Origin of the sequence: Flavobacterium muglaense, from assembly GCF_014305155.1 — a bacterium.
GTDB classification, from domain to species: Bacteria; Bacteroidota; Bacteroidia; order Flavobacteriales; family Flavobacteriaceae; genus Flavobacterium; species Flavobacterium muglaense.
The window spans coordinates 1-57,671 of the sequence record NZ_JACRUK010000021.1 but is presented as its reverse complement, the minus strand read 5'-3'; the positions used below and the strand labels follow the sequence as shown (position 1 = coordinate 57,671).

Here is a 57,671-nt window from a genome sequence, read left to right as displayed (position 1 = left end):
AAACCGGTACCGCCAAATTTTCTTGTAGTTTCATCAGAGGCTTGTGTAAAACTTTCGAATATCGAATCTACTTTATCTGCAGGAATACCAATTCCGCTATCGATAACATTAAAATTGATCAATGAAACCAGGTCAGATCCGCTTACTTTAGTCACCACAAGTTCTACCTGTCCTTCCTCCGTAAATTTCACGGCGTTCCCAATCAAATTAATTAAAATTTGAGACAAACGCGTAGGATCACCTATTATAGCGTCATTGACTTGTGGGTCTATGGTCTCTTTTAAAACAATATTCTTCTTAAGAGCACTAGGCAATAAAAGCTCTACGACTGATTTTACAGTTTTGGACAATGAAAATTGAATGGATTCAAATGTCATCATATCAGCCTCAATTTTAGAAAAATCCAAAATATCGTTGATAATAACCATTAAATTATCCCCAGCCGTTTTGATGGCTTCGATACTTTGCATTTGATTTTCATCTAAATTGGTGTCCTCTAGAATTCTTGCAAATCCCATTACACCATTCATAGGCGTACGAATCTCATGACTCATATTAGTCAAGAAACGTTCTTTCACTTTTACCGAATTTTCGGCTATGTTCTTGGCTTGTATTAGCTCTTTCTCTGTTTGTTTCTGTTCGCTAATATCTTGAATGGTTCCTAAAATGGTAATAGGAATATTAGTATCGTCATTGATACAAGTAATGTACTGATTGATGTGTTTTACAGCTCCGTTTTTAGCCATAATGCGATGACTGAAATGTATTTCGTCTTCACGACCCACAATTTCCTTCAAGTTATTTTCAAACAGTTGTAAATCGGTTAGAGAAGTGATGCACGATTTTATAAGGCTTAATGATGGTTTTTGTTTTGAATCTAATTCTAATATGCTAAACATTCCTTCAGAAAAGTATACATCGTCATCATTCAAGTTGATCTCCCAACTTCCTATTTTGGCTAATTTTTGTGCCTTCGAAAGCCTTTTGGCGTTAATCTTTAAGGCTAATTCGGTTTTTTTTCGAAGATTCTGACTTTCATACAATTTGATTGCTTTTCTAACGCTATGCGAAATACCATCAGCCGTTAATAACGATTTGGGCATATAATCCGATGCTCCAGCCAAAATAGCTTGACTAGCAATTTGCGCATCACCTTGGGATGTGATAAAAATAACGGGAACCTCGATGCCTAAACATCTAATTTTTTGGAGAATACTGATTCCATCTGAATCGGGTAACATATAATCCAGAAAAATCAAGTCGTACTGCTCTTTTTCTAGTTTTTCAAAACCTTCTTTTGCAGAGTAAGCGCTATCAATTTCGGCATTTATATCTGATTTTGAAATCGATCGTACAATAGACAAAGCGTCTATCTTATCATCATCAATTGTCAGTATTTTTAAGGCTTTTGTCATATTTGATTGTCTCTTGGAAACTCTATAATCGATAGGTATTCATTTAATTTCGAATAAACCTCTACACTACTTTCGGTATCAAGGGGTTTATTAATATAACCTGCAATATTGAATTTTAAGGCTTCCTCTTTATTGGTGTCTGAATCAGATAATACAAAAACCAATAATGATTTTAGTAGGGGATGATTTCTTATTTTATCTAATAACACCATTCCATTCACCTCTTTCTTATTAACATCAACAATAATAATTTTAGGTAATGGATTTAACTTGGTATCGCCATCTAATAATGACCACGCCTCAACATCATTATCCGCCAGATAAACAGTAGAATGACTATTTATTTCTAAAAAAACATCTTTCGCTTTTTGCCCATCGGTTTTGTGATCTATAATAATGATATTTAAATCTTTCATAAACGTTTTTTTTACATATTACATCTCACATAGCTTCCAGTAATCTTTTAAAGTAGAAACCGACGATAAAAATTTCTCAAATGATAAGGGCTTTAAAATATAACCGGCCACATTGAGATCGTATGCGTTTATTTTGTCACTGTCCTCATTTGATGTGGTCATCACAAAAACAGATATGTTTTTAAATTTATCATTTTGCCTTACCAATCTTAGAAACTCAATACCATTCATTTTAGGCATATTAATGTCCAAAATAATAATCTTAGGCATAGGAACATCGGGGTCGTTTAACAATGCCAAAGCTTCAACACCATTTCCAGCAACGTACAATGGGTTTTCAATTTTGTTTTTCGAAAAAGCTCTTTTTACATTCATTACATCTACCTCGTCGTCTTCGACTAATAGAATATTTACTAATTTGCTGATCATCATGTTTGTTTTTTTTGAGTTGTTTATAAAACTATTTCTTTGGGCCAACTGAATTTAAAAGTAGTCCCTGATCCTTCACCGGACACCAATTCTATTGTACCACCTACTAATTTCACTATCTTCTTGCAAATAGTCAAACCAGCACCTGTGGTTTCAACGAGATCCTTAGCACTTACCGTATAAAAAATATTAAAAATCTTCTCTCTTACGGCTTCTGGAATCCCTGGTCCATCATCTCTAATAGCAAATTCATAGGCAAGATTGGTCTCGATTATTTCAATAAAGATATTGATTTTATCTTTATCATGAAATTGAATTGCATTTTCAATGAGATTAAAAAGTACTTTTTCTAGTTTTTTTGCTAAAGTCGTTACCTTTTCATGTTCTATTTCAATCCGATAATGAAAACTCACATTGGGCGTTGTTGTAGCCATTGCAGCACATTCTTTTACCAGTTCTGGAATACTAACTTCATATTGATCCAGTTCTAATCTATTGACTCTTGACAATTCTATCAAAGCATTCATCATGCTTTCTAGACGTGCTACCCTACCTTTCATCAAGCTGAAATTCGCTATTATTTCGGCATTGTCATTTCCTTCTAAATCATCTTCGATCCAACTACTAATATTAGCAATGGCGCGCAACGGACTTTTTAAATCATGTGAAACTATATAAACAAACTCTTCATATTCTTTTTTCAGAGCCATTAACTCTTGGTAATGTTTACTTTCTAAGTCCTCCATTCTATTTTATTTAGGTAATGTAAAAATAAAGCTTGTTCCTTGTTCGTCTTTTGAATCAATGTAGATTATTCCTTCCTGCTCGTCAATGATTTTTTTAACAATTGACAATCCGATACCAGTACTCTCTTTTTTATCTCGAGCTTCAATGGTTTGAAAAACTCCAAAAACTCTTTCTTGGTACTCTAATGGAATTCCTGGTCCATTATCCTTGATTGTAAATTGATGAAAATCTTGTAAATCTTCGTAATAACATTCAATTTTACCATGATCCTTGTCGTTGTATTTTACAGCATTACTTATAATATTACTAAAAATTTGATACAACAGGATTTTAGCATTATAAACTTCCGGGAAATGTTTGTCTACTATAACTTCAAAATTTGCTGTAGGCACGATGGTTTCAACTACTTGGTCCATCATTAACTTACTATCAAATTTCTCTTTTTCAATATGTGTTCTGCCTATTCGAGAATAATCTAAAATTCCGTTAATTAGATTTTCCATACGTAAAATACGTCCTTTTAACAGTTCTAAATTTGCTTTTACATCATCTGGCATTTCTGGCATATCTTCAATAATCCATTCGGCTAAATTATTGATGGCTCGCAATGGCGCTTTTAAATCATGTGAAACTACATAAGCAAATTGATCGAGTTCCTTAATATTTTTCTCTAAATCAATTAAAGCAAAATTCAAGTTTTCTTGGGCTAATTTTTGCTCTGAGATATCAGCACTAATGGCAATATATTGATAAATTTTTCCTTTTAGATCCTTAAAAGGTACAATTGTCGTTTTTTCCCAATATACTGATCCGTCTTTGGCTCTATTCTCGATTTCCCCTTTCCAAATATCCCCTTTTATAATGGTTCTCAAAATGTTTTTGGCAAATTCAGGATCAAGATGATCTGATAGAATTCGTTGACTAACCCCTAGTAGCTCTTCTTTGGTATACTTAGAAGCACTACAAAAATTATCATTAACATAACTAAAAACACCATTCAAATCGGTTACAGACACAATAGCAGCTTCATCTAAAGCGGCTCTAATATCGTTGACTTCTTTGGATTTTTCTAGTACTTTTTGCTCCACAATTGTGCGCTCTGTAACATCTTGAATCGTCCCTTGAAGGCTCACAACTTCATCATTACTGTTTTTAAAAGGATGTCCTATTTCACTAATGTGTTTCAATCTGCCATCAGGAAAAACAATTCGATAACTAATATTGAAGTCAGCACCGGTTTTAATGGTCAGTTCTCCTTGCTCATCGAGTCTTTCTATATCATCCGGATGAATGCGACTTCTAAAAGCTTCATTTAAACCTTCAACAACCGTTTCTTCGATTTCAAAAATGGCATAATGCTCTTTGGACCAAATTAAATCATTCGAAACTAAATCAAATTTCCAACTTCCTATTTTGGCAATGCGCTGTGAATTATCTAATAATTCGTTACTCACTTTCAAACTTAACTCGGCTTCTCTTTTCTCTGTAATATCTTGAATAGAGCCTTGTACGCCTACTCTTTCTCCATTTTCATCTTTAAAAGGTCTTCCTTTTTCAGAGATGTATTTCAATCGATTATCGGGAAATACAATACGGTATTTTACAACATAATCTTCACCCGATTTTAAAGTGTTTATATCTAATTTATCTAAAATATCTAAATCATCTGGATGAATTCTTGCTCGGTAAGCAGTGTACAATTGATCATCTGGCACTCCATCTAACTCAAAAATAGCATAATGCCCTTTGGATAATAATAACTGCTTTGTAATCGAATTGAATTTCCAGCTACCTCTTTTATTGATAACTTGTGCTTCATCTAATAATTCATAACTGTTCAAAAGCTTTAATTCGGCTTCTTTTTCTTTAGTAATATCTTTTCCAATACCTAAGAACCCTATGTTCTCACCAGCATTATTTTTTACAGCTGTGATTGATAGCAACATCGGGAATGAGCTTCCATCCTTTCTATTGTAGGTCCATTCTTTGGCGGTACTTAAACCTGCAGCGCAGGACTTAACAACATAATCTGCAAATGTAGGAGCAACTACTACCCCTAATTCAAGACTCAATTCTTTAGTGTATTTTATAACTTCAGCTTCAACATGGAACGAAGCAGGTGATTTATTCCCTATGATTTCGGTTGCGGTATATCCTAATAATTTTTCGGCCCCTTTATTAAAATTGGTTACGATACCATCTACACCTGTAGCTATAATAGAAAACTGCGCTGCATCAAGAAGAGCCGACAAATTAGCAGTAGTGGCTATTAGTTGCGCTTGTTTTTCTTTCTCTAAAGTAATATCTCTTGCAATGCAATACAAATTACCTGTTTCTGGATCTGGAGATGAATTCCAACTTAGCGATACATAATCCCCGTTTTTACAACGGTAACGATTTTCAAAACTGATGGTTTTTTCACCTTGGCTCAGTTTTTCTACTTCTACATATGTTTTATCTAAATCCTCTGGATGTACAAAGTTTATAAAAGGAACGCCCTCTAACTCCTCTTTAGGATACCCCAAAACAGTGGTGAAAGCAGGATTAACTTTATGAAAACAACCATCAACATTAGCAATGCACACTAAATCTTTGGATAGTTCAATAAAATTTTGAAATTCTTTTTGTGTGTTTTTGAGCTCTATATTTTTGCGACGCAATTCCATCAAATTGATCACCTGATTGGCTAATAATTTAAGTGCGTTTTTTTGCAAATCAGTCAGCATTCTAGGGATTGTATCAATTACACAAAGTGTCCCCAAATTATAGCCTTCTTTATTCGTAAGGGGAGCTCCTGCATAAAAACGAATATCTGGACTTCCAGTAACAAGTGGATTATCTACAAAAATCTTGTCTAATTGGGCGTTTTGCACTTCATAAACTTCCTCTCCTTGAATGGCATACTGACAAAAAGAGATTTCTTTAGGAGTTTCGGTCGCGTCTATACCAACACTGGACTTGAACCATTGTCTGTCATCATCTAATAAACTAACTAATGAAATGGGGGTATTACAGATATAAGCCGCTAGTTTAGTAATTGAATCATATTCATTTTCAGACAAGGTATCCATGATTGCATAGCTTTCTAAGGCTTTCAATCGATCTTTCTCATTTGCAACAGTAGGGTTTTTCATGTAAAATGATTTAGTGGTAGCACAATTAGAGAACGAATCTTGTATACTAATTGTTATTAAAAACATTGCTCTCTACAAAAATAAAATTATTTTCCAATTATAGCTCTTTTTATTAGCTTAATTTCAACTTATATATAGACGAATGACACTTTTTACCCCTTGAACGACACAAAAATATGATTTTTATATTTATTTTATAGGTTTTTTCTTTATTTATAAAAAATACAAAAACACCAATTTATTCTCGAAATAAAGTACCATTAACAAACGCTATCTGATTATAAATCGTTAAATTTGATAGGACCTTATACTAGTCCTAATTTGACAATTGTACTGGTAAAAAATATTAAAAAAAGCTGACTATGGCATTTATAGATTATTACAAAGTATTAGAAATTGATAAAAAAGCTACGGAACAGGAAATCAAGAAAGCCTACCGAAAAATGGCCCGAAAATACCATCCCGACTTAAATCCTAATGACAAACAAGCTGAATTAAAGTTTAAAGAACTCAATGAAGCCAATGAAGTATTGAGCAATCCTGAAAACAGGAAAAAATACGATCAATACGGTGAAAACTGGCAAAATGGTGCAGAATTTGAGAAAGCAAGACAACAGCAACAACGATCGCATCAAGGAAATGGTCAACAATCAGGCTTTAATGGCTTTGAAGGAGGTGATTATTCGGATTTTTTTGAATCCATGTTTAATCAATCGGCTGGTAACGGTGGTCAGCGTCAAAGCAGATCCTATAAAGGACAAGACTTTAATGCCGAACTGCACCTTAGCCTCAAGGATGTGTACACTACTCACAAACGCACATTAACGGTAAACGGTAAAAACATTAGGTTAACCATAGCTGCGGGTGTAGAAAACGGCCAAATCATAAAAATTTCAGGACATGGAGCCGAAGGCGTTTCTGGAGGACCAAAAGGAGATTTATACATTACTTTTTCGATTGATAATGACTCCAACTTTAAAAGAGACAAAGAAAACCTCTACAGCACAGTGAACCTTAATTTATACACGGCTATTCTAGGCGGCGAAATCACGGTAGACACATTTGACGGAAAAGTAAAATTAAATGTAAATCCTGGAACACAAAACGGTACCAAAGTAAAACTAAAAGGCAAAGGTTTCCCCGTTTATAAAAAAGACAATCAATTTGGAGACCTGTACATTAGCTATCAAATTCAGGTTCCAACAGATTTAACTGAAAAAGAAAAAGAATTATTTACAGAACTTGCTAAGTTAGAGAAATTATGATCCAAGAAAATTTTATACCTATAACATCACTCTGCATTCATTATAAAATAGAACATCATTTCTTTGTCGATTTATGCGATATTGGTAGTGTTGAACTACATGTCTTTGAGAAAGAAACATACATTGACAAAGAATCTATTTATGAAATCGAAAAAATAATTCGCATCCACCAAGAGCTAGATGTTAATATTGAAGGTGTAGCGATTGCCTTAAATTTATTAAAAAAAATAGAGTCTTTACAAACGGAGGTAAACAGATTGAAAAACAGACTTCTATTATATGAAAACTAAAAAAAATCTAGTTTCATGAAGTTAGGCGGTGAAAAAAACTTGATTTTAACAGTTGTTTAGCCTACTTTTTTTTGATTTTTAACTAACTTTGAGTTAGTGCATCTGTCTTTTATACTAACCTGAAACGATGCTGCTTTAAATACGTACGTAAATGATGCATGCTCAAGAACAGTTCTATGAAATAATTAAGAAAGATATTCGTTTTATTGATTTCATACAAGAGCATGCACTAGACGGACTCATAGTAGTAAATAAAAATTCGTTTTGGATCAATCCTAAACTGTATCAAACTTTAGGCTATAAAAACAATGATACCTGCCTAAAACCAGCTGATTTACTGATCATAAAAGACAATCAGCTATCATTCGATTTTACTGATTTAAAAAATCAAAACATTGCCGATTGCAACTACAGCTTCAAACATAAAAATGGGAACACCATTACTTTGTTTACTAAAATAAAAACCGTTACAAACGAAACGGGTGACCTAGTAGCTTTTTTTATTGGACTGAATCAGGAAAACAACATTCAATCCTATAGTAGTGAAGCGCTCATAAAAGAACAACAACTACAACTCAAGAAACAGAAGCTTTTTCTAGAAAAATGCAATCTAGCGGCTAAAATAGGATATTGGGAAGTCGATTTAGCTTCTCAAAGCTTGTATTGGAGCGACATGACTAAGGTTATTCATGAGGCCGCCATAGATTACGAACCTAAGATTGCAGCAGCGCTTAATTTATACAAAGAAGGCGAAAGTAGAGATTTAATAACTCTATCGTTTCATTCAATCACTACAAAAGGAACCCCTTTTGATCACGAATTACAAATCACCACCCTTCAAGGGAATGACAGATGGGTACAATCTATAGGTCAAGCCGAATTTAAAGATGGAGCTTGCGTACGAATCTATGGTACATTTCAGGACATTACTGCCAAAAAAGAATCTAGATTGGCTTTGATACAAGAAAAAGAAAAACTACAAAGCATCATACAAGCCACAAATGCAGGGACTTGGGAATGGAATATACAAACAGGAGAAACACAGCATAGCGAATTGTGGGCCAACATAATTGGTTACACTTTAGATGAAATTGCACCAATAGACACTGAAAAATGGATCAGTTTAATTCATCCAGACGATATTGAAAGGTCTAATAAAAACATGAAGGCTTGTTTTGAAAAACAAACAGAATTCTACAGATCAGAGTACCGCATCAAACATAAAGACGGTAGTTGGATTTGGGTTTTAGACAAAGGAAAAATAATCAGTTGGACCGATGATGACGAACCCTTGATGATGTTTGGAACGCACGTAGATATTTCAGACAATAAAAAAGCGGCACTTCAACTAACCGAAACCTTAAACAAAATACAAGGAATACTGGATGCCAGCACAAAAGTTTCCATCATAGAAACGGATCTTAATGGTACGATTACTACTTTTAATAAAGGAGCACAAAATTTATTGGGCTACAGCAAAAAGGAAGTTTTAAACAAACAAACTCCCTTCCTTTTTCATCAAAAAGACGAATTATTAGCCAGAAGACAAGCTATCTTTGATGAATTTGGAGAAAACGTTGATACTTTTAAGATTTTGACATACGAATCAAACAGAGGGAATTATGATACACGGGAATGGACTTACGTTAAAAAAAACGGACTTCAATTTCCTGTTCAATTAACAATAACCCCTGTAAAAACAAATAAAATTACTACTGGCTACCTTGGAATAGCAGTCGATATTAGTAATTTAAAAAATGCCGAAAAAGAAATCAAATCCCTATTAGACGTCACTAAAGATCAAAATAGCCGTCTAAAAAACTTTGCACACATAGTCTCCCATAATTTAAGATCACATTCGGGCAATATTGCCATGATGCTTGACTTATTAGAATATGAAAATCCTGATTTAAAAGAAAACGAATTTATAAAATACTTAGACCAAGCATCGGCAAATTTAAAAGAAACAATTGAGCATTTAAATCAGGTGGTATTGATGAACAACTCCATAAATGAAAATTTACAAGATTTAAACTTGTATGATTATTGGAAAAAAGCATTGAAAAACCTTACAGTCGTTACCGCTCAATCCAATGTTGCTATTAGCTGCGAGATCGATCCCTACATCACAATAAAAGGAATCCCTGCCTATCTAGAAAGCATACTCCTGAATTTTATAACTAACGGTATCAAATACCGATCAGAAGAAAGACAAAGCTATATAAAGGCATCTTGCAGTATAGAAGACAGATATGTCGTCCTACATATTGAAGACAACGGAATAGGCATTGACATGCAAAAAAACCGAACCAAGCTATTTGGCATGTACAAAACCTTTACAAATAACCCCGAAGCACGTGGAATAGGGCTTTTTATTACAAAAAATCAAGTTGAAGCCTTGGGTGGAAAGATAAAAGTAGAAAGTGAATTAAACAAAGGGACAACCTTTAAAATATACCTGAAAAAATGAAAAAAATTGACATAGCCTGCATTATTGATGACGACCCAATTTTTGTTTTTGGAACAAAAAGAATCATGCAATTAGCCAATTTTTGCGAAAGTTTTTTAGTATTCCATAACGGAAAAGAGGCGTATGACAAACTGAAAGCCATCATTATCAACAAAGAGAAACTGCCCGATATCATACTATTAGACCTCAATATGCCCATCTGGGACGGATGGCAATTTCTAGATGAATTTATTAAAATACCTAATAAAAACCCCATTACCATTTACATTATCACAAGTTCTGTTGACCCTGCCGATGTGGAAAAAGCAAAATCATACGACTTAGTAAGTAATTATATCGTTAAACCTATTACGATGGAAGGATTAAAAAACATGTTAGCAGAATAACAGCTTGCTTTTTACTTTCATTTCCCACTAATGCGATGACTTGCGTTTATTTCAAAAATAAAAACGGAAAAAATAGCGAAAAACCTTAAAAAAGAGGCTATTACTTACAAAAAACCCGGTTCACAGCATATTTAATTAGCGCCTTTAATCACAGTAAGTTAAGGTATCCTTACAATAATAAATTATGATTTTTTAATCAGAAATCATAAAATGGTATGTTTTGACAATCTAATGTACTATATTACACCTTGTACAAATCTAGTTTAGCTAGTAGATATCAAAACACAATTTATTTTTATGACCATAATTATTTCACTTTGCCTACTATTGTTAGTAGCCTATTTATTTGACCTTACGGCATCTAGGACTAAAATTCCTTCGGTGATTTTATTGTTACTTTTAGGCTGGATCGTAAGAGAAGTTACCCTTTTATTTAGTATCGACATCCCAGATCTAAGTTCAACCCTACCTATTTTAGGAACAATCGGACTTATTTTAATTGTTCTCGAAGGATCATTAGAGCTTGAATTAAACAAATCAAAGCTAGGACTGATCAAGAAATCATCCATAGGAGCGTTTTTACCTTTGATCGTACTTGCCTTTTCACTGGCTTACCTACTGCATTATTACGGAGGTTATTCGTTCAAAGACAGCCTTATTAATGCGATTCCGTTTTGTGTTATAAGTAGCGCCATTGCCATTCCTAGCGTTCGTAATTTGTCTAGCAGCCAAAAAGAATTCATCATTTACGAAAGCAGTCTCTCAGACATATTTGGTGTTGTATTTTTCAATTTCATTGCTTTTAACACGAGTTTTGGCGTAGAAACCTTTGGTTATTTCTGCCTCGAAATCTTAATAATCATAGCTATTTCATTTGTAGCAACAATTCTACTATCCTTTTTATTAAACAAAATTGACCACCATATTAAGTTTGTCCCAATCGTTCTACTGATCATCTTAATCTATGAAATATCAAAAATATTCCACTTACCAGCCCTGATCTTTATCTTAGTATTTGGACTTTCAATTGGGAATTTAGACGAATTAAGACACTATAAATGGACCCGCCAGTTTAGATTAGACTTACTAAACAAAGAGGTTGCCAAGTTCAAAGAACTCATAATCGAGGCTACTTTTCTAGTTCGTGCTTTGTTTTTCTTACTGTTTGGATACCTAATTCAAACATCTGAAATCTTAAATGCCGATACTTTCGTTTGGGCCGTTGGGATTGTTATCATTCTTTTTATCCTGCGCTTTATCCAGTTAAAAATATCAAATATGCCGCTGTTTCCATTGCTTTTTGTAGCGCCAAGAGGATTGATTACCATCCTGCTATTTCTATCCATAAAGCCTGAAAATATGATTGAATTAGTCAATAAATCATTGATTATTCAAGTAATTTTGCTGACTGCTATCATCATGATGATAGGGCTAATGGTTACTGCAAAACAACGAGAAACGATCTTAGAAGAACGCCGAAAAGCCAAAGAAAAAGCAATCAGCGAGACCGAAAAAATTTAATAATAAGACCAAAAAAAATCTGCTAGTAGCAGATTTTTTTTTTTTACTTTATGCTTTTCAAAGCCTCAATCAATAAATCGACATCCTCTAAACTATTATAATGACTAAAGGAAATACGCAAACTAGGCTTCTTCAAATCATCAACAGAGAGCATTTCGGCTAATACATGTGAAGGTCTAATACTACCACTTTGGCAGGCACTTCCTCTCGAAACTGCAATCCCTTTCATATCCAAATGAAACAAAATCATAGCTGTTTTATCTGCACTAAAAGGCAATAAAACATTAACTATATTGTAAAAAGTAGCCGCATCACCATTGATTGCATGACCAGGAAACTCCAATTCTAGCTGTTGAATAAGATGTGTTTTAAGTCCTGAAATATGTGCTTTTTCGTTGTCTAAATTAGCGTAAGCCAACTCTAAAGCCTTCGCCATTCCTGCAATTTGATGCACTGCTTCAGTACCCGGTCGCAAACCTTTTTCTTGTTCACCTCCAAAAAACAAAGGTTGTAAGCCTGAATTTTTTCGAATAAAAGCAAAGCCAACCCCTTTAGGACCGTGGAATTTATGTGCACTTGCCACCAAAAAATCAATCGATAATTCTGCCACATCAATAACAGTCTTACCTATTGACTGCACGGTATCTGTGTGCAACAACACATTGTGTTCCTTACAAATCACAGCCACGCGCTTAAGATCTAAAACAGTACCTACTTCATTATTGACATGCATTAAACTCACTAAAGTTTTACCGTCTTGGCCTAACAAGACCGTTAAATCAGTCAAATCTATAGTGCCATCTGGTTTAATACGTACATAATCCACCTGAATACCATATTCTTGCTGCAGGACCAACACCGTATGCAAAACCGCATGGTGCTCTATTTTACTCGTAATAATACGTTGTACCTTTAAGTCTTTTACGGCTGAACGTAGGATCCAATTATTAGCCTCTGTTCCAGAAGAAGTAAAAATAATTTCTTGTGCACTAGCTTTTATATGCTTTGCTATAGACTTCCTAGACAACTCTAATACACTCTTGGCATTGCGCCCAAAACTGTGAGTTGATGATGGATTTCCGTAGTCTTGTGCCATTACATGAGCCATTTCCTGAATGACTTCTGTTCTAATAGCTGTCGTTGATGCGTTATCGAGGTATACTTTTTTCATTGCTGCAAAGTTATGAAATATCAATTGTCTATTATCCAATATCAATTATCATTTTTTTCGCTATTTTTGTGCAAATAAAAATTTACAATGAAAAAAGTTCTAGGTATATTGGTCCTTGCAATGACTTTAAATGGCTGTGATGATGGTGATTTAACGCAAGAAAACATAGATTTTGATAGCGCAACCGTACAAAGTTGCAGCACCAACAGCATCATTTACAAGCTAAACAGCAAAGAAGCATTGCTACTTGAAATCCCCTCAACGTCCTTTACTACAGAGCCATCTACTACAGGATCTCCTACTGAGTTAAGTATTGGTTCTACCAACAGAGTAGTCTACAGACTATACAATGGGACCGTTGCAACAGACAATATTTGCGAAACAATTGCTCCTGCAACACCTTATGTTACGGATCAATGGAGTGCTACCGATGGGACAATTCAGATCTTTACAACTGCTATAAAAACAACAAATACAACAACAAATAGCACCCGAATTACCGGCTACAATCACAATATTACATTCAAAAACATCACCTTTGCGAAGAGTTCTGGGACGCAAGTTTACGAAACATTTGCCTTTGGCGATTACACTACAACAGCTACTAGCTTGCCTTTTTTGTTTGATGAAACGGTAGAAAAATGCAGTAGTTCAAACCAAATTTACAACTACACGAGTAGCGAAGCCTTGATGCTAAACATCGATCCAAGTCTAATTGTTAATGAAGTTACACCGCTAAACACACCTCGCACAGGACTGATTACTACTACTACAAACGCCTTAACTTACAGACTGTTTTCAGGCTTAGTAACATCGGCATATTTCTGTAATACGACCACTCCTACAACACCTACTTTAAGTCAAGAATGGACTGGAGTAGCGGGCGTAAGTAGCACAAGCGGGATCATCGAAGTAACAACCACCACTAACGGACCTAATAGTTTCAAGCATACAATTGTACTTAAAAAGGCCAGCTTAAAGAAAGGAAACAATAGTTTTTCACTAGGTGATTCATTCACTTACGGCGTACTTTTAACTTCAAATTAAAGCAGCTTTTTTATCTAAAAAAACATCAAAAAAAAGGGTCCCGTTTGCACAGCAAACGGGACCCTTTTTTTGACCTGAAAACGGCTGTTTTACTTGCTGTTTTGCTTAATATAAACCTCGGTTGCACCTTGTCCATATTTTTGATAATTGCCTTCTTGAAAGTCGATATTATCATAACGACCCAACAAAAAATCAAGCTCTGCTTTCAAAACACCTTCGCCAACACCATGAATAAAAACGATCTTAGGAATGCGATTCTTGATCGCAAATTCAATATGTCTTTTAGCCGTTTCCGACTGTAAGGTTAGAATATCATAGTTTGACATTCCGCGTTTATTAAGCACCAGTTTTTCGATATGCAAATCAAATTCTGGAGCCGATCTTTCGTTCTTATCCTTGCGTTCTTTGACAAAACTACGCGGTTTTGGAATGGTTTTTTCCTTTTTAATTTCATCTACATTAATTCTTTTAATAGAATCCATTAAGTTACTGGTAACGTTTACTTTAATTAACTCGTTGACAAAAAATGTCATCACGAATCCTTCCTCCGTTTCTATCGTTACCTCATTATTTTTGGTCGACAGTACGACCCCGTTTATAGCTTCATCAAGCACCGAAACATTATCTCCTTTACTAAACATCTTTATCTTCTTTTTCTTGATTTTTACTTGGCGTTTTCGCACTTAGCTGCATCATCCCAAACATAAAAACAACTATTGCCCCTACTGTGATATATACATTTTTATCGGCACTCACCTGCTCAAAAAAAGCAACGAGTATGGCCAAGATCATTATTGGAATTATTATTTTTTTCATTTTTTAATTTTCAGATTACAAAAGTAAGGAATTAAAAAAGAGCAGTCGTTTTAATCAAAAAGTTTCTTTGGGAACCTCCATAAATCCAATCTCAAAACAACTGTTTTTAGACGCTAAAAATCGGCTGTTTTTTACGCCCTTTTTTCGAACTAAAAAACAGTGTTTTTAAAAATCAAAAATGACCTGTTTTCTATTTTTAATTCAGTCTTAAATTCACCTTTTTCCTGACTGTTGTTTTTTTCTTAATTTTCGAAAATGACCTTGATCCTGTTTTTGATTTTTCAGTTTTGGTTTTTTGAAAAAGTGATTCTCTCAAAATTAGAATTTCTGTCGTTGCGCATTTTGTCATTCGAAGCAAAATCAAATTTTCAGCTGCAGCTTTTTTTTAGTACGAGCCGAAAACAGCCTCTTTTTTTTCGCCATAGATCGCATCCCTTTTTACTGATTTTAAAATCTAGATGAAAGCCATTCTTGCAAACTGTTTTTTCTCTTTGAACAATTTTATCATTTTTTAAATAGTCCCAAACAGTTCTATTTTTTTATTCGAAAATGACCTTGCTCCTATTTTTGATTTTCCAGTTTTAATTTTTTGAAAAAGTGATTTTCTGAAAATCAGAATTTCCATCTTTGCGCATTTTTTCATTCGAAGCAAAATCAAATTTTCATCAACAGATTTTTTAATTACTACAAGCCAAAAATCACATCTTTTTTTTCGTCACAGATCACATCCATTTTTACTGATTTAAAAATCTAGACGAAAAAGATTCTGCAAACTATTTTTTCTCTTTGAACAATTTTATCATTTTTTAAATAGTCCCAAACAGTTCTATTTTTTTATTCGAAAATGACCTTGCTCCTATTTTTGATTTCCCAGTTTTGGTTTTTTGAAAAAGTGATTTTCTGAAAATCAAAATTTCCATCTTTGCGCATTTTTTCATTCGAAGCAAAATCAAATTTTCATCAACAGATTTTTTAATTACTACAAGCCAAAAATCAGATCTTTTTTTTCGCCACAGATCGCATCCATTTTACTGATTTTAAAATCCAGGCAAAAGCCATTCTTGCAAACTGTTTTTTCTCTTTGAACAATTTTATTATTTTTTAAGTAGTCACAAACAGTTCTATTTTTTTATTCGAAAATGACCTTGCTCCTATTTTTGATTTTCCAGTTTTGTTTTTTTTTAAAAGTTATTTTCTGAAAATTAAAATTTCTGTCTTTGCGCATTTTTTCATTCGATGAAAACAAATGCTAAAAACTGTATTTTCGTTCGGGTGAAAAAAGACCTCTTGCACTCTACATTTTTACTTTTGTGAAAACAACATAGCGCACGATTTATTTTTATTTAAAGTAACCGCATCCATTTGTTAGAGTACTCCCAATTGTAAGTCAAAATCCAAAATAGTTCAATATCTTTGTTTTGTTTTTATTTCAGGAAACCCTTACTTTATGAAACAGCTACAAATCCTTTTTTATACAAGCGCTATCATTTACACCAAATGGTATTGTTGTTGTTGCTTCTAAGAATTATTTTTAAGCCCATTCTATTAACTCTTCATTCCCCGTAATCATGACAAAAGATCTGATTATTCAAAATATTGACTCTTTAAAAAGTCATTTCTCGATCAATTACAGTATTAAAACAAAAACAGAAACTTTTACAGAGCAACTGTTTTATACCTTGTTTGACAAAAACGCTCCCTTGAGCGAAAGCATCGACCAACTTGAAAGACTTTTCAAAGACATATCGGCCATTGCTTGCAAAAAACCGCATGCGTTGTGTGATTCTATGTGGGACAAATATTTAGCCCAATTGCCATCGGTACTGGAAAAACTGAATCAAGATGCAGCCTATATTTTAGAAAATGACCCAGCTTCGAATAGCATTGAAGAAGTCTTTCTAGCCTACCCCGGCTTTTATGCCATTGCAATCTATCGTTTAAGCCACGAATTATATGCATTGGACTTATTACTCTTCTCTCGACTTATGAGCGAATACGCGCACCGTATTACAGGAACAGACATACATGCAGGGGCTACGATCGCTTCTCCATTTTTTATTGACCATGCCACAGGAATTGTTATTGGTGAAACGGCCGTCATTGAGAAAAATGTAAAAATCTACCAAGGGGTGACTCTAGGAGCATTAAGCGTAAGCAAAGACATGAAAAATGCCAAAAGACATCCCACCGTGGAAGAAAATGTATGCATTTATGCCAATGCAACCATTCTAGGCGGCGCAACCACTATAGGAAAAGGTAGTATTGTAGGGGGAAATGCTTGGGTGACCAAATCTATTCCTGCCAAATCCATTGTTACCAACACCACAACAACCGAAGTTAAAGTCAAAGAATTAAGATAATATGAAACCTAAAAAATTAGTAGAACTAATAGGGAATACGCCCTTAGTAGAAACAGTGAATCTGGTTGCCAACAAAAACGTGAAGCTTTTATTAAAACTGGAAGGAAACAATCCGGGAGGAAGCGTAAAAGACAGAGCAGCATACAACATGATTGCATCGGCACTGGAAAGAGGTGATATTAAACCTGGCGACAAACTTATTGAAGCTACCAGCGGAAACACCGGAATAGCACTGGCGATGATTGCGCAATTAATGAAAATCGAAATTGAACTCGTCCTACCCGAAGATTCTACCAAGGAACGCACACAAACCATGAGAGCCTATGGCGCAACGGTGATCTTGACTCCTGCCAAAGAAGGAATTCTAGGTTCTAGAGATTATGCCGATAAAAAAGTGGCCGAAGGCGGTTATATCATGCTCAACCAGTTTGCCAACGACGACAACTGGAAAGCGCATTACAAAACTACTGGTCCAGAAATATGGAATGACACCGAAGGAACGGTAACCCATTTCGTATCAGCGATGGGAACAACGGGAACCATTATGGGAACCTCCACTTACTTGAAAGAAAAAAATACCAATATCCAAATTGTAGGTGCGCAACCAAGTGACGGTTCGCAAATTCCTGGAATTAGAAAATGGCCACAAGAATATTTACCTAAGATTTTTGATGCTTCGAAAGTAGATCGCATTATTGAAGTAAGCGAAGACGATGCCCGCGCCATGACTAAAAGACTTGCTCTAGAAGAAGGCGTTTTTGCAGGAATGAGTAGCGGAGGATCCGTGGCTACTGCCGTAAAACTGGCCGAAGAAATGGAATCAGGTGTGATTGTTGCTATTATTTGTGATCGTGGAGACCGTTATTTGTCTTCGGATTTATTTGATTAATATAAAATATGATGATTCAAATTGTACGCACCACACCCGATAATCCTGATTTTATAGCGCTGATCGCGTTATTAGACCAAGACATCAAAATCAAAGATGGTGATGAGCATGCTTTTTATGCCCAATTCAATAAAAGCGATAGTATTAAAAATGCTATTGTTATTTATGATGACCAAATTGCTGTGGGTTGTGGCGCTTTTAAAAAATATGAAAGCGATATTGCCGAAATCAAACGCATGTACGTCAATCCCGAAACAAGAGGCAAAGGGATTGCTACCAAAGTGCTGAAAGAACTAGAAATCTGGGCTCAGGAAGAACACTACAACAGTTGTATTCTAGAAACGGGCTACAAATTTACAGCAGCCATTGGGCTCTATAAAAAAAATGGTTATGCCGTTATTCAAAATTACGGTCAGTACAAAGACGCAGCAGATAGCATTTGTTTTCAAAAGATATTGTAAGCTGTTTTAACTGCTTAGATTAAGATTGAACCACACAAAAACATAGCAAAAAGAGAGAAGGATAACTCCGATCTTAGGTTCGCATTACTATGATTTCCTCCAGCAAAGTAAAACACCTTTTTAAACTTTTAAAATCTATGACGCTATGTGGTTAAAAAAAATTATACCAATTATGGCACAAAAACGACAGCCACAAGACTGGCCTAACCTAAACAAATACCAGCAAGACAACCAACGACTGCAAGCCAATCCTGATCTACCCAAAAAAGTTGTTTTTATGGGGGATTCCATAACAGAGTTTTGGACTGCTGTAGCGCCTGATTATTTTAAAACGCATTCTTACATCAACCGAGGAATTAGCGGTCAAACCACACCGCAAATGCTCGTTCGTTTTCGTGCCGATGTGATTGCTTTACAACCTAAGATAGTAGTGATTCTGGCTGGAATCAACGACATTGCCGAAAACACAGGACCTGCAACCCTAGAAATGATTAGCAATAATATTTTCTCGATGATCGATTTGGCGAAAGCCCACAACATTAAAGTCATCCTTTGCTCTGTTTTGCCCGCCAACACTTTCAACTGGAATCCGAGTATGAGTCCTGCCTTAAAAGTGATGATGCTTAATGATTTATTGTTCGCTTACGCAAAAGCGAATGCGGTGCCATTTATCGATTATTTTTCAAAGATGGTTGACGAGTGCAACGGACTCCCGCTAGCCTTGGCAAACGATGGAGTACATCCTAACAAAACAGGCTACCTCGTTATGGAACCACTGGTTGAACAAGTCATACAAGAAACACTTTCGAACAGATAACAAAAAAAATAGCCCAATCATACCGAAATGACTGGGCTATTTTTTATGCTTCAACAAGCTGCTTACTTGACAACTGTAAAAATGATTTTAGAATCATCGTACACCCGTTGTGTTTGTTTTTTAAAATCCTCAGCCTTGGCATAAAAGATATTAGAATCTTCAAAAAAATATTTTAGCCTATTTTAAAACAGCTATTACGCCCAATTTACAACTTAAAACCAAAAGTTTCTTTGGTAATAAGATTTTAAAAAACTTCCTACAAAAAATAACTAATTTAGTACTCCCAATTTATTATGTTTGTTTAATAAAAATCATCCAATGAAAAAACTAATAAGTGTAGTGCTATTAATCCTGATTTTTTTTCCCATGTTGCTTTATCTAAATCCTTTTGTATGGGGAATGAGAAGATTGCCATATTATCAACCAAATCAGAAAACAGTCAAATTAATCTCTGAACTAAATCGAAAACATCAGCTAGAAATGCGAGTAGGAGAAGTAATAGATACTTTATGGTATTTTAGAGATTTCGAAAATAAAAAACTAGATACACTTCAAAATTTTGAACTGAACTTTATTAGTAACGAATCGCAAAAGGTAGATTTAGAGCAAGTCAAAAATTATGTTGATGAATTTAAAATCAATTTTATGCATCAAAAATATTTCGATTCGATTACGATCACGATGCCTTATGATTCCATAATATACAAAACAAAGATGCAATGAATACAGTAAGATTTTATAAGTCGCAATTGTTCCTTTATGTATTTATTATCTGTTTTGCACTCCAAAATCACTATTTTAACAAATATGTTTTTAATTGGAGTTTTTATGAAAATATAGCTCTTATTGTATTTTTTCTATCTGTTAAAACCGTTTTAGGATCTTTAATCGTTTTAACCGTTCAAAGTCTTAAAATTATAAACAAAGACAAGATAAATACAAATGAAGTTTTATTCCTAATTGCAAATCTAATTCTCTATTACTTTGTAATTGCGTCTAGCTTATTCCTTTCTACTCAAGTACGGTTTTAAAACAAAAAAAAGCCCAATCATACCGAAATGATTGGGCTATTTTTTATGCTTCAACAAGCTGCTTACTTGACAACTGTAAAAATGATTTTAGAATCATCGTACACTCGTTGTGTTTGTTTTTTAAAATCCTCAGCCTTGGCATAAAAGATATTATCTACATACGTTTGCGGATTCAAGTCAATCAACGGAAACCACGTACTTTGAATTTGGATTTGAATTTTATGCCCTTTCTTGAAGGTGTGCATCACATCTTGCAACTTCACATTCACCGCTGTTTTTTGATTGGCTACAAAAGGTTCTGGATTGATAAAACTATTTCTAAAACGACCTCGCATCACTTCACTACGCACCATCATGTGGTAATTGCTCATTTTTAAATACGGCGCCACATCTGCCGTTTCTGGTTCATCCGCTGGGAAAACATCGATTACTTTCACAATCCAGTCTGAGTCGGTTCCAGATGTAGAAACTTGCAATTGTGCCAAAATATCTCCTGCTAGCGTAGTCTCAGTCGTTAAAGCTTCGGTTTCATAAATGACAACATCAGGTCGTCTTGCTGCAAAACGCTGGTCGTCGGTCATGTATTTTCGGGGTGTAATCCCTTTTTGATTGATATCCTCAGTAAACGGCACTGGTTTTTTAGGATCACTAATAAATTCGATAAAATCACCACTTTTACCGCTTTGCGTTGTTAATTTGTTCTCGTTTAAAAACATCGTTTCTTTCACCGCATTTTTTGGTGGCCAAGCGTCATAGGTTTTCCAGTCTTTCACTCCCGTGTCAAAAACATAGGCTTCGGGTAATTTATTTTCGCTTTTACCATTTTCTTTTAAGAAATGACGAAAAAAGTGGGCTTCAATATTTTTTTGGTAGAAACTCGAAATACTATCACCAAACTTTATATTTCCTATGGTAGCAGTAGCACTATTTCTAGCCCAATCGCCGTGACTCCATGGCCCCATAACAATTGTATTGTAGTTTTTGCTGCTTTTTTCAATGGCTTGGTACGTATTCAAAGGACCGTATAAATCCTCAGCATCAAACCAGCCACCTACAATCATTACCGCAGGTTTAATATTTTTTAAATGTTGTAGAATTCCGCGTTTTTGCCAAAAATCATCATAGCTCGAATGGTCTTTTAGCTGTTGCCAAAATTCATTGTCTTTGCCATAAAATGTATCCAAATTAGTCAACGGCCCAGCATCAAGAAAAAACTGGTAATCGTCCTTTGTGCCTACATCAGGAAGTGTGTACCAAGACTTGGTAGTTTTATCGGTTTTTTGAATCCCAAATAAAGGAGTTGCTTTCCAATAGCTCAATAAATAAGCCCCATTGTGATGAAAATCATCAAAAAAGAAATCACTAATACAAGCCTGAGGCGAAACCGCTTTTAAAGCAGGATGGTTGCTCAACAGCGAGTACGTAGCATAAAACCCGGGATATGAAATTCCCCAAACTCCAACATTCCCATTGTTGTTTGCCACATTTTTTACTAACCAGTCAATCGTGTCATAGGTATCTGAGGCTTCATCAACCTGTGTATTTACTTTTTTATTAGGAATAAAAGCGCGCATATTGTCATACAAACCGTCGCTCATCCAGCGTCCGCGTACGTCTTGATAGACTACAATATAGCCTTCTTTCATCATGGTTTCGCTAGGGCCTACGCTTTTCTTGAATTGCGTTTCTCCATAAGGCGCACAGCTGTAAGGCGTACGCTGCATGATAATAGGGTATTTCTTTGAAGTGTCTTTTGGGCTGTAAATGGCCGTAAACAAAGTAGCACCATCGCGCATTTTAATACTCACCTCTTTTTTAGTGTACTGCTCCCCAACCGGATTTGGCGCATTATCTTGAGCAAAAGCGCTGACTGTAATTGCGAAAAACGCAATAAATAATAGTTTTTTCATGTAAATAATAGCTGATTATAGAAACGTAAAGATATTTAGAATAATACTATAATGAAACAACTTATAGGCGTTTTTTAAAATATCACTAAAAGTGGGTATTGCGGTCTTGATTTATAAAGTGTTTATTTACAACAAGTAAATAATGTACTAAAAATACGTCTGTTTTTGTTGTTGTTTGCGGGTTGTAGGAAACCCTAGAGTTACACGAAACGTTGAAAATACATTGCAAAGCAAAACTATCCAAATTGTAAGTCTGATAGAATATTTTTTTACTTTAAATACTATCTTTACAAACTAAACATATTTCACAAAGAACAATGAATTTAATAGAACTTGGAATTGAAAAAGGAATTATAAAGTTTGACGAAGAACAAAACTTCATAACTTACATTCAACAAAACAAAAAAAGAAACTACAACAATCCCGAAGAAAAAGTTCAAGCCGAAACATTTCTTACACTTGTATTGATATATGGTTATCCCGAAAAAAGAATAAAACAATTTGTTTCTGTTCAAATGGGTTCAGAAACCAAAGAAGCAGATCTAATTGTTTACAACGATGATGATTGCCATAGTACGCATATTCTAGTAGAATGTAAAAAAGAAGACTTAACAGACCAACAATTTAATATTGCCGTTGACCAAGCTTACAGTTATGCAGTTGCAGAAGGTGCAAAATATGTATGGACAACTTCTCGAATAAAAAATCAATATTACGAAGTACCAACAGAAAAGCCAAAAAGCAGAATTGAAATCCCAGATATTCCGCAATATGGTATCGATAAATTAGCACCTTATAAATATGTAAAAGGTGGTTTTTCGCAATTAGATAATCAAACAAATATAGTTTCTGAACCAAACGAAAAAAATACGCAAAAGTTTTTCGAGTTACAAGTCGTTTCAGAAAGCGAACTAACAAAAATATTCATTCAATCACATCAAGCGCTGTGGGGAGGTGGTCAAAGAAACCCAAGTGTTGCTTTTGACGAATTAGACAAACTTATTTTCTGTAAAATTTGGGACGAAAAACACCCAAGAAAAACAGGAGAACCTTATGATTTTCAAATTTTCAGAGACGAAGACCCAGAAGATTTATTAAAACGTGTAAAAGCTATTTATGCAATTGGAGAAAAAGAAGCTCCCGAAGTTTTCAAAGATGGTATTACTTTAACGGCACAAGAAACACTTACAATCGTTAAGTATTTTCAACGTATCAATTTAAACAAAACCGATTTAGACAGTAAAGGAAAAGCATTTGAAACCTTTATGGGCAGTTATTTCCGTGGCGACTTTGGGCAATACTTTACACCAAGACCAATTGTAAAATTTATTGTAGATAGTTTACCAATCACACACAAAGCAAGAGTATTAGACACTTCTTGTGGTAGTGGTGGTTTTCTTCTTTATGCTCTCGACAAGGTTCGTGAACAAGCATCTGAATATTATGATGTTATCAAAGATGAAAAAGACCATTACAAGCATTGGCACGATTTCGCAGAAAAAAACCTTTTTGGAATAGAAATTAACGACCAAATTGCACGTACTGCAAAAATGAATATGATTATTCACGATGACGGACATACAAACGTTATTGCTTCTGATGGTTTAGTAACCGATGAAGAAATGCAAGCCAATTCTAAAAACAAAGAATTCAAATACAATTCTTTCGATTATATTATTACAAATCCACCTTTCGGCAGTAGCATAAAACAAACCGAAAAAGCATATATGCACAACTACTCGCTTTCTAAAAAAGAAATCGATTGGTTAAATCCTAAAGACACAAAAGAAACAATCCGCGATAGTCAAAGTACCGAAGTGTTGTTTATAGAACAATGTTATAAGTTCTTGGTAGAAGGTGGTTATTTGGCTGTTGTTATTCCTGATGGTATATTAACCAATAGCAGTATGCAATATGTGCGAGATAATATCGAAGAAATGTATCGTATTGTTGCAGTGGTTTCAATGCCACAAACTGCCTTTAGTGCCACAGGTGCTGGTGTTAAAAGTTCGGTTATGTTTTTACGCAAACACAAAGCAAAACAAACCGAAAAAATAAACAACCAAAAAAACAAACTAAAAATCGATTTAAAAATCGAAAACAAATACATAAAAACTATTGACGCTTGGGATAAAGAAAAAACAGTTGCCATAAAAGAATTGGAACGTTTGGCAAAACTAAACAACCCAAACGCACCTAAAAAAGATATAACGGCACTAATAAAAGACGACAAGACAACTTTACAACAACAATTTACCGAAAAAGTAAATCTGCTTAAAGAAGAAATGACCGAAAAGTATTTTGAAGCCAAACAAAACCTTTTAGACGACTACCCTATTTTTATGGCAATAGCCGAAGACATCGGTTATGATGCTACAGGTAGAGAAACAAAAACAAACGAATTAGTGGAAATTGGTACTGAATTACAAAAGTTTATAACTCACATTAATAAAACCGAAAAATAATGAGCAGTTATTCACTAAACAATACATCTTTAGACAAAAACAAAGTTTTTATTTTACAAAAAAGTGAAATTGAAAAACGTTTTGACCCACAATTTTACATTAATCCTGTAAAAATTAAAAAACCTGTAAAACTCTCTACGTTAGTTGAAATTAAAGGAGGAAAAAGAATACCAAAAGGGCTTAATTACTCAACAGAACCAACGGTATACCGATATTTAAGAGTTAGTAATATGAAAGATTATGGCTTTATTGAATGGGGTAATTTAAATTATATTTCAAAAGATATTTACGAATTTTTAGAAAGGTATAAAATTGAAAAGGATGATGTCATAATTTCCATTGCTGGAACTGTAGGTAAAATTTGTTATGTCGAAAATGATATATTAAATACTATTCTAACTGAAAATTGTGCTAAACTTTTAATAAAAGATAAAGATAAATTGTTGCCAAAATATCTTCATATTCTTTTAGAACTCTCAACTTCAAAAAGACAAATTGAATTGGGTTATATACAAACAACTATTCCTAAACTAGGTTTTGATAAGATTTCAGAAATACAATTACCTTCAATACCATCTTTAATAAGACAGAAAGAAATAATTTCATTATATAATTTTTCTGTAAATCAAAAACAACAAAACGAAGCCGCAGCCGAAAAACTTTTAAATAGTATAGATACTTATTTATTAAAAGAGTTAGGTATTACATTACCAATTCAAAAAGAAAACACTTTAAAAAGTAGAATGTTTACAACGTCTGTGAAAGAAATTTCAAGTAGTCGTTTTGACCCTTATTTTAATAAAGTGTATTTCAACGAAGTTTTTAAATCATTTTCAGAAGCAAAATATCCAATTAAAAAAATAAAAGAAGTATTAGAAAATATAAAAACGGGTACTACTCCACATCAAAAACTAAATCCATATTCTGAAAATGATGGTTTTGTCTTTTTAAGAAATACTAATCTTAAAAAATATCAGATAGATTTGAGCAACACTAAATATGTTCAAGAGCAATATGAAAACTTATTAACTTTTTCTGAAAAAAATGAAGTTATTATGTGTATTGCTGGTACAGTTGGTTTGTCTGCTAAAAATGATGTAGAAAATCCAATATCTATAAATCAAAATGTTTCAGCACTAAAATTCTTTGAAGATTTAGTAAATCCAGATTTTGCAACATATTGGTTTAATTCAGATATTTTTTTAGAATTAACAAAAAGGTCTTGTTCTATTGCAACGATTTATTACTTAAATAATGATAATTTAAAATTATTACCAATTCCTGTTCCACCACTCAAAAAACAAATAGAAATTGCTAATCACATTACTCAAATTCGTCAACAAGCACAAGAATTAAAAGACAAAACAAAAAAGGCGTTACAACTTGCGAACCAAGAAATAGAAAATTTACTTTTAAACTAATATTAAAAATGGAAATCAATCAAAATTTGTCTTCCTCTGAACTAGAACTATGTTGTCATATTTCAACTTTTGGAGTTTATGAAATTTACCAAGCAGCCGAAGATGTGCAATATCTTTTTGCAATAGATAGTAATAATTTAATATGCAGTTGTTTCGAATTTGTAGAATATGAGGATTATGTTCAATTAGCACATATGCATACTGTTGATTATTTAAAAGGACAAGGTTTAGGGAAACAAATTTTGAAAGAAGCAGTAGATATTTATGGTTCATTTGAGTTACCATCTACAAATCACAACAGTACTTATTACTTTATTGAAGATGGATACAGTTGGATTCAAGATCGTTTTGATGATAGAACGCTTTCAGAGTCAAAGTTTAGAAGACCTTAAAATAGGAAATTATGAAAAAAAGGTTTTCTACAACTGCTTTGATGTAGCTGGAATTTAGAAATGGAACTTCCAGTCGATTCAAAGGTAAACTACATGTCGTTCAGCCCGAATAAAACCGTACTTGCTGGTAAAAATTTACTTTATATCAATCACCTATAAAAAGGGTACAATTGGCATCTTAATGAGATTATCTACTATAGAAAACACAATACCTTTAAGTGATCAATAACTTGATAAAACAGAGGGTTATAATTATTTCTGTAAAAGAATGAAACCAAAAACACAATGATGATAAAGATTTTGTATTTAAGTCGTTAAGCCTTTGATATATCGCAAGTTTCCCGGAAACAGAAAACAATATATTTCAAAATTGCACTAGTAAGTATTTTAATTACGTTACAGTATCGTTAACCTAATAATCATAAGAGAGTTAGATGTTAAAAATATCCTAAGTTCAAAATCAATGCTGTAACAATTTTCCTATATTGCCGTCTATTAGTTAAAACAAAACACGCTACCTAGCAATGAAAACAACGGTATTCACTACACTTTTTACTCTTTTGATGGTTCAATTTGGGATTGCTCAAAACATTCGTGCCAAAATTGTTGATGCCGCCACAGGCGATGCAATTCCGTATGCGAATATAAGAATCAATGAATCGGACAACTTGGTTTCTAACGGTGAAGGCTATTTTTCGCTTTCGGAGAATAACAGTCAAGATGAAACGGTAATCGTGGTTTCGTACTTAGGGTTTGTAAGTCAGCAACTGGTGGTGTCGCAATTAAAAAGTCAGGATCTCATTATTAAACTACTTCCTGCGGTTTACGAACTTCAGGATGTAGCGGTTTCTAATGTAAAGCCCAATCCGTATGAAATTATGGCCAATGTAAAGGCCAATTTAAAACAGAACTATACTACGGGGGAGAAAGCATCTAAAGAAATGTTCTTTTATAGGACCTCTAGTTATTTTAATCCTTCTATCATTGATGTCGAAATTGACAAATCAACTGGTTTTAACAAGCAAGCATTATCAAAAATCAACAATGACCTGCAGTCTTTTTCTACTAAATTAATTAAGCATCCACCAGTGTCATTTACTGATATCCTTTGTAATTACTATTCGGTTAAAACAAAAAAAGCAGAGAAGTTTGTGTTTACCTCAAAACTAGATGTTTTAAAAGCCACTGTTTTAAAAAATGAAGGAGAGTCTACATCGTTAGATGATTTAGAAAAAAAAGGAAGAGACCTGATGCTACAACACCTCGATACTACTAAATTTTACCGCATAAAAAGCGGACTTATAGGATCAAAAGATACTATTTCGCTACGTAAAGACTTCAATAGAAAGAAAAAAACAGGTGTTAACATAGAAGTAAACAGCCAGTTAACGGCTGCCAAAAGTAACCTGAACAGCTTTATGTACCAAAACAATTTGTTAAACAACAAGAGGTTTGATTTTATACAAAAACCAGAGTTATATGACTATACTTTTGAAGGCACGACTTACACTAATGAAAATGAATTTGCTTATGTCCTTACTTTTAAACCTCGAAGAAGCAAAGCCATGTATGTGGGTAAACTCTACATTTCTGAAACTGATTATGCGGTACTACGAACCGATTATGTCCTAGACGAAGGAGAAAAGGTTCATAATTTTAATATGAAGTTTCTTTTGGGAATTAAAGTATCTGAGAATGTTAGTAAAGGAACTATTATTTACAAAAAAAGAGCCGAAGACGACAACTACTATATGCAGTATGCCGCTACCGAAACTGGAAATTACTTTTACCTCAATCGCCCATTGAAGCTTATAGAGTTAACCAGCGGCGAAAAAGATGTATTGGCACTTGATTTTAAAATAGAAGCCAATACTCGCAATAAAACCGAATTCCTAAATATGTCCCGCGCTGCTACTACAGTTGCTGCGATTGATAAAATCAAGGAAGAAGATTTTAAATACTTAACCATTAAAGCGTACGACCCAAAAATATGGAAGGATTATAACGCCATTGAGCCTTTGCAGGAAATGAAGCAGTTTAAGGCGGGGAATTAAAAAGTTTTTTTTGCCACAGATTAAAAAGAGCAACACAGATTGTTTTTTTTTACTTTTACTTTTCTTTACCAATAAGTCAAACACTTCTATGCTTTCAAAAACACGATTTAAAGAATGGTTTGACCGTTATAAATACGCCGAATTAGCAGCTACAACAGCCGCTATATTGAGTTCGCAATTCAGTCGCGTTTTCAGTAGTTTGACCACTGCTTATTTAATTACTTTTACAGAGTATATTGCCTTTTATGGTGTAATAATAGTCACGGCATATTTACAGCTTTCTAAGAGAAATAAAGCAGCGGGAAAAGCAACTTCAAAGAATGATATACTACAAATTGTTAAAAACCTGTTGCTGGAATTTGGTTATCCTGCGATTTTAGACCTTTTATTTGTGCGTCCGTTTTGTATGTTTTGGTTGCCTATCTTAACTGGAAATGCCATAACTGGCGTTATCGCTGGGAAAATTTGTGCTGATGTTGTTTTTTACTTTCTCACCATTGTGAATTACGAATGGATGAAGAGCAAAAATCATTTTTAACGCGAAATCTAATAAGAACTATACCTAATGACTGTAGAAAAAAACACCATGTATCCGCATCAACTGCACAAAATCAAACAATTATATTACGATCCAAGTGGTGCTGTTATTAGTCAATTTGAAGCTAATCCAGAAAGCAAGGAATACGAAGCTTGTTCGTTTTTACTGAACAATAAAAAAGTGATTTACCGTCAAGCGAAAATAACACCTACTAAAACAGGTCAATTTGTTACGATATGGAAACGGAATGCTGCTGGAATTACCGCACCCTTTGACAGTGAAGACGCAATTGACTTTTTTATTATTACAGTACAGGACAACGAATTGCTAGGACAGTTTATATTCCCGAGGAAGGTGCTAAGCGCCAAAGGGATTATCACCCACAATAACAAAGGTGGTAAACGAGGGATGCGTGTTTATCCTCCTTGGAACACCGTTACCAGCAAACAAGCTCTTGTTACTCAAAACTGGCAGGCTGCTTATTTCTATGAGTTGCTGCCCGAAGGCACAACTGTAATGGATCGTATCATTACATTGTTTTGATCGCTGCATTTAACAAAAATTTCTTACTGACTAAAAAAAGCCATTTAATCCCAACTCCCCTGCCCCTGATTGCAGCGAAAAACCCGGAATTACAGCAGCCTACAAAGCCGTGCGAGAAAAGAGCGACCGCAGGAAGCTCCTTTTATAGCCGGATTTGGGCTGCTGTAATGAGGATTTGTAGCGGAAAGCAGGATTAGGCTCAAATAAAAAACGTTCTTTTTTAAAAATATTTCTTAAATTGAATTTATAAAAGTTTACAAACGCTTATTTTTGTGCCATGGCTAAGAAAAATACAGACAAGGTTGTCTTTCATCAAATAAAAGTCCTTGATGCAGGTGCAAAAGGCGTATCGGTTGCTAAAGCGCCGGATGGTAAAGTAGTATTCATACCGAATGTGGTTCCGGGTGATGTGGTTGATGTACAAACTTTTAAAAAGCGCAAGTCGTTTTATGAAGGGAAAGCAGTGCATTTTCATGAGTTCTCTGAGCATCGTGTGGAGCCCGTTTGCGAACACTTTGGTGTTTGTGGGGGGTGCAAATGGCAGAATATGAACTATACCCAACAATTGTATTACAAGCAAAATGAGGTTTTGAACCACTTGCAACGCATTGGAAAAATCGAGCTTCCTGACTTTGAACCTATCTTAGGATCAGAGAAAAAGTTTTTTTACAGAAACAAAATGGAGTTTTCGTTTTCGAACAGCCGTTGGTTAACCGAAGCTGAAATTGCGAGCACAGAAGATTTAGGAAATAGAAACGCTTTGGGTTTCCATATTCCGAAAATGTGGGATAAAATCCTAGACATTAATAAATGTCATTTGCAAGAAGATCCATCAAACGCGATTAGAAACGAGGTTAGAGATTTTGCTAATGCAAATGGACTAACTTTCTTTAACCCAAGAGAACATTCTGGTTTATTGAGAACCTTGATGTTGCGTACGGCATCGACTGGTGAAATCATGGTATTGATTCAGTTCTTTGAAAATGACAAAGCGAATAGAGAATTAATTTTAGACCATTTATACGAGAAATTCCCTCAAATTACTTCATTGCAATATGTAGTAAACAGTAAGGCGAATGATACCTTGTATGACACCGATATTAAATTGTACAAAGGGCGTGACTACATCCTAGAGGAAATGGAAGGATTGAAATTTAGCATTAATGCGAAATCATTTTACCAAACCAACTCGGACCAAGCGTACGAATTATACAAAATAACACGTGATTTTGCTGGATTGACAGGTAATGAAATTGTGTACGATTTATATACTGGAACCGGTACTATTGCTCAGTTTGTTTCTAAAAAAGCAAAGAAAGTAATAGGTGTCGAAAGTGTTCCTGATGCTATAAAAGATGCAAAAGCAAATGCGGTACGCAATGAAATCACCAATTGTGAGTTCTTTGTAGGAGATATGAAAGTGGTGTTCAATGACAGTTTCATTGCGCAACACGGACAACCTGATGTAATTATTACAGATCCACCTCGTGACGGAATGCACAAAGATGTGATTGAACAAATCATGAAAATTGCTCCTGCGAAAGTGGTGTATGTAAGTTGTAACTCGGCTACACAAGCGCGTGATTTAGCATTAATGGATGAGAAATACAAAGTAACGCGTGTGCGTCCTGTAGATATGTTTCCGCAGACACATCATGTTGAAAACGTAGTCCTTCTGGAAAGAAGATAAATAGTGGTCAGTTTGCGGTTTTTAGTAGGTAGACCATAAACTACTGAATACTAAAAACAGAATACTGAACACTGAACATTATTATATGAAAAAGACATTTTTGTTTTTATTGGTTCTGGCATGCTCGTTCTCTAGCTGTGAGAAAGACGATATTTGTGACGCTAGTACCATTACAACTCCGCGATTGGTGATTTCGTTTTACGACTTCAACAATCCATCTGAATTGAAAAGTGTGACTGATTTAACGATCATTGGCGAAGGCATGACAGAGGGAGTGACTTATAGCAGCAGTACACTGGTTAACGGCAGTACGGTTTCCATTCCCCTAAAAACGGATGCTGATGCAACGAGTTATAGTTTTATATTAAATTACGGCAACTCGGACGCTACAGTGGTCAATCAAGACGAACTGAAATTTAATTATTCGAGACAAAATATTTTTGTATCCAGAGCCTGCGGTTTTAAAACCGAATTCACTCTAGACCCAACAACTGCCTTTGTGCACACAGATGCAGCTGTAGCTGATGCCAAATGGATTGAGTACATTGCAGTAAAAGAGAGTAGTATTACTAACGAAAATGAAACACACCTTGAAATATATTTTTAGTATAAGTCTCCTTTTTTCTTTGTTGATTGCAACTGCTCAAGAGACAACTCCTGTAAAGCCTGCGCCAAAAAACAATAAAACTGAGGAAGGTGTTCTTCCTGCAAACTCTTTTAAAGAGGCCAAAGCTGTGCCTAAACCAATTGCCAAAGACACGATTAGTCCACCAAAGACTAATAGATACGGCCTGCGCGTAGGAGCTGATTTATACAAGCTTACCCGTGGACTTTATGACAAAGACTATAAAGGAATTGAACTAGTAGCTGATTATAGATTGTCAAAAAAATACTATCTCGCTGCCGAACTAGGAAGTGAAAACAAAACAACAGATGACACTAGACTAAACTCTACTGCCAAGGGTTCCTACTTAAAAGCAGGTTTTGATTACAATGCCTATGAAAACTGGCTTGATATGGAAAACATTCTTTCTATTGGAATGCGCTACGGTTTTAGCAGTTTTAGTCAACAATTGAATACCTATAAAATCTATAATGCTAATCCTTATTTTGGTGAAGTTGCTCCTATTACATCAGGTGAAAAATACAGCGGCCTTTCGGCTAGCTGGATTGAAGTGGTAGCGGGACTAAAAGCCAAAGTATTCAATAATGTGTTTGTAGGCTTTAGTTTCCAGTTCAAAAAATTAGTATCGAATAAGAAACCTGATAATTTTGACAATCTTTACATTCCAGGATTCAACAGGACGTACAATGGCGATTTTGGTGTAGGATTTAATTATTCGGTATCTTATTTCATTCCTATTTACAAAAAGAAAGTGATTCCGGTTACGCCTGCTAAAAAACCGGGTCCAAAAAAATAAGTACGCTACCAAAATTATTAGAATAACTTGACAACTAAAACAAGTTCATAGCAGAATCGAAATTAATAAAGCAGAAACCTTGGATTCACACAACTATAATGCTTAACAGCATCAAGATACCCCTCAATTGAACGGCTATTTCATCTCATTATTCAAACGTTTCCTAAATAAAAAAGGAGCTAATTATACTCATAATTAGCTCCTTTTTTTTTGTTCAAATAAATGATTATCCTATTTCTTTCACGTTTTTCATAAAAACCCATTTCATAAACAACTTTTCACCGTCTTTGGTCTTAATGGCTTGAAATTTTGGTGCTACGATAGTTCCTACCACAAATGCAGTAAAAGGAACCCACATTCCGGTTAAACCTGTATAACGTTCGGCTAAATAGCGTGCCGATATGAATAATATCGCAAAACCACCCAATTGATATAAAAACGCTCGTACTTGTAATTTTGTCATGCTGCTTTGTTTAAAGTTTAAAGTTGGATACTATTTATCAATGATAAATTTGCATCCTTCTATTTTCTTTCTTCTTTCTTATTATTCCCCTTCGGTAACTTGAAATTTTGTTCTCTTGCTTCCTTCGTACATTTCATATTTCACTAAACGTGCTTCAATACTTGCATTAAAAAGTTTAATTTTTCTCGAAGGACGTAAACCTACAAATTTCAGGGCATCAAGATTTCCTGTAATAAACCATGAGTTGGTACCTGGATAATTTTTCTTTAATGTATCTCCAATGTTTTTATAAAACTCTTCCATATGAATATCCAAACGCTCATCATAAGGCGGGTTGAATACCATGTGTAATTTTCCTTCGGTTGTTTTTTCAGTATCAAAGAAGTTTTTCTCCTCGATAGTGATGTATTCTTCTAGATTAGCATTCTTGATATTGTCTTTGGCTTTTTGAACCGCAGATGGCGCTTTATCATACCCTTTAATCGTATGATGAAATTCACGCACTCTTTTCAATAAACTATCAACAATATTATCAAACAAATCATTGTCCCAATCTTTCCATTTCTCGAATGCAAATTCTTTACGGTTAATGTTTGCCGGAATATTACAAGCAATCATAGCCGCCTCTGCAAGGAAAGTTCCTGATCCGCACATAGGATCTAGAAAATCCGTTTGTCCATCCCAACCCGAAAGCAATAAAACTCCCGCTGCAAGCACTTCGTTAATAGGCGCAATATTAGTAGCCGTTCTATACCCACGTTGGTGCAATGAGTTCCCTGAAGTATCTAGTGCAACCGAAACTTGATCTCTGTCAATATGAATGTTGATTCTTAAATCGGGATGTGCTTTATCTACACTAGGACGTTGTCCTGTACGTTCTCTAAATTGATCTACAATAGCATCCTTACATTTTTGAGAAACAAATTCCGAATGGTTAAAATTATCCGAGTGTACCGTTGCATCAATCACAAAAGTTTGATTGGCATTGATATATCTTGACCAGTTCACGCCCGATACTCCTTTGTATAATGCTTGTTCGTTGTTTGCCTTAAAAAAATAGATGGGTTTTAAGATTTTCAATGCAGTACGTAGCGACAAATTTGCTTTATACATAAATCCTTTATCCCCTTTAAAACTCACCATTCTTACTCCCTGCTCTACGTCTTGCGCACCCAGCATTTGTAATTCCTTTGCTAATATTTCTTCAAAACCAAAAAAGGTTTTGGCAACCATCTTAAAATTATCTTCCATTTTTTTTGTGTAATTAAAACAGACCTGTTTCTGTTTTGTATTTTAACCTCCAATGAAAATTTGCCCATTCTCAACGAGAAAGACGGTCTATATCATTAGATTCGTTATTTTTCAGCAAAAATACACTAAATTTGCCGGATAGAATAAATTGAAAAAGAATAAATGTCTGAAGAACAAAAATCAACCACTATAAATCAAGGCGAACCGGCACCTACATGGTTCAGCTCTTGGTTCGATACGCCTTACTATCACATCCTATACAAGGAACGAAACTATAGAGAAGCCCAGCTTTTCATGGACAACATCACACACTACCTCAACCTGCCCGAAAAAGCCAAAGTGCTGGACCTCGCTTGCGGTAAAGGCCGTCACTCTATTTATCTAAGTCAGTTAGGTTTTGATGTCCTAGGGGCGGATCTATCTGAAAATAGTATTGCTGAAGCAAATAAAAATGCAAATACAAACTTGCACTTCAAAGTACACGACATGCGTGAACCTTTCGAAGAAAAATACGATGCTATTTTTAATTTATTTACCAGTTTTGGCTATTTCGAAAATGATGAAGACAACCTAACCACCCTAAAAGCCATCAAAGAAAGCTTATCTGAATATGGTTTTGCCGTGATCGATTTTATGAATGTCACTCAGGTACTTAGCACACTAGTACCCGAAGAAACAAAAACCGTGGAAGGAATCGATTTTCACCTCAAACGTTATTTAAAAGACGGACACATCTACAAAGAAATTGATTTTGAAGACAAGGGTCAAAAATTTCATTATACCGAAAAAGTAAAAGCGCTTACCCTTCAAGATTTTGAAACCATGATGGAAGAAGCAGGCATTTATCTATTGGATATCTTTGGTGACTACAAGCTCAAGAAATTCTATAAAAATGACAGCGAACGCTTAATTATGATATTCAAGTAGTTAGCCATTAACCGATTTGATTAATCGGTCAAAAAAATAAAAGATTCAATAAAAAACATGAATTACCTCTTACCCCTACTTTCTGTATTGCTAGGTTATATCATTGCATCAATCATAAAGCCAAAAAACAAAACCAACCTCAAGCTATTACTTGCTTTTAGTGGCTCGTTTCTTTTGTCTTTAACCGTGATGCACTTGCTTCCTGATGTGTACGAAAGTAAAAACAGCAACATCGGAATATTTATTATGCTGGGAATTTTATTCCAAATCATTCTGGAATTCTTCTCCAAAGGGGCCGAACATGGACACGTACACGGACACGCTAATATGAGCCATATTCCATGGTTATTATTTATCAGTTTATGCATACACGCCTTTCTAGAAGGCTTCCCTGTAGGGCATCATGATGACAATCTCGCCATTGGTATTGCCATACACCATTTGCCCATAGCCATCATTCTGACTACTTTTTTCATCAACTCGCATCTCAACAACAAAGCCATATTTGCCTTCATGATCACCTTTGCTATCATGACGCCACTAGGTACTTTTGCCTCAGGATATTTTCCTGTACTCCAGCAATACACCACCCAAATCACCGCAGTTGTAATCGGAATTTTATTCCACATCTCGTCTACCATCATCTTTGAGAGTAGCGAAGGTCACAAATTCAACATTGCCAAAGTATCCATGATTATTCTAGGAATCCTACTGGCTTATTTTTTATAATTCAACTATTTAGTATTGGGCGTGTCCTTTTATAAGCTCGATCGCGATCGGCTCATAAAAGGGCGGGCTATGCACTGCAATCTTTTATTTTTTTAAAGAAAAAAAATAAAAGGATTTCCGTTGCTATCCCTCACGCAACAGCTGCAATCCCCTACCAATTCCGGTGCTAAAATCAACCCTAATGTACCACTCTTTCAAAAACCTACAATTTTAAAAAAAGGAAAGAAAAAATACCTATATTTGATAATAAAGCAGACCTAATACTAGTAAATAAAAAAAAATAATTTTCTGACTGACAAATACTTACCCACTATCCAGCAACCACCTAAAACCAAAAAAAAAATATGAAAAAGCACATTCAAATTTTAGTTCTTTTTTTTACAACCTCATTATGTATTACAAATGCTCAAACCAAGTTTGACACCGATTACGGAAACAATAATGCAGTTGGAAAATACGTCCTTTTAAATGGCGCAAAAATATATTATGAGGAATATGGCAAAGGAGAACCACTCCTATTAATTCATGGCTGCGGTGGCAATATTAAAACAATGGAAAACCAAATCGATTTCTTTAAAAAAAAGTATAGGGTCATTATTGCTGACAATAGAGGGCAAGGAAAATCAGAACTAAAAACCGACTCATTAACGTACCCTCAAATCACCAAAGATTGGGAAGCGCTAGTCAATCATCTTAAATTAGATTCTATTAGTATCTTAGGATGGAGCGATGGCGGTATCGTAGGTCTAGAAATGGGTATAAACAACAAAACTAAAATCAAAAAGATTGTAGCAATGGGTGCCAATTTACGTCCCGATGCAACTGCCGTTAATAGTTGGGCTCCAGACCAAGTAAAACAAGAACGAGCCATTGCAAAAGAAATGAAAGCCAAAGGAGATAACAGTCGCAATTGGAGCCTAGACCTCCAACTATTTGGACTATTACTAGACCAACCCAATATCAATTCACTTGATTTAAAAAAAATAACAGCTTCCGTTTTAATTATGGTTGGCGACAGAGACATTATAAAAAACGAACATGCAGTAGAGATCTTCAATAACCTTCCCAAAGGACAATTATGCATTATGCCAGGCACTGATCATGGAGTTCCTCAAAATAACCCAGTCCTTTTTAATGCAATAGTAAATCGCTTTTTAACCGAACCATTTAACTACGCCAAACAATAATTAGTATGAGAAAATTATTTCTAGCAGCTTGCTACAGTAAAAGCAGTAGCACTACTCGAATGACTTTCTTAAACCTTTAGCAGCATTTTGAGAATGAAAAAAACACTTATAATTTCAACACTATTAGTTTTATGTTCTTGTGGACAGGAGACCAAACAAACTAAAACAGCGCTGAATACTATTACTCGTGACAGCACTGTTGTTTCGCCCAGCTCAGCAACAAACGGCAAGATAAATCACCAAACAATTGAGAAAGAAATTATCGATAGGAATAAAAACCAAGACTTGCTTACAAATGAAATGCAGAAGGCAAAGGAAAATAAAATTTTAAAAGAAAGTTTTCTTCAAGAAATGTATGCAAAGAAGGTAGTAACAATTAGTAATGACAGTATAGTCGTGAATATCCCTTTTAATTTACATGGACCTGATTGCGGAGCACCCGACTGTTATTCTAACGACATTAGATTTAGCTTTAAACTTAAAGATAAGTTACTATTTCCAATGAACATTCGATTTACAGAGCACGAAAATGGCTGTGTAGAAAAAGAACAAAAATTATTAGGAAGTTTTCAATTAGTCGAAGAAAATTCAAATCATGTAATATACTATTCGACCAAATACAAAAGAACATTGGTGTTATTTAGCACTGATAAAAGAAATGGAACATCCGCTTTTTACTTTACTGGACTAGAAAAAAATAGAATCACTGGACAAAACGTCAACAATATTAAGAAAGAATACAATGAAGATGATAAGAATTCTATTTATCCCTTTACGAGTTCAGCTTTAACAACAAACAAGTACTAAAATTCCTCCCGTAAAGTAGTAACGAAAAGAAAAACCATTGGTCAATGGCAACAGCAAAGACTTAGTTAAGAGCTCAATACAAACAATGGATTAGCTACTAACAGAAAAACATCAGCATAAAATCCGCGTTCATCCGCGTTTTGCGATAGCAATCCGTTTGATCCGCGTTCCAATAAACTTATACAAATCAAAAGAGCAAAATTTATTATACTTTTCAAAAAGGTAGTACCTTTGATACTTTGCAACTTTGAACTTCAAAAACAAATGACTTTTACTAAAACCACTGAGCAATCCTCAAAATACGAACATCTTGAAAAAATGTCCGTTCACGAATTACTAAGTAATATCAACCAAGAAGATAAAACTGTTCCTCATGCTGTTGAAAAAGCATTGCCTCAAATCGAAACTTTAGTCACTCAAATTGTGACTAACATGAAGCTGGGCGGTAGACTTTTTTATATAGGCGCAGGAACTTCTGGGCGATTGGGTGTTGTGGATGCATCAGAATGTCCGCCAACATTTGGTGTTTCATTTGATACCGTTATAGGAATCATTGCTGGTGGCGACTTGGCCATTCGTAAAGCAGTAGAAAACGCCGAAGACAATGCTACCCAAGCTTGGATTGACTTACAAGAGCACAATATAAATGAGAACGATGTTGTAATAGGAATTGCCGCATCAGGAACCACTCCCTACGTTATTGGTGGTTTACAAACCTGTAACGAAAACAATATCATTACAGGAAGCATTTCTTGCAATGCTGGAAGTCCGCTTTCGCAAACAGCCCAATTTCCTATTGATGTAGTTGTAGGTCCTGAATTTGTTACAGGAAGCTCCCGAATGAAAGCAGGAACGGCACAAAAACTGGTACTCAACATGATTTCGACCGCTACGATGATCCAACTTGGAAAAGTAAAAGGCAACAAAATGGTCGATATGCAATTGAGCAATAGTAAACTGGTAGATCGTGGCGTAAAAATGATCATGGGAGAAATTCCGGTCAGTTATGAAGCAGCAGCTGTACTATTAGAACAAAATGGCAGCGTTCGTAAAGCAGTTGACTCTTTTAATAGTAAGCAGTAAACAGTATTCAGTGTTCAGGTCACAAAACAACTTGAGACTTTAAACTTTAAACCAAAAAATCAATGGCAACAAATAAACAACTGTTATCCAAAGGGATAAAATACTTATCGGGTGCATTGCCCCTACTTTTTATTGGCCCCTCAGTGATTTACAACGCCTTTATGAATCAGCAAAATGTTTGGCATTATTTGGTTTTGGCCATCGGTATCTTAGCCTGTTTAGGAGCGATGTTTTTGATGTATAAAGGATTAAAAACAATTATGAAAGGCATATTCAACGACTAATGGAAGAGTTAATACACATTCAAAAAACTTTTGAAAAAGTAGTTTTTATAGACAAAAAAGTAAGTAATCGAGAATTTGAGGATTGTACTTTTAAAAACTGTGATTTCTCTAACAGCAATTTCTCTTATAATACGTTTCTGGATTGTGAATTCATTGATTGCAATTTATCAATGATAAAACTATCAGGAACGAGTATGAAATCTATTCAATTTAAAAACTGTAAACTGCTTGGCATTCAATTTGAAGAATGCGAAGACTTTCTATTTCAAGTGAATTTTCAAGATTGCGTTTTGGATTATTCTTCGTTTGCCAATAAGAAAATGCCAAAAACAAAATTTAGCAATTGCTCTATGAAAGAGGTCGCTTTTACAGGAACCCATTTGTCGAATTCGGTTTTTGATAATTGCAATTTAGAGGGTGCGATTTTTAATGATACACAGCTAGCTGGAGTTGATTTTTCGACAGCATCGAATTATAAAATTGATCCCGAATTTAATCCCATGAAAAAAGCGAAGTTTTCTACACAAGGAATTGTTGGACTTTTGGATAAATACGATATTAAAATTCAGTAATATGGAAACCAACCAACTGTTTCTTGATAGTGCAAAAAAACAATTTTTGTATTATAAAACTTTAGGCGAAAGAGCAATGGAGCAACTCGAACCAGAGCACCTTTTTGCCACGCTAAATGAAGAGACAAATAGCATTGCTACAATTGTAAAACACCTCTCAGGAAATATGCTTTCTCGCTGGACGGATTTCTTAACTACCGATGGTGAAAAAGAATGGAGAAATCGCGATCAAGAATTTCAGAATGATTTACAAACTAAAGAAGCTGTGTTAGCTGCTTGGAATAAAGGTTGGGATTGTTTGTTTACTAGTTTGAATGAATTACAGGTCGAACAACTTTCGGACGTTATTTATATAAGAAACGAAGGACACAGCGTTGTTGAAGCCATTAATAGACAACTGGCACATTATCCGTATCACGTGGGACAAATGGTGTTTTATGCGAAACAATTAAAGAATAGTCATTGGGATAGTTTATCGATCCCTAGAAATAAATCAAATAGTTATAATGCTTCTAAATTTGCTGAAGAGAAAAGCGTTGAGAATTTTACTGATGCCGAATTAAAAAAACGAAACGAATAAGGAAACGCGAGTCTCCTAGCCCTGATAGCAGTGGAAATCCTTTTTATCCTGATTTTTTTCAGGATAAAAAGATTGAAACGAATAGCAGGATTAAGCTTCAAATAAACAACATGAAAAAAATACTTTTACTCCCATTGCTCTTATCAATTGTTTCTTGCTACAATGTAGAGCACAACTGCAAAGACTTTAAAACGGGCAAATTTAAATTTGAATACGAAGTGGATGGTGTCAAAAAAACCACTCTTTTTGAGCGCAATGACAGCATTGAAATCGAAAATTTTGAAGGTAAAATTGATACCGCCTCGATACGATGGATAAGCGATTGCGAATATATTTTGCGCAAATTAAATCCAAAAAATATGGCGGAAGAGAAAGCAATTGACATGAAAATCTTGTCCACATCAGGAAATACTTATACCTTTGAATTTGGTATTGTAGGGACTGCTCAAAAACAAAAAGGAACGGTTACAAAACTAGAAGATTAAACACACTTATCACTTTATACAATGGAAGTATTTTTACAATTTGACACTTGGATTGCCCTATTAACACTAACTTTTCTAGAAATTGTATTAGGAATTGACAACATCATATTCATCTCGATTGCTACCGGAAAACTACCCCCTGAAAGCCGTAAAAAAGCAACAAAAGTAGGAATGTTTCTAGCTATGTTTATGCGTATTGGGCTGTTGATGGGAATTAATTATTTAATTCAAATGAAGGAGGCATGGTTTACCATTGACCTTAGTTGGTTCTCGGCTGGGATTACGGGGCAAAGCTTGATTTTACTAGGAGGTGGTTTGTTTTTAATTTACAAAAGCACCAATGAAATTAGGGAAAAAGTAGAAGAAAGAGGCGAGGAAGAAAGAGAATTAGGTAAAGCCGCTACAAAATCATTTCAGAGTGTATTGTTGCAAATTATTATGATTGACTTGGTTTTCTCTTTTGATAGTATTTTAACGGCTGTAGGGATGACTAACGGCGTTCATGGTGCTTTGTACATTATGATTGCTGCAGTTGTGATTTCGGTTTTAATTATGATGCAATTTGCTGTTCCAGTAGGAACTTTTGTCAACAATCATCCTTCTATTCAAATTTTGGGACTTTCGTTCTTAATTTTAATTGGAATGATGCTATTGACTGAAAGTGCTCATTTATCGAATGCACTCATCTTTGGCAGTCATGTGACACCGGTACCGAAAGGATACCTGTATTTTGCTATTTCATTCTCCCTTTTTGTTGAAGTGTTGAATATGAAAATGACCAAAAAGAAATAAAAAAATAAAGCAAAAAAAAAAGCTTCCGTGATCGCGGAAGCTTTTTTTTTAGAATAATATTACTTGACCATCATCGTCAAGTTGCACATCAGTATCATCATCGTCCTCTCCTTTTGTGGTCTCTTTAACCTCAACTGGTGGTTCATAAAGCAATGATTCTAACAAGTTGACTTGCTTTAACTTATCGGTCGTTAATTGATTTCCTAATGCTTTAAAGCCCTTTACTGCTATAAAATCCTCGACATCAATGGTTACACTTTCCTTTTGAACGCCTTTTATTTTTGGAAAAACAAGCTCGGCTACTGGTCTATAATCTGTAGAAACAATTTCTAATTGCGAATTAGCATGCTCTGTAATAAAGATCTCTTCTTTGTTTTCGGTCTCCACCAAGAAACGCTTTAAATAATAACGTTCTTTCTCCCCATCATAATAAATAGCCGAAATAGGTTTTTTAGGAATCCATTTTTCCAAGACAATCATATCCGTATCAAAATGAGTGGTTAACTCCGGAATGACTACTTTTAACTTCCCTGATTGCTGAACGATCAAGATCTTATCACTAGGTCTAAACTCGCCCAATAACTCCCCTCTACCATCCACATTTAAGCGACGTACCGTATCATCAAACCAAATTTTTCTTGGTAATAATGTCGAAATCCCTTTCTCTTTTATTTCGATTTTCTTGATCGGATATTTCGAAACTAAATTTCCTTTTGAAGCACGCCCTTTAATACTCAAGTTAGCAAAATCAATGTCAAATTTAAGCTTTTTAATACTTCCTATTTGGCGTAAAAGGATCGTTACCACTTCGGCTTCTCCATTTTTATTACAAGTAAAATAGAGAATCTGTGAACCTTTGGTACCATTTGTCAAATCATACAATTTATCTCTGGTTACCCCAGAAACATTGAAACGCTTGATATACGAAGGGCCTGACTTTCCATCCCTGTAAATCAAGTTGTAAATGGTGCGCTTGTCGCTTTTGTCAAAAATAGCTATGTGAATAATATCTTTCCCCACAAAGGTTTTAGCATCTACCTTAGTTACCATCATATTTCCATCACGCAGGAACACAATTACATCATCAATATCGGAACAATCCGTTACATACTCGTCTTTTTTCAAACTCGTACCTACAAATCCTTCTTCTTTATTGACGTATAACTTAGTATTTCTTAAAACTACCTTAGTTGCTTCAATATCATCAAAAACGCGAAGTTCTGTTTGACGTTCACGTCCTTTACCGTATTTTTCTTTTAGCTTAACGAAATAAGCAATAGCAAAATCAATCAAGTGTTCTAAATCATGCTTTACTTGCTCGATACTACCCTCTAGCGCTTCAATTTTGTCTTGTGCTTTGTTACTATCAAATTTAGAGATACGCATGATTCGAATATCCAGCAATCGCAGAATATCTTCTTCATTCACCGCACGCTTTAAATGCTTGATATGTGGTTTTAACCCGTCATCAACAGCTTTAATAACATTTTCCCTTGTGGTTTTATCCTCAATATCACGATAGATTTTGTTCTCGATAAAAATACGTTCTAAAGACAAGAAATGCCATTGCTCTTCGAGTTCGCTCAATTGGATTTCGAGTTCACTCTTTAACAGCTGCACCGTTCTGTTTGTCGATATTTTCAACATATCAGACACTCCAATAAACAACGGTTTGTTATCCTCAATCACACAACCTAATGGTGCTACTGAGGTTTCACAAGCTGTAAAAGCAAACAAGGCATCAATGGTTTTATCAGGTGAAACTCCTGGATACAAGTGAATTAAAATCTCAACATCGGCAGCTGTATTGTCTTCAATTTTTTTGATTTTGATTTTCCCTTTGTCATTTGCTTTCAAAATACTATCGATCAATGTCGTTGTATTTGTCGAAAACGGAATCTGGGTAATCACCAAAGTATTTTTATCTAGCTGCGCAATTTTGGCACGCACACGTACACGACCACCACGCATTCCATCATTATAATTAGACACATCGGCAATACCTTGTGTCATAAAATCAGGATAAATCGTAAAAGGTTTCCCTTTCAAAACTTTAACCGAAGCATCTATCAATTCGTTAAAATTGTGTGGCAATACTTTGGTCGAAAGACCTACGGCAATTCCTTCGGCTCCTTGTGCTAAAAGTAATGGGAATTTTACCGGTAAGTTATTTGGTTCCGCTCTACGACCATCATAGGACATTCCCCAATCTGTAATTTTCGGGCTGTATAAAACCTCCAAAGCAAACTTAGACAATCGGGCTTCAATATAACGGGAAGCGGCAGCGCTATCTCCAGTTAAAATATTCCCCCAGTTTCCCTGGCAGTCAATTAATAATTCTTTTTGCCCTATTTGCACCATAGCATCACCAATACTCGCATCCCCGTGTGGGTGATACTGCATGGTGTGCCCTACAACATTGGCCACTTTATTATAACGACCGTCATCCAGCTCCTTCAACGAGTGCATAATACGACGTTGCACGGGTTTAAAACCGTCTTCGATTGCAGGTACAGCACGTTCCAAGATTACATAAGATGCATAGTCCAAAAACCAGTCCTTATACATTCCGGTTACCTTAGTAATCGTCTCTGCACCGTCTTCATTATTATCGTAAAAATGTCCTCCGCCTGTCGATTTTTCGCTTACTTCATCTGATTCTGTTTCTTGATTTTCATCAACAGCATGATCATCTGAATTTACATCGTCATTCTCTGGATTTATATTTTCTTCTTCCTCGTCTTTCATATAGTGATTACGAAATTAATTTTATTAAATCTTCTTTACTAGGCAATATCGTTTTGTATTTACTAGCAAAGATTTGTTCGTTATTCTCAGGCAATGTGTATTCAACCACTAAATCGCTTTTGTTTTGACAGAGCACAATTCCAATGGTTTTATTTTCACCTTCTAAGCGTTTCTCTCTATCATAATAGTTGACATACATTTGCATTTGTCCTAAATCTTGGTGCTTTAACTCTCCTATTTTTAAATCGATCAGTACAAAACATCGCAATACGCGATTATAGAAAACCAGGTCAATTCTAAAATGTTTATCGTCAAATGTAATTCGGTCTTGACGCGCTACAAAAGTAAAGCCGTGTCCCAATTCCAGAAGAAAGCTTTCTAACTTATTAATGATTTCTTCCTCCAGATCTGATTCTGAATAGTGATGCAATTCGGGCAAACCTAAAAACTCCAATATATAAGGATCTTTAATCAGATCTTTTGGCTTCTCGATTATTTGTCCTGCAGTAGAAAGTTTCAAAATTCCTTCCTTATCACGACTTAAAGGTAATCTGGTATATAGCGCTGAGTCGTATTGACGTTTCAATTCTCGCACACTCCAATTGTACTTCTCTGATTCTATTTCGTAAAAACATCTTTCTTGTTCATTGTCGATGCGCATCAAGAAAGTATAATGAGACCAAGTTAATTTGAAATAAGACCGAAACAATTCAAAATATGCGTTATTGAATTCCGCAGTCACTGACTGCGGAATCTGATTTTTCAATTCCGCAGACACTGTCTGCGGAATTTGATTTTGTAAAATCGTCGACAGTGATGACGAATTTGAATATGTTTTATAGAACTTTCTTATTTGTTCTAAATTCCTCATTGAAAACCCCTTCCCAAACTCTTTAGTTAGATATGTAGATAATCCTTTTAAAATCTGCTTGCCGTACTCCGCTCTTTCTTTTCCGTTTTGTTCTTCTTCAACAATCATTCTACCTATTTCAAAATAAGTATACACCATCGTTGAATTTACAGTACGTAAAACCTGCTGGCGTGCATTTTGCAACAGCGCAACTACCTGAGTAAATAAAATTTTATTTTGAAGACTTTCTGACACCCGTATTTATTTCCAAAATTATCACGCTACTCCTTCTCTACCACATCCAATTCTACCTTCAAGTTTTTAATAATAAACTCTTGACGGTCTGGTGTGTTTTTCCCCATATAAAAAGAAAGCAATTGCTCTACTGAGGTATTTTTATCCATCATGACAGGATCCAATCGAATGTCTTCCCCAATAAAAAACTGAAACTCATCTGGCGAAATCTCCCCTAATCCCTTAAATCGAGTGATCTCTGGTTTTGGTTTTAATTTCTCTATCGCTTCTCTACGCTCCTCCTCTGAGTAGCAGTAAATGGTTTCTTTTTTATTTCGAACCCTAAACAATGGTGTTTGCAAAATATACAAATGTCCCTCCTTGATCAACTCTGGAAAAAACTGCAAGAAGAACGTAATCAACAATAGTCTAATGTGCATTCCATCGACATCGGCATCTGTTGCAATTACAATATTGTTGTAACGCAAGTTCTCCATATCGTCCTCAATATCTAGCGCTGCTTGAAGTAAATTAAATTCTTCGTTTTCATACACAATTTTCTTGCTCATTCCGTACGAGTTCAAAGGCTTACCACGTAAACTAAAAACGGCTTGTGTATTCACATCACGCGATTTAGTTATCGATCCCGAAGCCGAATCCCCCTCTGTTATAAACAACGTGCTCTCTAGATAGCGTGCATTTTTAATATCAGGCAAATGCACACGGCAGTCACGTAGTTTTTTATTATGTAAGTTCGATTTCTTAGCTCTGTCTTTGGCTAGTTTTCTAATACCTGAAAGCTCTTTACGTTCTCTCTCTGCCTGCAAAATCTTTCGCAAAAGCAAATCGGCTGTTTCAGGGTTTTTATGTAAGTAATTGTCTAATTTATTTTTAACAAAATCATTTACAAACGTTCGTACAGAGGGCATTCCAGGATCAGAACCCATATCAGTAGAACCTAATTTTGTTTTAGTTTGAGACTCAAATACCGGTTCCATCACCTTTACACTCACCGCACTCACAATAGATTTTCTAATGTCAGATGGATCAAAATTCTTATTATAAAACTCTCTAATCGTCTTTACAACTGCCTCTCTAAACGCTACTAAATGCGTTCCTCCTTGCGTAGTATTCTGTCCGTTTACAAACGAGTGGTATTCTTCACTATATTGTGATTTACTGTGCGTGATCGCTACCTCGATATCATCCCCTTTTAAGTGAATAATTGGGTACACCATATCCTCTTCGGCAATATTTTCATCTAATAAATCTTTCAATCCATTGTCCGAAAAGTATTTCTCACCGTTGTAAATAATCGTTAATCCTGCATTTAGGTAACAATAATTTTTAAGCATTTTAACCACATACTCATTTCTGAATTTGTAGTTCTTAAAAATAGTTTCGTCTGGAATAAAAGTAACCTTCGTCCCTTTTCGCTTTGTAGTATCAATGATTTCCTCTTCAAGAACAAGATTTCCAGCCGAAAATTCTGCCGCTTTTTGCTTCTCATCCCTAACTGATTCTACTCTAAAATAGTTCGACAAAGCATTAACGGCCTTGGTACCTACTCCATTCAAACCCACCGATTTCTTAAATGCCAGCGAGTCATATTTACCCCCAGTATTCATTTTAGAAACTACGTCAATCACCTTCCCTAACGGAATACCACGGCCGTAATCACGTACAGCAACCGTTTTATCCTTTATAGAAACTTCAATAGTCTTACCCGCACCCATAACGAATTCATCGATACAGTTGTCGAGTACCTCTTTTAATAAAATATAAATACCATCATCAGCAGAAGAACCATCACCCAGTTTCCCAATATACATACCAGGACGCATACGGATGTGTTCTTTCCAGTCGAGTGACCGAATATTATCTTCGGTATATTGATTTTGATCAGACATTGTGGGGGTTTAACGATTTTGTGCTAATATAGGCTATCTCAAACTAATTTAAAAGTACCAAGAATCAAAGTTATTAAGAATGATATTGACAAAATTGTGAGTTATTGAAAATACGCTCCCTAGCTTTACAATCATAGCGTCTATTTTTTATTTGTACCATAACATTAAGCATTTTCAAGAAACACCGCTCCCGCCATTCGCTATATCTTGTGGCGGCATAAATGCCCACCGCCACAAGGATGCCGCTGCTGTCGGGGGTATTTAGAACGATATTTGTTTTTAGGATGATTTTTGTATCATGTAAAAAAAAACATAGATTTGAACAATTATAAAATCTGCTATAATAATTAAAACTAATGGGGTATTTCACAAGAGTATTTCGCTCAAACACAAGTTATCCAAAAATAAGTGATATTTTACAAAAATTAAAATTAGACGGATTTCATACAACGACAAATTTACAAGAATCCGAACTAAATAATTTAAATTGGACAAATTTCGAACTTACTTATGACGTTGACCGATTACCTTTATTAATCGAAATAAATAAAAAAGGAAAATCAAATGAATTAGTCGAAGAAGAAATTAAAGAATTTTTAAACTCCATAGGACCACCCAAATTTTATGAACTAAAAAAGAAAAGAGTAATTAATCACTTAAAATCAACGGAATATATAATTTGCATCCAGTTACCCACAAGCGATATAAAAAATAAAGGTTATGATGTAAATGCACTTTTAATGAAACACATTGAATGTGATTTTTCAGGAATCATTCAAGTTGACGGAGAAGGATTTAAAAAAAAAAACAATCTAATCCTAGAACTACAATAAATTATTTACCTAATACAATTTCCTTTTTTTGTACCTTTGAATCTGTAAACACAACACAAATGGACATTCAAAATTCTAAAATACAGCTTGTTAAAATGATTCTCAATATTGAGAATGACAAATTTATTCAAAAAATAACCGATTTTATTAAAACTGAAAAAGATGATTTTTGGAATGAATTGAACGCTTCTGAACAAAAGGAAATCCTTCAAGGAATCGAGGACTTAGACAAAGGAAAAAAAATAGCTTACAGCGATTTTTTGAAAAAAATCTCTTAATGAATGTTTTTCTATCCGAACTCGCAGAAAACAAACTTTTAAAACTCAACGATTATCTACTAGAAAATTGGAATTTAAAAGTCAGAAACGATTTTATTAGTCTCTTAACTTCTAAAATTGAACAAATATCAAAACATCCAGAAAGCTGTCTTAAATCCTCTGATTTTAAAGGGTTATACAAATGCGTTGTAACGAAACAAACCACTTTCTATTACAGAATAAATAGCATTGAAAATGAGATTGAAATCATCACTCTTTTCGACACAAGACAAAATCCTGATAAAATAAAAAAAGACATCTAATTTTGAATTTTCCCTACTTTAATTGCTTCTCTTTTTCTGTTTTATAATAGAATGCTATAATAGGTTTGCTTTTCATTTTTTCAGCAAAATCCACATCGTATCGTATATTGATTGTAAGCCAGCTATATACCACCCTTGCCCTCTCAGTTGGTGTAGAAAATCAGCTTTAATCATTTCACTAAAACATCTGGATTGGCACTGTTTTGCGGGTAACTTTTTACTTTCAAATCAACCGTTGATAAATCCTGAGAATAGGTATTATATAAAAAAGAAAAGTAATCACACAAAGTATAAAAAATGCATTTAAATGTTTAATTACAACATTCAAAATTTAAAAACCAGCAATAATTCCTTTTAACTGATTATCAAATTCGGAGTTCGAAATTTGTCCTTTCTCTACATCAAAATTATCATTGAAATTAGGTAATGAAAACGTTCCTTTTATTTCTGTACCAAAGCGTGGGAAAGCATTTTTAGCAATTTCGAGAACCGTTGCTCCTCCTCTACCTCCTGGTGATGTTGCCATCAGTAACATGGGTTTTTGTTGAAACACTTTACCATTGATTCGGGTACACCAGTCAAAAATATTCTTAAATGCAGCTGAGTAATTTCCATTATTCTCCGCAAGCGAAACCACCAAAACATCTGCTGATGCTATTTTATCCAAAAAAGACTGCGCCAATACATGTTGACCAATTCCCTCCTCTACATCCACACTAAAAACAGGCATCTCAAAGTCGTTTAAATCCAAAACTTCTACCTCCCCATTTTCAAAAAGTGAAGCGGCATAAGTAGCTAATTTTTTATTGATCGAGTTTTTACTGGAACTACCTCCAAAAGCTATTATTTTCATCTTTTTTTTATAAAAATAGTAAAAAAGGATTAAATCATCAGACCAATAAAGAAATGGAACGCGGATGAAACGGATTGCTAAAGCAAAACGCGGATTAAAAACGGGTTTTCTAATTAGTAAAAAAATATTTTTTTACCACAGATTTAAAGAAAGTGGTCGGACTTTGACAAAGAGTTGCAAACTTAGAAAAGATATAAATTTGCTTCGTCTGTTCACTGTCGCTCGGGTCACAAATTAACACAAATTCAAAAATGCATTAAATCACATAAATTTCTAAATTTTTATCTGCGAAAATCTGCCGAATCCGCGTGCTGATTTTTTGCACGCAGATTTAAGCAGTTTTTTTACACAAAAGATTAGCACATGTTTAAAGGATTAGTTCTTGCTAATCCTCTAAACATGTGCTAATCTGTGGCTAAAATTTCTACTTCACAAAAATCTCTTTCAATTGTGTGATCACGTTTCCACCACCAGAGATCGTAATTTCACCAATTTTATCGGCGATTTTCTCCACGTATTCCATCTCTTTCAATTTCCATAACATTTCGTTTTCCTCCATTAATTTAGCGGTATTCAATAAGCTTCTAGTCGATGCGGTTTCTTCTCGTCTCATGATGCTGTTGGCTTGTGCTTTTTTCTCAGCCACCAAAACCTGATTCATAATCTCTTTCATATCTCCTGGTAAAATCACATCTCTAATTCCAGCATCTGAAACTTCCAAACCTAAAGCACTAATTTTAGTCGTCACCTCCTCCAAAATAGCCGAAGCAATACTGTCTTTCTTACTCAACAATTCGTCTAACGTCATGCTACTCACAAAAGCCCTCAAAGCCAATTGCATCAACACATACAACTGCTTTTCGAAATCTTTATTGTCCACCAAGGCTTTCTTGATTACGATTACTTGATACCTCACAAAAAAATTGATTCTCAATCCTGCCTTGTCTTTAGTTAACAACTCTTGACCCGCAATTTCCAATTGTTGTTGCCTCATATCAGCCGTTTTCACTTCGATAGTAGTGCTATTGTTCCAAAAGTAATGCGTTCCCGCAGCCAATTCCCTAACAAAAGCCCCATTAACAAACAACAAAGCCTTGTCGTTACTTGATACAACAAACTTTCTTAAGTAAGGTTTTAACAATACTGTTTCAAACAAAAACTTTGGAATATCAGCCGTAACTTCTGTTTGTGCCAAATCAATTTTAGAGAAAAAAGTATTGCTTACTCCTTTCCAAAAAGCATAAGTTCCAGCTGTCAAAACTTCCTTGAAATTTCCGTTGACAAACTTCAAGGAAATCTCATTATCAGCAACGGTTATGACTTCTAACAACGAAGCCAAAACTTCATTTTGCATCAATACATCAAACTCATAAGGAGTTTGAAACGCCACTGTTTTCTCGTAAACCGTTACTTGTTTATTCCCCAATATCCAGTGTGAACCTTCAGTGATCACATTCATTAATTTTCTATTTTCGAATACCAAACCTACTTGGTACGTATCGACTGTAATTCTTTTTATCATGATTTCTTTTTGTTTTAAATTGTTTTTTTGTTTCAAGTTTAAGGGTTCAAGTTCCCCAACTTTCTTAGTATTTGTTTTTTCTATTCTCTTCTATTTTTTTTTAAATAAAAAACCTTTTTGTCTTTCTCCTCCGAGAAAACGGACAAACATTTAGGTAGCCGACAATGCTAATTGTTTTGCGGTCTTATTCAATAAAGTGCTTTTATGCACTTCATCAATCCAACCGAAAAGAAAAAGCCTATTACTACTTCCGTTCTTGCTTGCACTGGCTTTATCAAGAGTGTAAACTATTGGATTTTTACAATCCAACTTTCACTGACAAAGACAAATCAGTTTTTTTAGGATGCATCTTTTAAAGAGTGATGCGCTCTGGCGACAACCAGACGTCAAATCGAACCAAAATCGACTGCAGGATTCGAACCTGCGAATTTTCTATTGTTCTATCCATACTGAACTATCCGCCGAGGCGGAGTGGGATTCGAACCCACATCTATAGAGTGAGACCGTTTTTTGGAAAACAGCCTAAAACCTCCAAATCAAGTTGCATAGAGAAACATCATACGCTTTCGCGAAAAGTTCTCTACAATGGTGCTATTCAGAAACACGCAACAGGACTTGTTTGATATTGTGTTATAACGTAATTCTTATCAGATCGAGCGGAGTCGAGATGCTCGTGTTGTACTCATAACTGTTCTCGACTTAAGCCTGTCTAGAGCGAAGTCGAAAGGCCCGAACTGACATACGTAACTACTTAATTTAACTCCTATTAGCGATCGCTTTCTCAAACTGCGCTGTCACATCGAGCGGAGTCGAGATGCTCGTCTGGCTTTCATAATTGCTCTTGACTTAAGCCTGTCTAGAGCGAAGTTGAAAGACGCGAACTGACATACACGACTGCTTAATTTAAATTCTATTAGCGATCGCTTTTTCAAACTGTACCGTCACATCGAGCGGAGTCGAGATGCTCGTGTTGTGCTCATAATTGTTCTTGACTTAAGCCTGACTAAAGCGAATTCGAAAGCCTCGAACTTACATCTTTATCAACTAAATTGATTTACAATCAAGACCCCAATGCTTTTGTTACATCGAGCGGAGTCGAGATGCTCATCTGGCTTTCATAATTGCTCTCGAATTAAGCCTGTCTAGAGCAAAGTCGAAACACTCGAACTTACATACGCAACTACTTAATTTAAATCATTAATACGATCGCTTTATCAAACTGTGCTGTCACATCGAGCGGAGTCGAGATGCTCGTGTTGTGCTCATAATTGTTTTCGACTTAAGCCTGACTAAAGCGAAGTCGAAACACTCGAACTGACATCTGTATCAACTAATTTGATTTATAATCAAGACCCCAATGCTTTTGTCACATCGAGCGGAGTCGAGATGCTCATCTGGCTTTTATAATTGCTAACGACTTAAGCCTGTCTAGAGCGAAGTTGAAAGACGCAAACTTACATCTGTATCAATTAAATTGATTTATAATCAAGACCCCAATGCTTTTGTCAGATCGAGCGGAGTCGAGATGCTCATCTGGCTTTTATAATTGCTAACGACTTAAGCCTGTCTAGAGCGAAGTTGAAAGACGCAAACTTACATCTGTATCAACTAAATTGATTTATAATCAAGACCCCAATGGTTTTATCAGATCGAGCGCAGTCGAGATGCTCGTGTTTTGCTCATAATGGTTCTCGAATTAAGCCTGTCTAGAGCAAAGTCGAAACACCCGAACTGACATACGCAACTACTTAATTTAAATCCCATTAGCGATCGCTTTTTCAAACTGTACCGTCACATCGAGCGCATCTCGACTCCGCTCGATGTGACATCCGTATCTTACTACATTTTATACTATTCAAAGAACTTGTTTTATTTCTTGAACAAATATTCAAAAGGATGTGCGCAGTTATTTTGCGTAGTGAAAAATATTTTTTGTACAAACGAAAAAAGCGCCCTGAATTAGGGCGCTTGTGGCTTAGATTGATAGTTTAAATTTTAAAATAATCAAACTGTAATCGCTTTACTTGCTCTACTTTGTGGGCACGGATTCCAAATCCGCGCTATCCTTTTACGAGATATTTACTGTATATCTGAGCGAGCGGGTTATAGTGCTTGAATAGTTATTTCTTAAATTTACTTAAATCAACAGATCCAACTATTTTAGGCTTTGGTAACTGAGGAAAATCGCTTTTCACAATTTCTTTTAAAGGAATAATTTCTATATTTTTTATTTCTTTTACATTGTTATTATTTTTATTTGTATTCTCACTCTTGCTTTCTTCTACAAATTCAATTTTATCTTTGTCTTTGCCTATTCTCTTTACTTGCCAAGCCTGCAATCCGTCATATCTAAAACTAACATAAAATTTAACATTTGTAGTTTCATCTTTTCCTTTTTCAAACTTACCTACAGCGGGAACAAAGAAAGCTTCTAATCCAGATTTAAGCTTAATCTTACCTTTTTGTCTATCATCAATTGTGATAATTGTCCCTTCAACTTCTTGCAATTTAGAGTCATCTTCAAATAGCTTTGCACCTTCATTTTTCATTGAACCTAATTCAACATAATTTAATATTTTCTTAGAGCCTTTTCCTACCCCATACCATTCAAAATTAAATTTATCATTTGTTGTTATTTCTTTACATTCTTGTATATAATTTATCGTTTTATTCAATTGAATTTCATTTAAAGCTTCACCTTTTTCTATCAATGTAATAGCGTTAAAAACATAATTATAATAAGTTGCTTCTAATCTAGAAATTCTATTTTGCCCACTATTATCGTACCATATTTTTATCTTGCTAATTACATCCTCCAAACTAACATAATTAGAATTATACCTAACACATTGTAACCATATTCGATAATTACTTGAAATATCTGGCTGGTCATGTATATTACTTTCAATTAACCTTAAAATTTCCTTACGTTCATAGTCGCTTATTAAACTCCATGCAAATTTCATCTTTTTCATATCTCCTTGAACTTTACTCGCTAAAGTTGAAAAAACAAACATTTTTCTAAAATAAGGTCTACTACTGTTATGACTTGTTTCAGACATCTTTTTGTATTTGTCAATAGCTTTAGTGATATCCCCTAATAGCCTAAAAGTCTTTGCCTCTCCATCTTCAATCATATTTCTGGCCTTATTCATATGCTTTGCATTGTCCATATCTGTCGACAATTCAATAATATAATTTGCTTCCTCAATTAACTCTAAAATTTTATTTAATTGATTTTCATACCAAATATTTTCGGGTAAAATTAAAAATGAGTTTATAGAAATATCTAGATATAATGTTTCTTTTGCAAAATTTATTACTCTAATTAACATTTGAATTTCTGCAGTGTGACAATGTAAATTATCAGACCTAATTTCCTTACTATTAGAAAAATAATCTTGCGCTTCTTCTGTTTCTGTTTTCAACCAATTAAAGAATTCTTCAAAATCGTTAACATCCAAATTATAACTTTTGTTAAGTTTAAACTCAATTGTCTTTCTATTACACATTCCTTTCAAATGCCAAAGATTGTAGTCATTTTGCCCTAAATATATCGCTTCTGAGATTTCAATTTTTGCTAAATCTAAATCCTCTTCACTTTCCTGTTTTTCAAATAAAAATCTTCCAAAGTGAGCTCTATAGTGAGCTTCATTTGGATAACTTATTGTTAAGTTTTTAAATATACGCTTCTGCTGAATTGAGTCCTTCACATCATTAATAAGTTGTGAAAATTTATTATTATTATTAATATCATCAATATTATCTAAACCAATAACATCTTCATTATTCCTTAGCAAAAACATTTTTTTGAAAGCTACACGAACTTCATCAATTAAAAATTCATTACTCTCTCTACAATCATTAATAAATTTATTGCTCCACTCAGATAAAAAATCTTTCCAATTACCATTTTCAGAAGTCTCAAGAGACACTGAAATAATTATTTTAGCAAACTGATTAAATCTTGGACGCCAAAAGCCGTTATAGTCTCCACTATCATCTTTTTCTCTAATTAACAGCTTACTTATTATCTGGTTTGAAGTAACTTCTTTAGACAATGAATTATTAATAAATTTTTTGTAAAACCAAAACTCAGATATTGAACTTTGTGTGTAATAATAATATAAACAGGTATAAACTATGAACTCTTTTTGGTTTTGTGGTATTTCTTGAAGATATGTTTTTACATAATCTGTAATTTTATCTTTTGAAAAATTATCTGCAAACGCAGTTAAAGAAAAATCAATAACATCGCATTCAGAAGGCTGATAATATTTTAACATCGCTACATCTTTTTCTCGACTCGGAATATTTAATGAAAACTTATTCACAAAACGATCTCTTTCATCAATTGTTATCATAAAATCTCTAAGATAAACTTCGGACGATTTACTTTTTGATCCCGAAGTTTTCTTGTAAAATCTTTGCAGGTATAAATATACAATATGCTTTTTAGCAGCATTATTTTCCCTTATCAAAGAATTCAAATCATTTACATTTACATTATGCGATTCAACTATCGCTAGAATTGGTTTTTTAGTTAATTCGGATAGATCAAATAATCCTTGGCTTGTAACACTTCTCTTGTAGCTATTTATTATTACAACTGGATATTTGTCTTTTAAATTAAATGCAATCTTCCTAGAAAGAGTTGTACCTCCACTTCCTGGATTGTGATACAACTCAATAATTGGCCCTTTACTACTTTGTTTGCTGAGATAGGTTTCTACCTTTTCAAAAACCTCTTTTTCTATATCTCTTCGAACTTCAATTTCATTTGCTAGCTCATTCCATTGTATTATACCACCCTTATAAAATGATAATAAATCTCCTTCCGGTGGAATTAAATTATGAATTGACTTATGTAAAATTTCAATATCCTTATCCAAAAGGGATAAGTAATTTTCTTTAATATCAATAAAGATGTCATTATCTTCTTTTTTAGCAGGTATCTGTATAGATTTTATATCTAAATTTTTTGATTGAATTGAGGAATTTATTGATTGTACAAATTCAGTAATAGAAATATTTATAATATGTATATTATCGTATTTCTCTGTTATTGAATAAAATTTATCCTCATTGTCCGATAAAAAAATAATATTTAGTAAATTTTCAGGATATTTATCTGAAATTACTTCTACAATTTTTTCAATATAATTTATTTCATCATATAGAATAATTACATTTAACTGAGATTGGCTTGATTGGTTAATATAATCTTCAATAATTTGTTCTAATAATGAAATGTATTTTTTAGTTCTCCATTCCTTATAATTGTTTACAACAGTATTTGAAATATCAGAAATACCATTGGCAAAAAACCAGTTTGTACTATGTTTTGACGAACTTATTATATTTTTTTGATTGATTTGTTCTATCGTAATAGGTCTAATACTCCTTGCTAAATTGCCATCAAATGCAGAAAAAAGACCATCTTTCTTAGAATTAACATCAAAATCAAAAATAATATTCCAATTAATTTTTGATAGAATCATTAATTGATCAGTAGACAAATCTTTAAATTTAGGGGGAGATATTAAAAAATTCTGTGTAGTAGAACTAAAGTTATCACATATATTTGAAAGATAATCCCACTCATCATTTTCAATTAACATTTCATCATTTATCTCTAAATTAGCAATAGCATCAATTACAGACTGAGGTAAATCGAAACGCATTTTTTCTTTCCAAAACCATTTAATGATGTTTTTAAAAATCACTATACAATACTGTATATCACTCTCATTTGGTTTTAAGTTTTGATGATTACTGTCATGAGATCCTTTATTAGTAAAAGATCTTTAGAGGTGTAAAGTTATGTACTTATTTTAATTATTTGTAATCCAATGTGTTTATGCTTCATCATCTTAATAATT

Annotated in this window: 50 protein-coding genes and 1 tRNA gene (1 of these 51 running past the window's edge); 33 read left to right on the top strand and 18 right to left on the bottom strand. The window is 34.4% G+C overall.

What is annotated here, in order from left to right; all coding sequences use genetic code 11:
• The 5 genes in view from H8R24_RS10160 to H8R24_RS10140 are tightly spaced (at most 20 nt apart) and all read right to left on the bottom strand, a layout consistent with a single transcriptional unit that may run on beyond the window.
• Positions 1–1,415 carry the 5' portion of a response regulator gene (locus tag H8R24_RS10160; RefSeq protein WP_187018636.1) on the bottom strand. The gene continues 550 nt to the left of window position 1, outside the view, so the window shows 1,415 of its 1,965 coding nt (coding positions 1–1,415); its start codon is at positions 1,413–1,415; the stop codon falls past the left edge of the window.
• Positions 1,412–1,831, bottom strand: coding sequence for a response regulator (locus H8R24_RS10155; protein ID WP_187018635.1), 420 nt, complete (start codon positions 1,829–1,831; stop codon positions 1,412–1,414). Before H8R24_RS10155 ends, H8R24_RS10160 begins: the two co-directional genes overlap by 4 nt.
• An 18-nt stretch (positions 1,832–1,849) precedes the next feature.
• The gene (locus tag H8R24_RS10150) at positions 1,850–2,263 is read right to left on the bottom strand and encodes a response regulator (protein WP_225876800.1); all 414 of its coding nucleotides are present in this window, start codon (positions 2,261–2,263) and stop codon (positions 1,850–1,852) included.
• A gap of 20 nt (positions 2,264–2,283) precedes the next feature.
• Positions 2,284–3,006, bottom strand: a complete 723-nt coding sequence (locus H8R24_RS10145) for a sensor histidine kinase (protein WP_187018633.1) — start codon at positions 3,004–3,006, stop codon at positions 2,284–2,286.
• 6 nt (positions 3,007–3,012) lie between these two features.
• Positions 3,013–6,141, bottom strand: coding sequence for a PAS domain S-box protein (locus H8R24_RS10140; RefSeq protein ID WP_187018631.1), 3,129 nt, complete (start codon positions 6,139–6,141; stop codon positions 3,013–3,015).
• Between the two features lie 362 nt (positions 6,142–6,503).
• Between H8R24_RS10140 and H8R24_RS10135 the strand changes: the two genes are divergently transcribed.
• From H8R24_RS10135 to H8R24_RS10115, 5 genes are all read left to right on the top strand, one after another.
• Positions 6,504–7,406: a DnaJ C-terminal domain-containing protein gene (locus tag H8R24_RS10135; protein WP_187018628.1), complete on the top strand. Its 903-nt coding sequence runs from the start codon at positions 6,504–6,506 to the stop codon at positions 7,404–7,406.
• A complete protein-coding gene (locus tag H8R24_RS10130) occupies positions 7,403–7,696 on the top strand; it encodes a chaperone modulator CbpM (RefSeq protein ID WP_187018626.1) in 294 nt (97 codons plus the stop codon). Before H8R24_RS10135 ends, H8R24_RS10130 begins: the two co-directional genes overlap by 4 nt.
• Positions 7,697–7,847: 151 nt before the next feature.
• Positions 7,848–10,166 carry a PAS domain S-box protein gene (locus tag H8R24_RS10125; RefSeq protein ID WP_187018624.1) on the top strand — a complete coding sequence of 773 codons (2,319 nt, stop codon included), beginning with the start codon at positions 7,848–7,850 and terminating at the stop codon, positions 10,164–10,166.
• Positions 10,163–10,552: a response regulator gene (locus H8R24_RS10120; protein WP_187018621.1), complete on the top strand. Its 390-nt coding sequence runs from the start codon at positions 10,163–10,165 to the stop codon at positions 10,550–10,552. Before H8R24_RS10125 ends, H8R24_RS10120 begins: the two co-directional genes overlap by 4 nt.
• Before the next feature lie 297 nt (positions 10,553–10,849).
• Positions 10,850–12,073, top strand: coding sequence for a cation:proton antiporter (locus tag H8R24_RS10115; RefSeq protein WP_187018619.1), 1,224 nt, complete (start codon positions 10,850–10,852; stop codon positions 12,071–12,073).
• 43 nt (positions 12,074–12,116) lie between these two features.
• Here H8R24_RS10115 and H8R24_RS10110 read toward each other — a convergent pair whose 3' ends face one another.
• Positions 12,117–13,244 (bottom strand): cysteine desulfurase family protein, encoded by a 1,128-nt coding sequence (locus H8R24_RS10110; protein WP_187018617.1) that lies wholly within the window; start codon positions 13,242–13,244, stop codon positions 12,117–12,119.
• Between the two features lie 87 nt (positions 13,245–13,331).
• Here H8R24_RS10110 and H8R24_RS10105 point away from each other — a divergent pair, with 87 nt between their 5' ends.
• Positions 13,332–14,291 carry a hypothetical protein gene (locus H8R24_RS10105; RefSeq protein ID WP_187018614.1) on the top strand — a complete coding sequence of 320 codons (960 nt, stop codon included), beginning with the start codon at positions 13,332–13,334 and terminating at the stop codon, positions 14,289–14,291.
• 89 nt (positions 14,292–14,380) lie between these two features.
• On the opposite strand, the gene H8R24_RS10100 is transcribed toward H8R24_RS10105, so the two are convergent.
• On the bottom strand, positions 14,381–14,932 hold the full coding sequence (locus H8R24_RS10100; protein ID WP_187018611.1) for a Smr/MutS family protein: 552 nt from the start codon (positions 14,930–14,932) through the stop codon (positions 14,381–14,383).
• Positions 14,925–15,107 carry a hypothetical protein gene (locus tag H8R24_RS10095; protein WP_187018609.1) on the bottom strand — a complete coding sequence of 61 codons (183 nt, stop codon included), beginning with the start codon at positions 15,105–15,107 and terminating at the stop codon, positions 14,925–14,927. Before H8R24_RS10095 ends, H8R24_RS10100 begins: the two co-directional genes overlap by 8 nt.
• 1,568 nt (positions 15,108–16,675) lie before the next feature.
• Here H8R24_RS10095 and epsC point away from each other — a divergent pair.
• The 5 genes from epsC (at position 16,676) to H8R24_RS10070 (ending at position 20,357) form a co-directional block, all read left to right on the top strand.
• Positions 16,676–17,467: a serine O-acetyltransferase EpsC gene (gene epsC, locus H8R24_RS10090; RefSeq protein ID WP_187018607.1), complete on the top strand. Its 792-nt coding sequence runs from the start codon at positions 16,676–16,678 to the stop codon at positions 17,465–17,467.
• Position 17,468: 1 nt separating this feature from the next.
• Positions 17,469–18,356 (top strand): cysteine synthase CysM, encoded by an 888-nt coding sequence (cysM, locus tag H8R24_RS10085; protein WP_187018605.1) that lies wholly within the window; start codon positions 17,469–17,471, stop codon positions 18,354–18,356.
• 8 nt (positions 18,357–18,364) lie between these two features.
• A complete protein-coding gene (locus tag H8R24_RS10080) occupies positions 18,365–18,817 on the top strand; it encodes a GNAT family N-acetyltransferase (RefSeq protein WP_317172579.1) in 453 nt (150 codons plus the stop codon).
• A gap of 172 nt (positions 18,818–18,989) precedes the next feature.
• Positions 18,990–19,634, top strand: a complete 645-nt coding sequence (locus tag H8R24_RS10075; RefSeq protein ID WP_187018602.1) for an SGNH/GDSL hydrolase family protein — start codon at positions 18,990–18,992, stop codon at positions 19,632–19,634.
• Between the two features lie 318 nt (positions 19,635–19,952).
• The gene (locus H8R24_RS10070; RefSeq protein ID WP_187018600.1) at positions 19,953–20,357 is read left to right on the top strand and encodes a hypothetical protein; all 405 of its coding nucleotides are present in this window, start codon (positions 19,953–19,955) and stop codon (positions 20,355–20,357) included.
• A gap of 370 nt (positions 20,358–20,727) precedes the next feature.
• On the opposite strand, the gene H8R24_RS10065 is transcribed toward H8R24_RS10070, so the two are convergent.
• Positions 20,728–22,575, bottom strand: coding sequence for a CocE/NonD family hydrolase (locus H8R24_RS10065; RefSeq protein ID WP_187018598.1), 1,848 nt, complete (start codon positions 22,573–22,575; stop codon positions 20,728–20,730).
• 317 nt (positions 22,576–22,892) lie between these two features.
• On the opposite strand from H8R24_RS10065, the gene H8R24_RS10060 reads away from it, so the two are divergent.
• From H8R24_RS10060 to H8R24_RS10020, 9 genes are all read left to right on the top strand, one after another.
• Positions 22,893–25,040, top strand: coding sequence for a restriction endonuclease subunit M (locus H8R24_RS10060; protein WP_187018596.1), 2,148 nt, complete (start codon positions 22,893–22,895; stop codon positions 25,038–25,040).
• On the top strand, positions 25,040–26,461 hold the full coding sequence (locus tag H8R24_RS10055; protein WP_187018594.1) for a restriction endonuclease subunit S: 1,422 nt from the start codon (positions 25,040–25,042) through the stop codon (positions 26,459–26,461). Before H8R24_RS10060 ends, H8R24_RS10055 begins: the two co-directional genes overlap by 1 nt.
• 8 nt (positions 26,462–26,469) lie before the next feature.
• Complete coding sequence (locus H8R24_RS10050; protein WP_187018592.1) at positions 26,470–26,853, top strand: hypothetical protein; 384 nt, start codon at positions 26,470–26,472, stop codon at positions 26,851–26,853.
• A gap of 524 nt (positions 26,854–27,377) precedes the next feature.
• On the top strand, positions 27,378–28,907 hold the full coding sequence (locus H8R24_RS10045) for a carboxypeptidase-like regulatory domain-containing protein (protein ID WP_187018589.1): 1,530 nt from the start codon (positions 27,378–27,380) through the stop codon (positions 28,905–28,907).
• An 88-nt stretch (positions 28,908–28,995) separates the two neighbouring features.
• The gene (locus H8R24_RS10040) at positions 28,996–29,445 is read left to right on the top strand and encodes a hypothetical protein (protein ID WP_187018587.1); all 450 of its coding nucleotides are present in this window, start codon (positions 28,996–28,998) and stop codon (positions 29,443–29,445) included.
• Positions 29,446–29,472: 27 nt separating this feature from the next.
• Positions 29,473–29,988, top strand: coding sequence for a MepB family protein (locus tag H8R24_RS10035; RefSeq protein WP_222617388.1), 516 nt, complete (start codon positions 29,473–29,475; stop codon positions 29,986–29,988).
• Between the two features lie 277 nt (positions 29,989–30,265).
• The gene (rlmD, locus tag H8R24_RS10030) at positions 30,266–31,678 is read left to right on the top strand and encodes a 23S rRNA (uracil(1939)-C(5))-methyltransferase RlmD (protein WP_187018585.1); all 1,413 of its coding nucleotides are present in this window, start codon (positions 30,266–30,268) and stop codon (positions 31,676–31,678) included.
• An 85-nt stretch (positions 31,679–31,763) separates the two neighbouring features.
• Positions 31,764–32,285, top strand: a complete 522-nt coding sequence (locus H8R24_RS10025) for a DUF6452 family protein (RefSeq protein WP_187018583.1) — start codon at positions 31,764–31,766, stop codon at positions 32,283–32,285.
• Positions 32,257–33,099 (top strand): DUF6048 family protein, encoded by an 843-nt coding sequence (locus tag H8R24_RS10020; protein WP_187018581.1) that lies wholly within the window; start codon positions 32,257–32,259, stop codon positions 33,097–33,099. Before H8R24_RS10025 ends, H8R24_RS10020 begins: the two co-directional genes overlap by 29 nt.
• A gap of 226 nt (positions 33,100–33,325) precedes the next feature.
• Here the strand turns inward: H8R24_RS10020 and H8R24_RS10015 are convergent, their stop codons facing one another.
• Both H8R24_RS10015 and H8R24_RS10010 read right to left on the bottom strand, forming a co-directional pair.
• Positions 33,326–33,562 carry a hypothetical protein gene (locus tag H8R24_RS10015; protein WP_187018578.1) on the bottom strand — a complete coding sequence of 79 codons (237 nt, stop codon included), beginning with the start codon at positions 33,560–33,562 and terminating at the stop codon, positions 33,326–33,328.
• 81 nt (positions 33,563–33,643) lie between these two features.
• Positions 33,644–34,813, bottom strand: coding sequence for a THUMP domain-containing class I SAM-dependent RNA methyltransferase (locus H8R24_RS10010; protein ID WP_187018576.1), 1,170 nt, complete (start codon positions 34,811–34,813; stop codon positions 33,644–33,646).
• Between the two features lie 162 nt (positions 34,814–34,975).
• Here H8R24_RS10010 and H8R24_RS10005 point away from each other — a divergent pair, with 162 nt between their 5' ends.
• From H8R24_RS10005 to H8R24_RS09960, 10 genes are all read left to right on the top strand, one after another.
• Positions 34,976–35,740 carry a class I SAM-dependent methyltransferase gene (locus H8R24_RS10005; protein ID WP_187018573.1) on the top strand — a complete coding sequence of 255 codons (765 nt, stop codon included), beginning with the start codon at positions 34,976–34,978 and terminating at the stop codon, positions 35,738–35,740.
• A gap of 57 nt (positions 35,741–35,797) precedes the next feature.
• A complete protein-coding gene (locus tag H8R24_RS10000; protein WP_187018571.1) occupies positions 35,798–36,469 on the top strand; it encodes a ZIP family metal transporter in 672 nt (223 codons plus the stop codon).
• A gap of 344 nt (positions 36,470–36,813) precedes the next feature.
• Positions 36,814–37,656, top strand: a complete 843-nt coding sequence (locus tag H8R24_RS09995; protein ID WP_187018569.1) for an alpha/beta fold hydrolase — start codon at positions 36,814–36,816, stop codon at positions 37,654–37,656.
• Positions 37,657–37,749: 93 nt separating this feature from the next.
• Positions 37,750–38,463, top strand: coding sequence for a hypothetical protein (locus H8R24_RS09990; RefSeq protein WP_187018567.1), 714 nt, complete (start codon positions 37,750–37,752; stop codon positions 38,461–38,463).
• Positions 38,464–38,727: 264 nt separating this feature from the next.
• Positions 38,728–39,546, top strand: coding sequence for an N-acetylmuramic acid 6-phosphate etherase (murQ, locus tag H8R24_RS09985; RefSeq protein WP_187018565.1), 819 nt, complete (start codon positions 38,728–38,730; stop codon positions 39,544–39,546).
• Between the two features lie 62 nt (positions 39,547–39,608).
• On the top strand, positions 39,609–39,830 hold the full coding sequence (locus tag H8R24_RS09980) for a DUF6095 family protein (protein ID WP_187018562.1): 222 nt from the start codon (positions 39,609–39,611) through the stop codon (positions 39,828–39,830).
• Complete coding sequence (locus tag H8R24_RS09975; RefSeq protein WP_187018560.1) at positions 39,830–40,402, top strand: pentapeptide repeat-containing protein; 573 nt, start codon at positions 39,830–39,832, stop codon at positions 40,400–40,402. Before H8R24_RS09980 ends, H8R24_RS09975 begins: the two co-directional genes overlap by 1 nt.
• 1 nt (position 40,403) lies before the next feature.
• The gene (locus H8R24_RS09970) at positions 40,404–40,982 is read left to right on the top strand and encodes a DUF1572 family protein (protein WP_187018557.1); all 579 of its coding nucleotides are present in this window, start codon (positions 40,404–40,406) and stop codon (positions 40,980–40,982) included.
• Positions 40,983–41,092: 110 nt separating this feature from the next.
• Positions 41,093–41,467, top strand: a complete 375-nt coding sequence (locus H8R24_RS09965) for a DNA topoisomerase IV (protein ID WP_187018554.1) — start codon at positions 41,093–41,095, stop codon at positions 41,465–41,467.
• A 21-nt stretch (positions 41,468–41,488) separates the two neighbouring features.
• Positions 41,489–42,259 (top strand): TerC family protein, encoded by a 771-nt coding sequence (locus tag H8R24_RS09960; protein ID WP_187018551.1) that lies wholly within the window; start codon positions 41,489–41,491, stop codon positions 42,257–42,259.
• A 48-nt stretch (positions 42,260–42,307) separates the two neighbouring features.
• On the opposite strand, the gene H8R24_RS09955 is transcribed toward H8R24_RS09960, so the two are convergent.
• From H8R24_RS09955 to H8R24_RS09945, 3 genes are read right to left on the bottom strand one after another with little or no spacing between them, the layout of a single operon-like run.
• Entirely contained in the window at positions 42,308–45,007 is a 2,700-nt protein-coding gene (locus H8R24_RS09955) for a DNA gyrase/topoisomerase IV subunit A (RefSeq protein WP_187018548.1), read from the bottom strand.
• A 7-nt stretch (positions 45,008–45,014) separates the two neighbouring features.
• Entirely contained in the window at positions 45,015–46,112 is a 1,098-nt protein-coding gene (locus H8R24_RS09950; protein WP_187018546.1) for a PDDEXK nuclease domain-containing protein, read from the bottom strand.
• Positions 46,113–46,138: 26 nt separating this feature from the next.
• Positions 46,139–48,001 carry a DNA topoisomerase IV subunit B gene (locus H8R24_RS09945; protein WP_187018543.1) on the bottom strand — a complete coding sequence of 621 codons (1,863 nt, stop codon included), beginning with the start codon at positions 47,999–48,001 and terminating at the stop codon, positions 46,139–46,141.
• Positions 48,002–48,357: 356 nt separating this feature from the next.
• Here H8R24_RS09945 and H8R24_RS09940 point away from each other — a divergent pair, with 356 nt between their 5' ends.
• From H8R24_RS09940 to H8R24_RS09930, 3 genes are read left to right on the top strand one after another with little or no spacing between them, the layout of a single operon-like run.
• Positions 48,358–48,834: a thioredoxin domain-containing protein gene (locus H8R24_RS09940; protein ID WP_187018541.1), complete on the top strand. Its 477-nt coding sequence runs from the start codon at positions 48,358–48,360 to the stop codon at positions 48,832–48,834.
• Between the two features lie 59 nt (positions 48,835–48,893).
• Entirely contained in the window at positions 48,894–49,112 is a 219-nt protein-coding gene (locus tag H8R24_RS09935) for a hypothetical protein (RefSeq protein WP_187018538.1), read from the top strand.
• Entirely contained in the window at positions 49,112–49,414 is a 303-nt protein-coding gene (locus H8R24_RS09930) for a type II toxin-antitoxin system RelE/ParE family toxin (protein WP_187018536.1), read from the top strand. The genes H8R24_RS09935 and H8R24_RS09930 overlap by 1 nt, the downstream gene beginning before the upstream one ends.
• A gap of 331 nt (positions 49,415–49,745) precedes the next feature.
• Here H8R24_RS09930 and H8R24_RS09925 read toward each other — a convergent pair whose 3' ends face one another.
• The 4 genes from H8R24_RS09925 to H8R24_RS09910 form a co-directional block, all read right to left on the bottom strand.
• Entirely contained in the window at positions 49,746–50,267 is a 522-nt protein-coding gene (locus H8R24_RS09925) for an NADPH-dependent FMN reductase (protein ID WP_187018534.1), read from the bottom strand.
• A gap of 424 nt (positions 50,268–50,691) precedes the next feature.
• On the bottom strand, positions 50,692–51,789 hold the full coding sequence (locus H8R24_RS09920; RefSeq protein ID WP_187018532.1) for a slipin family protein: 1,098 nt from the start codon (positions 51,787–51,789) through the stop codon (positions 50,692–50,694).
• Between the two features lie 402 nt (positions 51,790–52,191).
• Positions 52,192–52,253 (bottom strand) — tRNA-Ser (locus H8R24_RS09915).
• 1,656 nt (positions 52,254–53,909) lie between these two features.
• The gene (locus H8R24_RS09910; RefSeq protein ID WP_187018529.1) at positions 53,910–57,515 is read right to left on the bottom strand and encodes a P-loop NTPase; all 3,606 of its coding nucleotides are present in this window, start codon (positions 57,513–57,515) and stop codon (positions 53,910–53,912) included.
• Between the last annotated feature and the right edge of the window lie 156 nt (positions 57,516–57,671).

What these genes read in the sequence shown, in the direction of transcription:
- H8R24_RS09970 (WP_187018557.1), top strand. Translation starts at nt 40,404, where the DNA reads ATGGAAACCAACCAACTGTTTCTTGATAGTGCAAAAAAACAATTTTTG.
- H8R24_RS10125 (WP_187018624.1), top strand. Translation starts at nt 7,848, where the DNA reads ATGATGCATGCTCAAGAACAGTTCTATGAAATAATTAAGAAAGATATT.
- H8R24_RS09980 (WP_187018562.1), top strand. Translation starts at nt 39,609, where the DNA reads ATGGCAACAAATAAACAACTGTTATCCAAAGGGATAAAATACTTATCG.
- epsC (WP_187018607.1), top strand. Translation starts at nt 16,676, where the DNA reads ATGACAAAAGATCTGATTATTCAAAATATTGACTCTTTAAAAAGTCAT.
- H8R24_RS09945 (WP_187018543.1), bottom strand. Translation starts at nt 48,001, where the DNA reads ATGTCTGATCAAAATCAATATACCGAAGATAATATTCGGTCACTCGAC.
- H8R24_RS10060 (WP_187018596.1), top strand. Translation starts at nt 22,893, where the DNA reads ATGAATTTAATAGAACTTGGAATTGAAAAAGGAATTATAAAGTTTGAC.
- H8R24_RS10005 (WP_187018573.1), top strand. Translation starts at nt 34,976, where the DNA reads ATGTCTGAAGAACAAAAATCAACCACTATAAATCAAGGCGAACCGGCA.
- H8R24_RS10010 (WP_187018576.1), bottom strand. Translation starts at nt 34,813, where the DNA reads ATGGAAGATAATTTTAAGATGGTTGCCAAAACCTTTTTTGGTTTTGAA.
- H8R24_RS10020 (WP_187018581.1), top strand. Translation starts at nt 32,257, where the DNA reads ATGAAACACACCTTGAAATATATTTTTAGTATAAGTCTCCTTTTTTCT.
- H8R24_RS09940 (WP_187018541.1), top strand. Translation starts at nt 48,358, where the DNA reads ATGGGGTATTTCACAAGAGTATTTCGCTCAAACACAAGTTATCCAAAA.
- H8R24_RS09995 (WP_187018569.1), top strand. Translation starts at nt 36,814, where the DNA reads ATGAAAAAGCACATTCAAATTTTAGTTCTTTTTTTTACAACCTCATTA.
- H8R24_RS09990 (WP_187018567.1), top strand. Translation starts at nt 37,750, where the DNA reads ATGAAAAAAACACTTATAATTTCAACACTATTAGTTTTATGTTCTTGT.
- H8R24_RS10155 (WP_187018635.1), bottom strand. Translation starts at nt 1,831, where the DNA reads ATGAAAGATTTAAATATCATTATTATAGATCACAAAACCGATGGGCAA.
- H8R24_RS10080 (WP_317172579.1), top strand. Translation starts at nt 18,365, where the DNA reads ATGATGATTCAAATTGTACGCACCACACCCGATAATCCTGATTTTATA.
- H8R24_RS10050 (WP_187018592.1), top strand. Translation starts at nt 26,470, where the DNA reads ATGGAAATCAATCAAAATTTGTCTTCCTCTGAACTAGAACTATGTTGT.
- H8R24_RS10065 (WP_187018598.1), bottom strand. Translation starts at nt 22,575, where the DNA reads ATGAAAAAACTATTATTTATTGCGTTTTTCGCAATTACAGTCAGCGCT.
- H8R24_RS10120 (WP_187018621.1), top strand. Translation starts at nt 10,163, where the DNA reads ATGAAAAAAATTGACATAGCCTGCATTATTGATGACGACCCAATTTTT.
- H8R24_RS10150 (WP_225876800.1), bottom strand. Translation starts at nt 2,263, where the DNA reads ATGATGATCAGCAAATTAGTAAATATTCTATTAGTCGAAGACGACGAG.
- H8R24_RS10100 (WP_187018611.1), bottom strand. Translation starts at nt 14,932, where the DNA reads ATGTTTAGTAAAGGAGATAATGTTTCGGTGCTTGATGAAGCTATAAAC.
- H8R24_RS10145 (WP_187018633.1), bottom strand. Translation starts at nt 3,006, where the DNA reads ATGGAGGACTTAGAAAGTAAACATTACCAAGAGTTAATGGCTCTGAAA.
- H8R24_RS09935 (WP_187018538.1), top strand. Translation starts at nt 48,894, where the DNA reads ATGGACATTCAAAATTCTAAAATACAGCTTGTTAAAATGATTCTCAAT.
- H8R24_RS10105 (WP_187018614.1), top strand. Translation starts at nt 13,332, where the DNA reads ATGAAAAAAGTTCTAGGTATATTGGTCCTTGCAATGACTTTAAATGGC.
- H8R24_RS09960 (WP_187018551.1), top strand. Translation starts at nt 41,489, where the DNA reads ATGGAAGTATTTTTACAATTTGACACTTGGATTGCCCTATTAACACTA.
- rlmD (WP_187018585.1), top strand. Translation starts at nt 30,266, where the DNA reads ATGGCTAAGAAAAATACAGACAAGGTTGTCTTTCATCAAATAAAAGTC.
- H8R24_RS09930 (WP_187018536.1), top strand. Translation starts at nt 49,112, where the DNA reads ATGAATGTTTTTCTATCCGAACTCGCAGAAAACAAACTTTTAAAACTC.
- H8R24_RS10130 (WP_187018626.1), top strand. Translation starts at nt 7,403, where the DNA reads ATGATCCAAGAAAATTTTATACCTATAACATCACTCTGCATTCATTAT.
- H8R24_RS09965 (WP_187018554.1), top strand. Translation starts at nt 41,093, where the DNA reads ATGAAAAAAATACTTTTACTCCCATTGCTCTTATCAATTGTTTCTTGC.
- H8R24_RS10035 (WP_222617388.1), top strand. Translation starts at nt 29,473, where the DNA reads ATGACTGTAGAAAAAAACACCATGTATCCGCATCAACTGCACAAAATC.
- cysM (WP_187018605.1), top strand. Translation starts at nt 17,469, where the DNA reads ATGAAACCTAAAAAATTAGTAGAACTAATAGGGAATACGCCCTTAGTA.
- H8R24_RS10070 (WP_187018600.1), top strand. Translation starts at nt 19,953, where the DNA reads ATGAAAAAACTAATAAGTGTAGTGCTATTAATCCTGATTTTTTTTCCC.
- H8R24_RS10110 (WP_187018617.1), bottom strand. Translation starts at nt 13,244, where the DNA reads ATGAAAAAAGTATACCTCGATAACGCATCAACGACAGCTATTAGAACA.
- H8R24_RS10000 (WP_187018571.1), top strand. Translation starts at nt 35,798, where the DNA reads ATGAATTACCTCTTACCCCTACTTTCTGTATTGCTAGGTTATATCATT.
- H8R24_RS10140 (WP_187018631.1), bottom strand. Translation starts at nt 6,141, where the DNA reads ATGAAAAACCCTACTGTTGCAAATGAGAAAGATCGATTGAAAGCCTTA.
- H8R24_RS10095 (WP_187018609.1), bottom strand. Translation starts at nt 15,107, where the DNA reads ATGAAAAAAATAATAATTCCAATAATGATCTTGGCCATACTCGTTGCT.
- H8R24_RS10075 (WP_187018602.1), top strand. Translation starts at nt 18,990, where the DNA reads ATGGCACAAAAACGACAGCCACAAGACTGGCCTAACCTAAACAAATAC.
- H8R24_RS10015 (WP_187018578.1), bottom strand. Translation starts at nt 33,562, where the DNA reads ATGACAAAATTACAAGTACGAGCGTTTTTATATCAATTGGGTGGTTTT.
- H8R24_RS10025 (WP_187018583.1), top strand. Translation starts at nt 31,764, where the DNA reads ATGAAAAAGACATTTTTGTTTTTATTGGTTCTGGCATGCTCGTTCTCT.
- murQ (WP_187018565.1), top strand. Translation starts at nt 38,728, where the DNA reads ATGACTTTTACTAAAACCACTGAGCAATCCTCAAAATACGAACATCTT.
- H8R24_RS10055 (WP_187018594.1), top strand. Translation starts at nt 25,040, where the DNA reads ATGAGCAGTTATTCACTAAACAATACATCTTTAGACAAAAACAAAGTT.
- H8R24_RS09920 (WP_187018532.1), bottom strand. Translation starts at nt 51,789, where the DNA reads ATGATAAAAAGAATTACAGTCGATACGTACCAAGTAGGTTTGGTATTC.
- H8R24_RS10115 (WP_187018619.1), top strand. Translation starts at nt 10,850, where the DNA reads ATGACCATAATTATTTCACTTTGCCTACTATTGTTAGTAGCCTATTTA.
- H8R24_RS09925 (WP_187018534.1), bottom strand. Translation starts at nt 50,267, where the DNA reads ATGAAAATAATAGCTTTTGGAGGTAGTTCCAGTAAAAACTCGATCAAT.
- H8R24_RS10135 (WP_187018628.1), top strand. Translation starts at nt 6,504, where the DNA reads ATGGCATTTATAGATTATTACAAAGTATTAGAAATTGATAAAAAAGCT.
- H8R24_RS09975 (WP_187018560.1), top strand. Translation starts at nt 39,830, where the DNA reads ATGGAAGAGTTAATACACATTCAAAAAACTTTTGAAAAAGTAGTTTTT.
- H8R24_RS10045 (WP_187018589.1), top strand. Translation starts at nt 27,378, where the DNA reads ATGAAAACAACGGTATTCACTACACTTTTTACTCTTTTGATGGTTCAA.
- H8R24_RS09955 (WP_187018548.1), bottom strand. Translation starts at nt 45,007, where the DNA reads ATGAAAGACGAGGAAGAAGAAAATATAAATCCAGAGAATGACGATGTA.
- H8R24_RS10040 (WP_187018587.1), top strand. Translation starts at nt 28,996, where the DNA reads ATGCTTTCAAAAACACGATTTAAAGAATGGTTTGACCGTTATAAATAC.